This window comes from Nitrospira sp., from assembly GCA_024998565.1.
Lineage (GTDB): Bacteria > Nitrospirota > Nitrospiria > Nitrospirales > Nitrospiraceae > Nitrospira_A.
In genome coordinates, this window is the sequence record JACOEM010000006.1 from 229,465 (window position 1) to 277,885 (window position 48,421).

Annotated in this window: 46 protein-coding genes and 1 pseudogene (1 of these 47 cut by a window edge); 20 read left to right on the forward strand and 27 right to left on the reverse strand. The window is 60.6% G+C overall.

The annotated features are described in order from the left end of the window. From H8K11_11940 to H8K11_11985, 10 genes are all read right to left on the reverse strand, one after another. Positions 1-282 carry the 5' end (the start) of an MFS transporter gene (locus H8K11_11940; protein MCS6264457.1) on the reverse strand. 921 nt of this gene lie to the left of the window's left edge, so 282 of the gene's 1,203 nt are visible here — the first part of the coding sequence; the start codon lies at positions 280-282; its stop codon lies beyond the left edge, outside the window. A gap of 92 nt (positions 283-374) precedes the next feature. Beyond that, on the reverse strand, positions 375-785 hold the full coding sequence (locus H8K11_11945) for a hypothetical protein (protein MCS6264458.1): 411 nt from the start codon (positions 783-785) through the stop codon (positions 375-377). 281 nt (positions 786-1,066) lie between these two features. Beyond that, complete coding sequence (locus H8K11_11950; GenBank protein MCS6264459.1) at positions 1,067-1,213, reverse strand: hypothetical protein; 147 nt, start codon at positions 1,211-1,213, stop codon at positions 1,067-1,069. Between the two features lie 65 nt (positions 1,214-1,278). Further along, positions 1,279-2,709, reverse strand: coding sequence for a pentapeptide repeat-containing protein (locus tag H8K11_11955; GenBank protein MCS6264460.1), 1,431 nt, complete (start codon positions 2,707-2,709; stop codon positions 1,279-1,281). A 67-nt stretch (positions 2,710-2,776) separates the two neighbouring features. Continuing rightward, positions 2,777-4,111, reverse strand: a complete 1,335-nt coding sequence (locus tag H8K11_11960) for a nicotinate phosphoribosyltransferase (protein ID MCS6264461.1) — start codon at positions 4,109-4,111, stop codon at positions 2,777-2,779. After that, entirely contained in the window at positions 4,108-4,689 is a 582-nt protein-coding gene (locus H8K11_11965; protein ID MCS6264462.1) for an isochorismatase family protein, read from the reverse strand. The genes H8K11_11960 and H8K11_11965 overlap by 4 nt, the downstream gene beginning before the upstream one ends. Positions 4,690-4,725: 36 nt before the next feature. Next, the gene (locus H8K11_11970; protein ID MCS6264463.1) at positions 4,726-5,106 is read right to left on the reverse strand and encodes a cytochrome c; all 381 of its coding nucleotides are present in this window, start codon (positions 5,104-5,106) and stop codon (positions 4,726-4,728) included. Positions 5,107-5,123: 17 nt separating this feature from the next. Then, a complete protein-coding gene (locus H8K11_11975) occupies positions 5,124-5,288 on the reverse strand; it encodes a zinc ribbon domain-containing protein (protein ID MCS6264464.1) in 165 nt (54 codons plus the stop codon). Positions 5,289-5,304: 16 nt separating this feature from the next. Beyond that, entirely contained in the window at positions 5,305-7,719 is a 2,415-nt protein-coding gene (locus tag H8K11_11980) for an AAA family ATPase (protein MCS6264465.1), read from the reverse strand. An 11-nt stretch (positions 7,720-7,730) separates the two neighbouring features. Then, positions 7,731-8,276 carry an HPF/RaiA family ribosome-associated protein gene (locus H8K11_11985; protein ID MCS6264466.1) on the reverse strand — a complete coding sequence of 182 codons (546 nt, stop codon included), beginning with the start codon at positions 8,274-8,276 and terminating at the stop codon, positions 7,731-7,733. A 283-nt stretch (positions 8,277-8,559) separates the two neighbouring features. Here H8K11_11985 and H8K11_11990 point away from each other — a divergent pair. The 4 genes and pseudogenes from H8K11_11990 to H8K11_12005 all read left to right on the forward strand — a co-directional run bounded on the left by H8K11_11990 (position 8,560) and on the right by H8K11_12005 (position 12,830). Beyond that, positions 8,560-9,645, forward strand: a pseudogene (locus H8K11_11990) (phosphotransferase). An 8-nt stretch (positions 9,646-9,653) separates the two neighbouring features. Next, positions 9,654-10,181 carry an adenylyl-sulfate kinase gene (locus H8K11_11995; protein MCS6264467.1) on the forward strand — a complete coding sequence of 176 codons (528 nt, stop codon included), beginning with the start codon at positions 9,654-9,656 and terminating at the stop codon, positions 10,179-10,181. Between the two features lie 166 nt (positions 10,182-10,347). Further along, the gene (locus H8K11_12000; GenBank protein MCS6264468.1) at positions 10,348-12,258 is read left to right on the forward strand and encodes a DUF3459 domain-containing protein; all 1,911 of its coding nucleotides are present in this window, start codon (positions 10,348-10,350) and stop codon (positions 12,256-12,258) included. Positions 12,259-12,512: 254 nt separating this feature from the next. Beyond that, complete coding sequence (locus H8K11_12005; GenBank protein ID MCS6264469.1) at positions 12,513-12,830, forward strand: hypothetical protein; 318 nt, start codon at positions 12,513-12,515, stop codon at positions 12,828-12,830. A gap of 161 nt (positions 12,831-12,991) precedes the next feature. Here H8K11_12005 and H8K11_12010 read toward each other — a convergent pair whose 3' ends face one another. Together H8K11_12010 and H8K11_12015 are read right to left on the reverse strand one after the other, a co-directional pair. Continuing rightward, positions 12,992-13,843, reverse strand: coding sequence for a hypothetical protein (locus tag H8K11_12010; protein ID MCS6264470.1), 852 nt, complete (start codon positions 13,841-13,843; stop codon positions 12,992-12,994). Between the two features lie 59 nt (positions 13,844-13,902). Further along, positions 13,903-14,664 (reverse strand): transglycosylase SLT domain-containing protein, encoded by a 762-nt coding sequence (locus H8K11_12015; GenBank protein MCS6264471.1) that lies wholly within the window; start codon positions 14,662-14,664, stop codon positions 13,903-13,905. A gap of 424 nt (positions 14,665-15,088) precedes the next feature. Here H8K11_12015 and H8K11_12020 point away from each other — a divergent pair, with 424 nt between their 5' ends. Continuing rightward, positions 15,089-15,352 carry a hypothetical protein gene (locus H8K11_12020; protein ID MCS6264472.1) on the forward strand — a complete coding sequence of 88 codons (264 nt, stop codon included), beginning with the start codon at positions 15,089-15,091 and terminating at the stop codon, positions 15,350-15,352. A gap of 91 nt (positions 15,353-15,443) precedes the next feature. On the opposite strand, the gene H8K11_12025 is transcribed toward H8K11_12020, so the two are convergent. Further along, complete coding sequence (locus H8K11_12025; GenBank protein ID MCS6264473.1) at positions 15,444-15,914, reverse strand: GNAT family N-acetyltransferase; 471 nt, start codon at positions 15,912-15,914, stop codon at positions 15,444-15,446. A 182-nt stretch (positions 15,915-16,096) separates the two neighbouring features. On the opposite strand from H8K11_12025, the gene H8K11_12030 reads away from it, so the two are divergent. The 7 genes from H8K11_12030 (at position 16,097) to H8K11_12060 (ending at position 27,758) form a co-directional block, all read left to right on the forward strand. Continuing rightward, on the forward strand, positions 16,097-16,360 hold the full coding sequence (locus tag H8K11_12030) for a hypothetical protein (GenBank protein ID MCS6264474.1): 264 nt from the start codon (positions 16,097-16,099) through the stop codon (positions 16,358-16,360). 271 nt (positions 16,361-16,631) lie between these two features. Next, entirely contained in the window at positions 16,632-17,486 is an 855-nt protein-coding gene (locus H8K11_12035) for a universal stress protein (protein ID MCS6264475.1), read from the forward strand. Positions 17,487-17,928: 442 nt separating this feature from the next. Continuing rightward, on the forward strand, positions 17,929-19,167 hold the full coding sequence (locus H8K11_12040) for an efflux RND transporter periplasmic adaptor subunit (protein MCS6264476.1): 1,239 nt from the start codon (positions 17,929-17,931) through the stop codon (positions 19,165-19,167). Next, positions 19,164-22,292 (forward strand): efflux RND transporter permease subunit, encoded by a 3,129-nt coding sequence (locus H8K11_12045; protein ID MCS6264477.1) that lies wholly within the window; start codon positions 19,164-19,166, stop codon positions 22,290-22,292. The genes H8K11_12040 and H8K11_12045 overlap by 4 nt, the downstream gene beginning before the upstream one ends. Positions 22,293-22,309: 17 nt before the next feature. Then, entirely contained in the window at positions 22,310-24,835 is a 2,526-nt protein-coding gene (gene mgtA / locus H8K11_12050) for a magnesium-translocating P-type ATPase (GenBank protein MCS6264478.1), read from the forward strand. A gap of 159 nt (positions 24,836-24,994) precedes the next feature. Next, a complete protein-coding gene (locus H8K11_12055) occupies positions 24,995-26,509 on the forward strand; it encodes a response regulator (GenBank protein ID MCS6264479.1) in 1,515 nt (504 codons plus the stop codon). Positions 26,510-26,741: 232 nt separating this feature from the next. Then, positions 26,742-27,758 (forward strand): sodium:calcium antiporter, encoded by a 1,017-nt coding sequence (locus H8K11_12060; protein MCS6264480.1) that lies wholly within the window; start codon positions 26,742-26,744, stop codon positions 27,756-27,758. Positions 27,759-27,809: 51 nt separating this feature from the next. Here the strand turns inward: H8K11_12060 and H8K11_12065 are convergent, their stop codons facing one another. Both H8K11_12065 and H8K11_12070 read right to left on the reverse strand, forming a co-directional pair. Beyond that, the gene (locus tag H8K11_12065) at positions 27,810-28,148 is read right to left on the reverse strand and encodes a PilZ domain-containing protein (GenBank protein MCS6264481.1); all 339 of its coding nucleotides are present in this window, start codon (positions 28,146-28,148) and stop codon (positions 27,810-27,812) included. A 160-nt stretch (positions 28,149-28,308) separates the two neighbouring features. Then, on the reverse strand, positions 28,309-29,298 hold the full coding sequence (locus tag H8K11_12070) for a tetratricopeptide repeat protein (protein MCS6264482.1): 990 nt from the start codon (positions 29,296-29,298) through the stop codon (positions 28,309-28,311). A gap of 383 nt (positions 29,299-29,681) precedes the next feature. Between H8K11_12070 and H8K11_12075 the strand changes: the two genes are divergently transcribed. Then, positions 29,682-30,281, forward strand: coding sequence for a hypothetical protein (locus H8K11_12075; protein ID MCS6264483.1), 600 nt, complete (start codon positions 29,682-29,684; stop codon positions 30,279-30,281). Between the two features lie 10 nt (positions 30,282-30,291). Here the strand turns inward: H8K11_12075 and H8K11_12080 are convergent, their stop codons facing one another. Further along, on the reverse strand, positions 30,292-30,744 hold the full coding sequence (locus H8K11_12080) for a hypothetical protein (GenBank protein MCS6264484.1): 453 nt from the start codon (positions 30,742-30,744) through the stop codon (positions 30,292-30,294). A 304-nt stretch (positions 30,745-31,048) separates the two neighbouring features. Here H8K11_12080 and H8K11_12085 point away from each other — a divergent pair, with 304 nt between their 5' ends. Continuing rightward, on the forward strand, positions 31,049-33,763 hold the full coding sequence (locus H8K11_12085) for a cation-translocating P-type ATPase (GenBank protein MCS6264485.1): 2,715 nt from the start codon (positions 31,049-31,051) through the stop codon (positions 33,761-33,763). Here H8K11_12085 and H8K11_12090 read toward each other — a convergent pair. The 4 genes from H8K11_12090 to H8K11_12105 form a co-directional block, all read right to left on the reverse strand. Next, complete coding sequence (locus H8K11_12090) at positions 33,760-34,620, reverse strand: acid phosphatase (protein ID MCS6264486.1); 861 nt, start codon at positions 34,618-34,620, stop codon at positions 33,760-33,762. The two genes, H8K11_12085 and H8K11_12090, sit on opposite strands and share 4 nt — an antisense overlap. Positions 34,621-34,636: 16 nt before the next feature. Further along, entirely contained in the window at positions 34,637-36,367 is a 1,731-nt protein-coding gene (locus H8K11_12095) for an ABC transporter ATP-binding protein (GenBank protein MCS6264487.1), read from the reverse strand. A gap of 102 nt (positions 36,368-36,469) precedes the next feature. After that, positions 36,470-36,688, reverse strand: a complete 219-nt coding sequence (locus tag H8K11_12100) for a hypothetical protein (protein ID MCS6264488.1) — start codon at positions 36,686-36,688, stop codon at positions 36,470-36,472. 31 nt (positions 36,689-36,719) lie between these two features. Then, a complete protein-coding gene (locus H8K11_12105) occupies positions 36,720-36,815 on the reverse strand; it encodes an AURKAIP1/COX24 domain-containing protein (protein MCS6264489.1) in 96 nt (31 codons plus the stop codon). A gap of 175 nt (positions 36,816-36,990) precedes the next feature. On the opposite strand from H8K11_12105, the gene H8K11_12110 reads away from it, so the two are divergent. Continuing rightward, positions 36,991-37,506 carry a hypothetical protein gene (locus tag H8K11_12110; GenBank protein MCS6264490.1) on the forward strand — a complete coding sequence of 172 codons (516 nt, stop codon included), beginning with the start codon at positions 36,991-36,993 and terminating at the stop codon, positions 37,504-37,506. Positions 37,507-37,520: 14 nt separating this feature from the next. Continuing rightward, entirely contained in the window at positions 37,521-39,185 is a 1,665-nt protein-coding gene (nadB, locus tag H8K11_12115; protein ID MCS6264491.1) for an L-aspartate oxidase, read from the forward strand. Here nadB and H8K11_12120 read toward each other — a convergent pair. The 3 genes from H8K11_12120 to H8K11_12130 form a co-directional block, all read right to left on the reverse strand. After that, positions 39,076-39,756: a lytic transglycosylase domain-containing protein gene (locus H8K11_12120; protein ID MCS6264492.1), complete on the reverse strand. Its 681-nt coding sequence runs from the start codon at positions 39,754-39,756 to the stop codon at positions 39,076-39,078. The two genes, nadB and H8K11_12120, sit on opposite strands and share 110 nt — an antisense overlap. 151 nt (positions 39,757-39,907) lie before the next feature. Then, positions 39,908-40,789 (reverse strand): aminotransferase class IV, encoded by an 882-nt coding sequence (locus tag H8K11_12125; protein ID MCS6264493.1) that lies wholly within the window; start codon positions 40,787-40,789, stop codon positions 39,908-39,910. Further along, positions 40,789-42,273, reverse strand: a complete 1,485-nt coding sequence (locus H8K11_12130) for an anthranilate synthase component I family protein (protein MCS6264494.1) — start codon at positions 42,271-42,273, stop codon at positions 40,789-40,791. Before H8K11_12130 ends, H8K11_12125 begins: the two co-directional genes overlap by 1 nt. A 175-nt stretch (positions 42,274-42,448) precedes the next feature. Between H8K11_12130 and H8K11_12135 the strand changes: the two genes are divergently transcribed. The 4 genes from H8K11_12135 (at position 42,449) to atpF (ending at position 44,301) form a co-directional block, all read left to right on the forward strand. Then, positions 42,449-42,667: an AtpZ/AtpI family protein gene (locus H8K11_12135; protein ID MCS6264495.1), complete on the forward strand. Its 219-nt coding sequence runs from the start codon at positions 42,449-42,451 to the stop codon at positions 42,665-42,667. 30 nt (positions 42,668-42,697) lie between these two features. After that, complete coding sequence (locus tag H8K11_12140) at positions 42,698-43,447, forward strand: F0F1 ATP synthase subunit A (protein ID MCS6264496.1); 750 nt, start codon at positions 42,698-42,700, stop codon at positions 43,445-43,447. 36 nt (positions 43,448-43,483) lie between these two features. Beyond that, positions 43,484-43,714, forward strand: coding sequence for an ATP synthase F0 subunit C (atpE, locus tag H8K11_12145; GenBank protein ID MCS6264497.1), 231 nt, complete (start codon positions 43,484-43,486; stop codon positions 43,712-43,714). 74 nt (positions 43,715-43,788) lie between these two features. Then, complete coding sequence (gene atpF, locus H8K11_12150; GenBank protein ID MCS6264498.1) at positions 43,789-44,301, forward strand: F0F1 ATP synthase subunit B; 513 nt, start codon at positions 43,789-43,791, stop codon at positions 44,299-44,301. Positions 44,302-44,307: 6 nt separating this feature from the next. Here atpF and larE read toward each other — a convergent pair whose 3' ends face one another. From larE to H8K11_12170, 4 genes are all read right to left on the reverse strand, one after another. Continuing rightward, positions 44,308-45,129, reverse strand: a complete 822-nt coding sequence (larE, locus tag H8K11_12155; GenBank protein ID MCS6264499.1) for an ATP-dependent sacrificial sulfur transferase LarE — start codon at positions 45,127-45,129, stop codon at positions 44,308-44,310. Positions 45,130-45,173: 44 nt separating this feature from the next. After that, positions 45,174-46,556 carry an insulinase family protein gene (locus H8K11_12160; GenBank protein MCS6264500.1) on the reverse strand — a complete coding sequence of 461 codons (1,383 nt, stop codon included), beginning with the start codon at positions 46,554-46,556 and terminating at the stop codon, positions 45,174-45,176. 12 nt (positions 46,557-46,568) lie between these two features. Further along, on the reverse strand, positions 46,569-47,960 hold the full coding sequence (locus tag H8K11_12165; protein ID MCS6264501.1) for an insulinase family protein: 1,392 nt from the start codon (positions 47,958-47,960) through the stop codon (positions 46,569-46,571). A 14-nt stretch (positions 47,961-47,974) separates the two neighbouring features. Then, on the reverse strand, positions 47,975-48,421 hold a 447-nt coding region (locus tag H8K11_12170; GenBank protein MCS6264502.1), incomplete at its 5' end, for a 23S rRNA (adenine(2503)-C(2))-methyltransferase RlmN.

Consider the following 48,421-nt stretch of genomic DNA (forward strand, 5'->3'; position numbering starts at 1 on the left):
GGTCAACGCGCCTACGGCATAGCCGAATAGGGCCAGCCCCTTCCGTCTACCAAGATAGTCGCTCAATGTCCCGGAAAAGACTTTGACCACGAGTGCCAGGGACTCGGCCAAACCCTCCACTATGCCGACCGCGATCGTGCCGGCGCCAAGTGTCGTGACCATGAACAAGGGCAGCAGGCTGTGAATCATTTCCGAGGAAATGTCCATCAGTAGGCTGACGAAGCCCAGTATCCAGATGCCGGAGGGCATCCGGCGAAGTGAATGGGACGGAGATGTGTCCATCACGGCCGACAAGTCGAGGCGATGAGACGGCTACCGGGCGTTCTGCTACCTGCCGGATTATAGGGAAGCTACTCCGAGCTGTCATGTCACACTCACCAGGTCTGGGAAGACGTGATCAGTTCCTGCCCCTGTCTCCAGTCGTAACGCACAGCATCGGTGAGCCGGCCCGTTTCATCGCGGTCGACCCACATCTCCCACTGTCCATCCTGATTGGCGTCGTACCAGTAAAACAATGGAACCAAGGCGACATCGGGTTCCTCGGACGCAGGGTCGTCATAGGCAATTCCCAGGATGTGTCGAGCCGTACGGTAGTCCACCTGGCCGTTGCCTCGAAGCGAGTAGTCGCGAAAGAGCAAGCCGATGATCGTGTCGGACGATTGCGCGACTAACAACTCTTCACCTGGCTCATTGGGAAGTGACGAATCGGCGTGAGAAGTACTCGGCCAGGCCGGACACAATGTCAGCACGGCGGACAGGCATATCGTCAGTATCGTCCTGTTCATGGGATCCCTCCCTTCACTCGCATGAGCGGTCGAGACGAGCATGACTCTGCATACTCAATCTTTGCGCTGCTCACGGAAGTAGGCCCCTGGATACCTACCTAGTTAGGGACGGCTTAAACCCTAAGTGTGAAGTAGGCAAGGTGGCTCGTCTGCGCACGGATCAACGATCTATGTAGTTGATATGACAGCGAGCCTCTGCCATCAGACCGATCGATGTGCAGCCGTCAGTGAGGAAATGTCCCTTGCCGGGGTGGAGCGGTAGGAATGCGTAACCGGGGAGGCTAAACGATGGCATCCATCGGGGGACGAGGCATGTGCATGATGACCGCCATGCCGACGAGGCAGATCACTACTCCCACAACATCGAATCGAGCCGGCCTGGTACCGTCTGCGCCGCAGCCCCACAGCAGCGAGCGAATGATGAACATTCTGCCTGGGACTGCGTACGTACGGCCGGGCCGGCGATTTTTACACTGATGGGTCGCTGGTTCCCCTATTTTCGCAGCCGCGGGCGTGGTTGTGCGCAGGGCTTCGGCCTCTGGAGCTCGGACGGAATCCTGGTCGCCTCATCGAGGCAGGCTGCATCCAGCTGCGCTTGAACCAGCCCCAGTGCGCCGCTCAGGTTCGCCCCTCGCAAGTCGGCCTGGCCAAGATCGGTATTGTTCAGCAAGGCTCCCGTCAAATCGGACGCACTGAGATTGGCTCCGCGCAGATTGGTTTCCTGGAGATTGGTTTGAACCACGACGGCGTGGCTGATGTCGGCCTGGCTCAGATCGGCGGCCACCAGATTCGCCAATTCCAGATTGGCTTCGCTGAGCCGGGCCTGCTGCAGATGGGCGTTCGGAGCGTAGATTTCGGTGAGGTCGGATTTCCGGAGATCGGCTCGCGCGAGTTGCGTCCCGATGAGGACGGCATGATGCAGGTTGGCCCCGTGCAGATTGGCGGCCGACAGGTTGGCCTTGTACAGCACGGTCATCGTGAGTGTGGCCGAGTCCAGCCTGGCTTTCACGAGGTTGGCTCCCTCCATGTTCGCATTTTCAAGATTGGCGCGCTGCAGGTTGGCGCCGCCAAGATGCGTAAAGCGAAAATCCGCGCCACGAAGGCTGGCCTCATGGAGGTCCGCATGCGCCAGCGAGGCATCGTCCAAGTAGGCGCTCTCCAGATCTGCTTCGACGAGGGATGCCCCGTCGAGGTTGGCGCTGTCCAGCAAGGCACCTTGCAGATTGGCCCGGCGTAAATTGGCCTGGCGCAAATTGGTCCGGCGGAGGTCGGTTCCGGCGAGGTCGGCGTCGGTGAGATTGGCCTTCGACAGATTCGCGCCATAAAAATAGCCGTCCAGGAGGGTGGCGTGGCTGAGGTCCGCGCCCTGCAAATCCGCATCCTCAAAATGAGCCCGCTCCAGCAGCGCTTCCCGGAAGAGCGCGCCTTGCAGGTTGGCTCCGTAAAACGCCGCTTCGTCGGCGGCGATGCGATTGAGATGGGCCTTCACCAGCAGGGCCTTGCGCAGATCGGCGCCTTCAAGATTGGCATCGTCCAGTACAGCCTGGGAGAGGTCCGCGCCTTTGAGGTGCGCCTGCACTAGACTCGCGGTGCGAAGATTCGAGCCTTTCAGGAGCGCCCCTTCGAGATTGATCCGTTCGAGGTTGGCTCCTACCAGTCGAAGTTGTCGAAGGTCGGTGCGGCAGAGATTGGCCCGGCGGCCGTCGGGGGAGTCCCGGTCTTCCAACCAGCGGGCATGGGACTGGAGCACCTTGTCCAAAATTTTTGACGCCGGACGCGTCTGCTTGAACGCGCTCTCGCAGGTATTACCGGAGGAGGGTTTGGGTACCGGCTTGGGTTCGGCGTCGGCACCGGTCGGGAGGGAGAGTAACGCGGCCACCACCCAACCTGCGACGAGGGTGCGGGGAACAGACTGCTGGTTCATGAACGGGCCTCCTTCAAGAAGATTCGGTGCTGCGGTCAATGGCATGGTTCCGGGAGCATCATGCGGCTCATGTGTGTAAATCGACCTGTTCCGCCAATTCGATGAGAGCCGGCGCGATCCGGACGTCGTATGGATCGGCGCGGTCGATCCGGCGCAACGGGGCCGGCAGTTGTGTCAATGAGAGCCGAGCATATCGTCGAACGTCTTCCAGCGACGGAGGGGATGCGACGCGGTGACCTCCCTGCATCACGCGGTCCAGCAGGGGCCGGCCTTCTCGGCAGTCTCCCTCGACCGTGATGATATCACCGTTCAGGCGTCCGTCGGTTCCGATCCGGCGGTAGACCTGTTTTCGACCCGGCCAGGTGGCCTTGCCTTCGGAACGTTTGCGGCAGGGTCTGCCGGCATATTCCTGAAGTTTGTAGGCGCAGTCCAGGTATGGAGCATCGGCCGACGTGGTCATGGCCGTGCCGATCGCAAAACTGTCGATCGGTGCCTGTCCCGTCACCAGCGCCTGGATGCGTGCCTCGTCAAGATTTCCGCTGGCGAGGATTTGGGTGGCGGTGAGGCCTCCGCGATCGAGAATGTGCCGAACCTTGCGCGCGTGATCGGCCAGGTCTCCGCTATCGAGCCGGACGCCGTGGATGGAGATGCCTTGTGCGTTCAAGCGACCCGCCAGGGAGACCACCTTCTCCGCCGCCGCTTCCGTGTCATAGGTGTCGATGAGGAGCACGACGTTGCGCGGTTGCGCCTCCGCGATGTGGATGAAGGCCTCCGCCTCGTCGAGATGAGCCTGGACGAACGAATGGGCCATCGTCCCGTAGATCGGGATGCCGAAGCGGGCGCCGGCTGATACGTTCGACGTGCCCGCGAGTCCGGCGAGGTATGCGGCGCGGGCGGCGAGGAGGCCCGCTTCCGCCCCATGCGCGCGGCGCAGGCCGAAATCGATCAGGGGTTTGTCGCCGGCGACCAAGACTGACCGGCAGGCTTTGGAGGCCACCATCGTTTGGAAGTTCAGGAGATTCATCACCCGTGTTTCGACGAGTTGCGCTTGCGGCAGCGGCGCGGTAATGCGGAGGATCGGCTCGTGTGGAAAGAAGAGACTCCCCTCCGGCATCGCGTGGACCTCGCCGGTAAAGCGCATCGCGCGGAGCGCGTTGAGCGACGCCGGGCTGAATCCGCCGGTCTGATCGAGCCAGGCGATGTCGGCGTCTGAGAACTGAAACTCCTCCAGGTAGTTCAAGACCTGCTCCAGCCCCGCGGCCATGAAGAAGTTGCGTTGCGGCGGCAGTTTCCGGACGAAGAATTCAAAGACGGCGATGTCCGTCATTCCCTGGGCGAGATAGGCTTGTGCCATCGTGAGTTCGTAGAGGTCGGTGAGCAGCGCGTCCGAGGTGATGTTCATGCGGCCAATCGCTCCAGGCAAAGGGGAATGGCGCCGGCCAACACCATCGCTTCTTCGGCGCGCCGGCCGTCATCGGGAAGCACATTGACCGGCCGGATGGCATCGACCAACAGGCAGACCTCATACCCGAGGGTCCGGGCATCCCGCACGGTTTCGAGCACGCAATAGTCTGTGGCCAGCCCTCCTATGAACAACCGGACAATGCGGGCGGTCCGAAGGCGATCGTGCAACGGAGTGCCTTGGAAGCCGGAGTAGGCCTCGCGCGTAGGGTCGGTGCCTTTCGAGATTACAATGACGGATGGAGGAAGCCGGAGGTCGTCGGGAAATTGTGCTCCTGGCGTGCGCGCGACGCAGTGCGGCGGCCAAGGCCCTCCCTGTGTGTGGAAAGAGCAGTGGTCGGGCGGGTGCCAATCCCGTGTGGCGAACACCGGCAGGCCATGTTCGGCAAACAGAGCCAGATACCGCCGCAAGACCGGAATCACGTCCTGGCCGCCGGGCACCGCCAGTGCGCCATTCGCGACAAAATCGTTCTGAACGTCCACAATGAGGAGTGCATCGCCTGGATGAAGAGGTGTCATACGGAGTCCCTTCGCGGAACTCGTCCGCCCGGCATTCTACTGGCCCTGCTGCACGAGCAGGCGGATGTAGGCCAGCACGTCCTGCCTTTCCGTTTCGGTCAGTTGCCCCTGCCAGGAATGCATCGGGCTGAAGACGATGCCGTGTTCGATCGTTCTGAGCAACTCCTCGTCGGACTTGAGGAAGGACTTGAACCGGTGGAAATTGGCCGGCGGAACCGTTAATGCGGCGGCATCGGGGCCGTCGCCCCATCCGCCACGACCGTGGCAAGCGAAGCAATGACGCTCGTAGACCGCCTTCCCTCGGGTGACGTCCGGCGGAAAGTCCTGTGCCGTCGCCGAGCCACAGGCGGCTGCGAGGGTCACGGCAAGCGAGACGACGAAGGAATATCGGGAGCCGGCAGTCATGACGATCTGCATGAGTCTCTGTGTCTCCCTCAGCTTTTCTTGGTTGTGTGCGCGATGAACGACGAAAAGTGTTGTTGCAGTTTGGTGCTGCCGCAGGCGGGACATTGTACCTCGCCTTGTTCATGTTGCTTCAACGTCACGATGATCAGCGATTCTTTTCCGCAGTCCAGACAGGTGTAGTCGTACATGGGCATAGGGACCTCGTTCTGTTTACCCCTTGACCTTCTCAGGCTCTTCTTCGCCTTCTCCCCAATTCGCGACAATCTGCGCCATCTCATCCAGGCGCGCGGCGGTTCGACCATAGATGCTCTCAGGCGGGAAGGTTCCTTCCGGTCCGCGTTCCCCGGCGGGGACGCCGATGAGCAACTCAAGCGCCTGTTCGACATGGTCCACGCCATACACGGCAAACTTTCCCTCTTCCACGGCCGCGACGACTTCCCGGTTCAGCGCCAGGTGTTTCGTGTTTCGAGCGGGGATGAGCACCCCTTGCGTACCGGTCAGGCCGTGCCGCTTGCACGACTCAAAGAACCCTTCGATCTTCTCGTTCACGCCCCCGATGGGTTGGATTTCACCGAGTTGGTTCACCGAGCCGGTGACGGCCAGCGATTGCCGGACGGGAAGGTCGGCGAGGCTTGAAAGGACGGCCGTGAGTTCGGCCACGGCGGCACTGTCTCCCTCGATTTCGGAGTAGGTCTGTTCGAAGGTAAGGGTGGCGCTGAGCGCGAACGGCTGCATCCCCGCGAATTTTCCCGCCAGGAATCCGGCCAGCGTCATGACCCCCTTGCTGTGGATGTTACCCGCGAGTTCGACCTCGCGTTGAATATCGATCACGCCTTTGGTGCCGACATAGGTGCGGGCGGTGATCCTGGTGGGACGGCCGAAGGCATAATCGCCCAGCTCATAGACGGACAGCCCGTTGACCTGACCGACGACCTCGCCTTGCAGATCCACCATCAGAGTCCCTTCGCGGATTTCATCCTGGATCCATTGCTCAGGCAGATCGGCACGGTGTCGCTGGTGCGCCAGGGCCGATTCAACATCCGCGCGTGTCACGAAGGAGTGCCCGTCTTTCCTGGCCCAATAGCCGGCTTCGCGAATGAGGTCGCTGACCAGACTGAATCGCAAGGATAGCCGATCGTGCCGGTCGGCATAACGAAACCCCTGACGGATGACTTCCGCCACGGCGTCGGCGCCGAAATGCGGCAGTCCTTCCTCTTTGCACAATTTGGCGACGAAGCGCGCATATTGCCGCTCCTGCCGCTCATCGTGCGGGACCTCCACATCGAAATCGGCTTTCACCTTGAAGAGTTTGGAGAAATCCTCCTCATAGGCTTGCAGCAAGTGATAGATGCCTGCTGTGCCGACCAGGATCACCTTGACCGAGACGGGAATCGGTTCCGGCCGCAGGCCCGCCGTGGCGAATCCATAGAACTCGGCCGGGTCCTCGATGGTGACGGCGCCGGTCTTGATGACGCGCTTCAAGGCGTCCCAGGAAAACGGCTGTCGGAGGAGATCCAGTGCCTGGAGAATCAGGTAGCCGCCGTTGGCCTGCAACATGGCCCCGGCCCGGATTTCGGTAAAATCGGTATACATCACGCCAAGGTGCGCCCGGCGCTCGATTTTTCCGATGAGGTTGCTATAAGTCGGGTGGGATTCATCCACCACCGGCGCTCCGGCGGCGACTTCCCGGGCCACGATGAGGTTGACGGCGAACCGGGTCATGTCCGGGCGACGGGTTTGTTCCAACCCCGGAATCGGCAGCACGGGACCGCTGTGAGGCAGGAAGTCTTTGTATTGGTGAATGATGTCGTGATGGACCCGCTGCAGGTACGTCGTCACGGGTCGTAGGTCTTGATAGGCCCGCTGCAGCGTTTCGTAGGCCCCTTGCATGACGTTGGCGACGATCTGGTGGTCGAGATGATGCAGCGCCTGCTCGGCTTCCCGTTCGAGGGTGTGCATCCGGACGTGAAACTCCCGTAGGTCGCTCTCGAGCGACTGTCGTTTTCCCGTGAGTTCCTGCTGAACCTGCTCGGAGAGTTCCTCCATTTCCTTTTCGGTCATCGGGCGGTCGTCTTTCAGCGGGACCAGCCCGAAGCCGACCGGCGTTTCTTCGAACCCGAATCCGCGCTGGTGACAGAGCGCGGTGAGGTCGTGGAAGAGGGCCTTCTTTTTCCCTTCCGTCTCTTCGATGATCTTCGCCTTGGCATCGAGGTACTTCTTGCCTTCGAAGGCCGCGGGAATGTCCCGGCGAAGGCCCTCGATGAAGGTGCTCATCTCACGTTTAAACGATGCGCCCTGCCCGGCCGGAAACGAGAGGCAAGTCGGGCGGGACGCGTCTTGAAAGTTGTGGACGTAACACCAGTCGGATGGGGCCGGTGCCGTTTGGGCCAGCCGCTTCACCATTTGTCTGACGAGTGTACCCTTGCCCGTCCCGACCGGCCCGGAGACGAAGATGTTGAAGCCGGGACTCTTCATCTGGAGGCCGAAGTCCAGGGCCTCGACCGCCCGTTCCTGCCCGATCGTGTCATCGAGCGGTTCGACCTCGCTCGTATCATCGAATCCCAGGCGACCGGGGTCCACCTGCGGAGCCAACAGACTAGGGGGAAGCTTCTGTTTGTCCGACATCGTCCGGGCTCCTACAGTTCCAGCGCGTGGGGTGGTTGAACGATGGTGGCATGCAGGCCCTTCTCGCCCGGTTCGCTCTCGAAGATAACCTCCTGTCCGTCCTCCATGTCATTGAACGGGATGCCCTTCACCGCATTCTTATGGAAATACACTTCGCCGCCGCCGTCCTTCAGGATGAAACCATAGCCGAGGTGCGGGAATACTTTGCTCACCACGCCGCGGAGCTGGGGCAGCGGTTCGATGCGCACGACTTTGTCGGCCCGCTTCTCGCGAAATTTCCGCAGTTCGATCGCCACGGCGTCGAAGGCGGCCCGGATCGCCTCCTCGAATGTTTTGTCCTCCTTGCGGGAGGTGATGGTGTGACGGGTCGGCACCGTGACCAGCACAAGCGCTTCTGCCACGTTGTCCAATTTTTTATGATGGCGATTTTTCGTCAGGGTGACGCGTCCATGGATAATGTCGTCGTGGCCACGCTGCAAGGTGGCCATCCGTTCTTCGATCTCGGTTTTCCAGCGCGGGGTCATGGCGATATTGCGGCTCTCAACTTCCAGGTTCATGCGGCCTCCTCTCGTCTCAGATGAACAGTCTGTGCATCTGCTGTCTCAGCAAAGCACATGCCCTTCGTACAGGTGGGAACGCGGGGCGGGGATGGAGCTGAACCGGCTGAAAGTGGGGCATTTGCGCGACTTCAGCCGGCGGGGTGATGGTGGCCTTTCGGGGCACTGGCGCATAATTCCTCACTGCCTCCAGAGGGGCTGAAGCTCAATGCGCCAGTTGCGGGTTCCGTTGCGGGCTGAAGCGGGCATATTTTCTGGAACATGTCTTGCGTCGGACCGCGGTATGCCGGTGTTGAAGAAATCTGCCCTTGAGACCTACCTCAAGGCCCGGTTCGGGCCGAGCGCGGAATTGCTCGCCTAGGGACCGATCGGCAAGGAGACGAGCGGCGCGCGGTATAAGCAATACGGCTATGGTGCGCCTGTCCGGCTGACCTTCCGCCAGGGGGGCAAGACCCGCCGGGTGGTGTTGGGCACGATGAGTCCCGGTCCATTCGGCCATGAACATCCGGCCGACCGGGCTCAGGCGATGTTGTGGGACTATGACTGCTACGGCCGCCTGCCGGGGCATATCGACGCGCTGGATGTGGGGGCCTTCACCGCGCGGGGCGAGTTGATGTCCGTGGCGGCGGCCAAGGAATTCTTTTTACTCACCGAATGGTCGGAGGGAGCGACCTATCACAAGGATCTCGAACGCATGGCAGGGGCGACCAAGCCGACTGCGCTCGACCGGAAGCGGACCGGAGCGTTGGCCGGATATCTGGCCGACATTCACCGGGTGAAACAGACCGATCCGCAACTCTATCGGCGGCGGTTGCGGGAATTGCTCGGCCATGGCGAATGTATCATGGGCCTCACCGATAGTTACCCCGATCGGTTTGCCTTCATCACGGAAGACCTTCTGCCGCGAATCGAGGTGGCCTGCAATGTGTGGCGATGGCGACTGCGCAGCCGGCATGCGCGACTGTCGCAGGTGCATGGGGATTTCCATCCCTGGAATGTGCTGTTTCGCCACGGGACGGATTTTTCCGTATTGGACCGATCACGCGGGGAGTGGGGTGAGCCGGCGGACGACGTGACGTCGATGTCGATCAATTATCTGTTTTTCTCGCTGTGCCGGCACGGGACGTTGAAGGGCGCGCTGGAAGTGGCCTTTCATTCATTCTGGGAGACCTACCTCGCCAGGAGCCGCGATCACGAGGTGTTGGAGGCGTCAGCGCCGTTTTTCGCGTTTCGCGGGTTGGTGCTGGCGAGTCCGCTCTGGTATCCGAAACTCACCGTGACTGTGCGGCGGAAAATCTTCCGGTTCATCGAGAATGTCCTGGCGACGGCGCGCTTCGACCCGGCGGATGTGAACCGCTATTGCGAATAAGTGATGTGATGACTCCCTTACCATTTGCCCTGTGGCTGACCGGTCTTCCCGCTTCCGGGAAAAGCTCGATCGTTGCGCGGTTGTTACCCAGGCTCGAATCGTGGGGAGTGCCGGTCGAAGTCCTGGAGTCCGATGCGGTCCGCCGCATTGTGACCCCCAAGGCCAGCTACTCCAACGAAGAACGTGACCTGTTCTATCGCGCCTTGGCGTTCATGGGGTCGCGACTGGTTGCGCATGGGGTGAGTGTGATCTTCGACGCGACGGCGAGCCGGCGGGAGTATCGGGAGTTTGCGCGCAGCTTGATTCCCAGCCTGTTGGAAGTCTCCATCGAGTGTCCGCTGGAGGTCTGCATGCAGCGCGACAAGAAGGGGACTTACCGGCGAGGCTTGCAGGGCGAGTCGTCCACCGTGCCCGGGTTGCAGACACCCTACGAAGCACCGGTCTCGCCGGCTCTGGCCATTGACACGATGGTCGTGTCGCCGGATGCCGCAGCGGAACAGATCCTCGCGCTGATCCAATCTCGTCTTGAGGCCTGACCAGTTTTCTTCGTTGCCTCGCTTAGCACCAAATCGTCCGCACCTCCTTACCGCCATACGCCATCAGCCATCAGCTCTTTTTCTGATCCTCAGTCAGCCTCTTGCCGAGTTCGGCAGCCTTCTATAGGATGAGGCTGCTGTCGAGCTCCTTACCGTGAGGGCATCCATGCCCGCGTCACTCAGCCACATACATCCCGATACCCCGATGGGGGCCAATCTGATTGCCGGCGGCGCGACGTTCCGTTGTTGGGCTCCGCATGCCAAGTCCGTCCACGTGGTCGGCGATTTCAACCATCAGGCACGGAACGAAGCGAGTTTGCTGACGCGGGACGCGCAGGGGCATTGGCGCGGGTTCATCCCTGGGGTGAAGGATCGCCAGCGCTACATGTTCTACGTGGTCGGCGAGGGGAGTGAGGGGCTCAAGCGGGACCCCTATGCCCGAGAGTTGGAATCGCCCTTCCCCAGCCAATGTATCATTCGTCACCCCGACTTCCCCTGGCATGAGTGCGGCTATGTCGTGCCGTGTTTTCACGAATACGTCATCTATCAACTCCATGTGGGGACGTTCTTCACCCCGAATCTCCCGCAGAAGGGCGGCACCTTTCTCGATGTGGCTCGCAAGCTGCCCTATCTCGCCGACCTCGGGCTGAACGCGCTGCAACTGATGCCCATTCAGGAGTTTCAGACCAGCTTCAGCCTGGGTTACAACGGCACCGACTATTTTTCTCCCGAAATGGACTTCGCCGTGGCGGATGCCGATCTGGCTCCCTACGTGGCGGCAGTCAACCGGCTGCTCGAGGAGAAAGGATTGCGCCCGTACCAGGTGAAGGAGCTCAGGGGGGAAATGAATCAGCTCAAGGCGCTGATCGATCTCGCCCATGTCTATGGCCTGGCGGTGCTGCTCGATGTGGTCTACAACCATGCGGGCGGAGACTTCGGGGACCAGAGCCTGTATTTCTTCGATCGACAAAATCCGGCCGGCGGGCAGCGCAACTCGCTGTACTTCACCGATGTAGGCCATGCCGGCGGGCTTGTGTTCGACTTTGCCAAACCGGAGGTGCGCGACTTCCTGATTCAGAACGCCAAATTCTTTCTGACTGAATACCGTGTCGATGGATTCCGGTACGACCAGGTGAGCGTGATCGATCACGACGGGGCGCCCGAGGGCTGGCGTTTTTGCCAGGACCTGACCTCGACGGTGCATGCACAGCGGCCGGAGACGTTGCACCATGCGGAATATTGGGATGTGAATCCGTTCATCGTCGCGCCGCGGCCGGTCGGGGCCGGGTTCGACACCACCTTGACCGACGGCCTGCGGATTGCGATTCGCGATGTCATCGGCAACGCGAGCGCACCCGACGAGCGCCCACTGAATATGACAGGGCTGGCGAGAAGCTTGTGGCCCGAGGGGTTCAACGAGTCCTGGCGGTTTGTGCAGGGGCCGGAGAATCACGACATCGTTTACCGGGGGCGTGAGCAGCGCATCGCCCGGCTTGGCGATCCGGACCACCCCCGATCCTGGTTTGCGCGCAGCCGTGCGCGGGTCGCGACCGGCCTGAGCCTCACGGCTCCCGGGATTCCCATGCTGTTCATGGGACAGGAATTTCTGGAGGACAAGCAGTGGGCGGACGACTTCGTGACACACCGCGAGTTGCTGCTCCATTGGGCCGGTCTCGATCAGGGCGACCGGCAGATGATCGACCATTTGCGGTTCACACGGGAACTGTTGCATTTGCGCCGTCGATTGCCGGCGCTGCGCGGACAAGGGTTTCGCGCGGCGCATGTGCACGATCAGAACCGGGTCTTGACGTTTCATCGCTGGGTGGAAGGCGAAGGGCACGACCTGTTAGTGGTGGTGCACCTGGCCGACTTCACCCGCGTCGGGTATCGACTCGGATTCCCAGGCGGGGGTGACTGGCGCGAACTGTTCAATAGCGATGCCTATGAAAATTGGATCAATGCCGGCGTGGCCGGCAACAGCGGGCGCGTGACCGCCGGTCCGCAATCCCTGCATGGCTTCTCCTATTCGGCCGCGGTGGTGCTCCCCGCCAATAGTATGCTGATATTTGCGCGTTAGTGCCCTCCGGTTTCCTTTCCCTGCATCTCCATGTGGTCTCTTTCCCTGGTCTACGGGCCCGTCCTTACGAACCCGTCGCCTTTGCGCGCCACAAGAGTTCTTCGTAGAGCGGACGACCGCAGGCTGAGGTCGTATCTCCGCTACAAAATGGCAGCAGGAGCGACAGACTGCCGGTGCGATGGGGCGTAGAGTCTCGATGTGCGCGACACGCCGTTCATGTTCGACCGTATCCCTGCAATCGAGAGGAGGTCACGATGAACATGCGTAGTGTAATGTGTGTCACGCTGATCTGGATGGGAATGGTCGGCCCGGTTCTCGGATTTCAGACCGCCGCAGTGTTTCCCGTCAGCCGGGTCGAGCACGTGGATCTCCGCAATCAACTGCTGACCTTTAAGACCCAGGACGGTCAATTGCGGATGTTGCGAGTGGCCGATTCGGTGGCAATGCGGCGTGAGTGGCTGAGTAAAGGGGATCTGGTCAGCATCGAGGTCGATCTCGACGACCAGATTGTGAACATCGTGAAGGTGGATCGAGGATCCGAGCCCGATCGACAGATGTCACGTCGCAAATGAGGAGTGACAGATTTGTGTGAGTGCTCAGGATCGCCTCGCAGGATGCGCAAAAGGGCGGCTCAGCAAGGCCGCAGCAAGCGAAGGAGCGAATCGTACTCGCGCCGTACGGTGAGCCGCTGAGCGCCGCGAGAACGCCGCTGGCGGACTTTTTCCGCATCCTGCTAGGTCGTCCACCAGGAGGCGACCGGGGGATGGGGCCGCGGACGCAATGGACGCGGATGAACCCAGCGGCCTTGTGAACGAAGCCCCGCCCGTCGGCAGTATGCGGCAGCGACATCCGCTTCATCTGTGCCTTGATTCACCATGAACAGGGTTCCCCCCACCGAGAGGTTACGCACGATACGGGCAAAGAGCCGTTCAGGAGAAAATACGGTCAACGGGAGCCGCCAGGCGAGAACGGGTGCCGGCGTGACAAATGGAAACCAGGCCGTGATGACATCTATCTGTTCGTCCATCTCGCAGTAGTCGGCGGTCACGAACGAGGTCTGCGGAAGATCCGCGACGTATCCGGCGGCCGCGTCGTAGCGGCTGTAGCCGGTCGGATAGAGGCGGTAACCCTCGACATCCACGCCGGTCAGTTTCGCCGGTCGGAAAAACCGGTGTAGCGTCCGCGCATACCAGAAGTTGGCACAGCCCACATCCGTGACAAGACCGCCCGTGGGGATGGGTCGGTCCGTTGCCGTCCAAGCCTGGTCCAGCAGATCGAGATAGGCGTAGTTGGCCAGCGACGTGTGTCGTCCGTAGCGGGATTCGAAGCAGACACCATAACGGGCCTGCAGGGATTCGATACAAGCCGACTGCCAGGTCTCCAGATCTGTGAGACGGCCGACCGGCACTTCATGGTAAGGCTTTCTCGACCAGCGTATCCGTTCCGAGAGGCCGAACCACAGTGCATGATAGAGCGACCGGCACCGTTGTCCGAGTGAGTAGCGGGACGATGATGGCTGCAGGCCGGATGGCGAATCCTCTAGCTCGCAGGCGGATCGGGATCTCGCCGGAGTAGTCGTGTCCATAGGAAACAGTCTCGCTCACCCTCCCGGCGCTGCCAATGAAAAGTTAAAAGGTCTGCGGGCTAGGGACGCACGAACCGGAGTAGGTTCTCGCCTGCGGCAAGGCGGGAGAATTTCCGCTTCAACTCATTTACTCGATCGAGGTAGGTTTTTGCGCTGTGATCGCCGCACCGTTGCTGCGGGGCCAGTCGAAAGCCGCGGGCGACGTACGCGTGGCCGGCGCCGGCTCCGCAGAGATGAATCAGGGCGGCCAGATCCTGCTTCTGCCGGAAGGTGGGGCCGGGCCTTCGATGCGGACCGATTGCGTGCGCCACGGCGCGGTCCAGCAGGGCGGAGGTCAACTCGATGGCATGGCTCGGCAGGACGCGGCTGTAAAAGGAATTGAACCAGCAGGAGTGAGGATCGTTCCAGGGGCCCTCCTGGACGACACGATGGTCATGAATGCAGTATCGCTTTCCTTCTTGAAACGTCGCGTCGGTGATCTGGAACATGCCGACCGCGCTCGATGCCGGACGATACATCTCCAGCGGATTCCAGGTCAGTCGCCAGCGCCAGTAGGTCCGCGCGACCGGATTGCCTGCGCTTTCGACCTGTGCCAGCGCGGCCAGCAGATCCGGCGTCATGACCGCGGTGGAATGTGTGCGGAACAGCGGACCGTATTCCTTCCACGTTTCATACGGATGCTTATCCAGTGCGTCGTCGAGCGCAAAGAACATTTCCGTCGGTTTGTGAATCGTGTGGTAGACCCAGTTCACGCCCGCGCCGAGCAAGAGTAGGATAGCCAGGCTGACCACAAGCCTGGCCGTGAACGGCAAGCGCCGCAGGGCGGCGAGGAGGGCTCGATATCTATGTCGCCAGGCGCGTCCGCGTCGGCGAACGGCCACAATCGTGCTCCTGCGTCCGCGCCTCCTGCGACGGATCACAGCCTGCGGATGCGAGCGGGAAGGCATGAGCTCACTATAACTCAAAAAAGGGGAGACGGAGGATTGGTCATCTTCTTGCTCGCGGAAGGTGTGATCAGACCATGCTCAGCCGATGTCTGGGATGGAGTTCATGCCAGCCAGGTCGCCGATCAAAGCAGGAAGTGATATCCTCACCGACGAAGAATAATAATTGTGACCTGTGCATACTCCGTCGCGTAGCGCGGTATGTGCGAGGAAGGACTAGGCGGATTTTGCACTGCGGGATATGCAATATCTGAGGATAACATGCCGGCACCGATTTGCCTTTGGGCTGAAGGCACTGACCATGCTCACGCTGATCAGTTTCGCGACGGTGTCGCATGCCGGCACGAAACGACCGCCTGAGTCCCATCGCTCAGGGGTGAAGCCTCAAAAGAATGGATTCTGTTCTGCGGAAGCTCCAATCAAGGGCAATTTCACGACCCATAGCGGTGAGCGTTGCATCTATCACATGCCCGGTCAGCGCTTTTATGAGAAGACAATTCCCGAGCGGTGTTACGCCAACGAAGCCGAGGCCATTCGGGATGGTTGTCGTAAGTCGAAGGTGTGAGCTGGTGACGTGCCCGCCAATCCCTCTCTTGTGTCCCCGTGAAATTGCATCTACCGGTCAACGATGATTTTCTATCGTTCACTCTTCGCGGTTATGATCCTGGCTCAGACTGGTGTTTCGCTGCAGGGAGCTCCTTCACCATCTTCCGATGCGGGATGCCGGCGTCCATGAAGGGCTCGCCGACTACGTGGAACCCGGCCCGTTCATAAAATCCAAGCGCATGGGTCTGTGCTGACAAGCTCACGCGCGGGAGCCCTTGCCTAACCGCCAGATCCAGCAGTGTCTGGAGAAGGGCCCGTCCGACGCCGCGCCCGCGCCAGTCCTTGAGCACCGCCATTCTGCCGATGGTGCCATTCCGTTGCATGCGCGCCGTGCCGATGGCCTCTCCTCGGTCATTCCACGCCAGCACATGGGCGCAAGATGAATCGAGCCCATCCCACTCCAGTTCCACCGGCACTCCCTGCTCGTGGATAAACACCGTTTCGCGAATCGCCCTGATGGCCGACCCTGTGGTGGCCCAGTCGGTAAGTTCTACCCGTCCTGTGTTGTGATGTTGCGGCATGATTTCCTGGCCTCATTCATTGGGTCGGTCTTCTGCATCTGACTCCGATCGACAGCGCGTCTCAAATGTAATTCTCTTTTGGAGGATCGGCAACCACATGGTACCGTTCATCATGATGGTCTGCCTGTGAAACGACGCAGGCGCGTGCCGACTGGCTCCGGTTCACCGATGGGAGGTCATCCGTGAAGACTCAACGTCGAACCTATGATGTCGTGGCGGGGCGGAGGATCCGGTCCGGATTGTGGCATTCCTGGTGTCAGGCCGGTGGAAGGCCTGAAGCCCAGCGGCTGTTCGGTTGGTCGTTTCTGCGCTCGGTGTGGTCGTTGCTCTGCAAAGTGACCTGGGGTCGGCTCGGTCGTGAGCAGGAGCGTCGCTCCTCCTGGGGACACACATCGGTCGGGTGCACCGCGCCGCGATCCACGGCCATCTATGGTCGTATGAACTGACCGGCGGTATTCCGTTCGGTTGATTGCCATTCAGCCCGCTCGTTGTTCTGCCTGCTGTGTCTCCGTCCTTTTTTCGGTTCTTCGCTCAAAGCATAGGCATCTGGCCCCGACGGCAACCTTCCTGTGACCTTCCAAAGGGTGAAGAGGGGCTTGCCGTATTTCTGTGGAAAGAAGCTATTGACCCGCCGATCCGTTGAGGCGAAGATGCGGCAGCGTTGGCACAAAGCCTGCTACTCAAGTCTGTAACGGATTGAACGATGAGGGGCGACCTATGAAAGTGTTGATTGCGACGGATGGATCCAAGTATGGCAAGTGGGCGACCGAGTGGGTGGCGAGAATGCCCTTTGCCGACAAGCCGGAAGTGAGCGTCCTGCATGTGACGGATGTCGAGGCCCTGCGCGCGCCGTTCATGTTTCAGCCGGTGGTGATCGGCAATGAGCCGTTTATTCAGGAAGAAATCAAACGGATCGAAGCCCGTGGAAAGACGGCCATGGCCGAGGCTAAGGCTCAGATGGCGTCGCTCAAGTTAAAAGGCAAGCTGGTGTCTGAGCGCGGGGCAGCCGGCTCGACCATTCTCGATCGTGCGCCGCAGCGTGACGGGCTGGTGGCAATCGGGAGCCGGGGGCTGGATGCGCTCGACCGGTTCATGCTCGGGAGTGTCTCGACTCAGGTGACGTTGCATGCGCCCTGCTCGGTTCTCATTGTGAAGGAAGAGCCGCGCCCGCTGAGCCGGATTCTCTTCGCAGCCGACGGGTCCAAGGCCTCGGAGAAGGCGTTGCGGTTCCTGCTGACCAAACTGCATCCGGAAGAGCGGGAAGGCCTGGAGCCGATCGATGTGGTGGTGATGCACGCCATGCCGTTCCTGAAGTATCCGGAACTCAAAGAGGCCGGCGCCCGCCTGGTCGAGCAATGCGCGAACAAGCTGCTGAAGGCCGGGTATGTGGTCGATGAAGTGGTCCAGCTGGGAAAACCGGCCGATGAGATCTTGAAAGTAGCGACGAAGAAGAAAGTCGATCTGATCGTGACCGGGGCCAAAGGCATGGGGGCCGTCGCCAGGTTCCTGCTGGGCAGTGTTTCGACCAAGGTTGTGCAGCACAGCACTTGCTCGGTGCTCGTGGTCCGTTAGGCAGGCTGATGAGAAAGGCCGCCAGCGGCGTTCTCGCGTCGTTCAGAGGCTCGATGTACGGCCACGGGACAAGTGCCTGTCTTGGCAGGCTCGGGGTGGGTGGGTAAGAACGACCGCCTCGCCTCTGGGACACTGGGCGCTCACCGTCTCGCGCCCGTCCGCAGATGTGACGCTCATTACTCTTCGCGTCGCGGACCTTGCTGCGGCCTTGCTGGACGGTCTTTCTCAACAGCCTGCGGCAGGTTCTGGGAACGTCTGTGGCTCTGCTGGTTCCTCCCGGGGCAACTAAGACTGCTGTGGCATTTCACCCCGCTCTCAGGGCCGGTAGCGTAGCAAAACGCTGCTACCGGCATCCCATTCCTCTCGAAATCCGGACTCTCTCACGGCATGGTCCCTGCTGTTCTCAGGAACAGCAGGGTCGCGCAAGGCAGATGATCGACGCATGACAGACACAGCGGGGGTTTTCAGGCGGAATTCCAACGGACAGCATCGGCGATCCGGTGACTGGCGTTCTCTTGCGGGACGATGCCTGGTGATCGGGCTGGTACTGATCCTGGCGGCAGCCTGCGATCGGGATGCGCCCGTGGCGCCGACGGCCGGTAAGCCGGTGAACAGAGCCGCCAACGGGATGGTGCAGCTGACCGATCCTGAAATTGCCCGGGCCGGCATCGAGGTGATGACGGTCAAGAAAGAGCCGTTTACCTTCCATCGCGAATTTCCCGCGACCGTGCAAGCCAACGAGAATGAACTGGCGGAGGTCACGACTCTCATTCGAGGGAGGGTCGTCGAGGTGCTGGTCGATGTGGGGAAAGATGTGAAGAAGGGTGAGCGGTTGGCTCTGCTCGACAGTACCGATCTCGGGATGGCCGAAGGCGCGTACCTCAAGTCGGCGGCGAGGCAACATGAAGCGCAGCTGGCCTTTGAACGGGCGGAAAATCTTCATGAGCATCGTGCGATCAGTCTGGCCGAACTGCAACGCCGGGAAGCGGAAATGAAAACCGCGCGAGCCGATGCGCGGGAAGCCTCGCATCGGCTCGCGCTGCTCGGCGTGCCGGCCCAGGAAATCCAACGGCTCGAACGCGAGCAGACGATCCGTTCCGACGTGGCGATTCGAGCGCCATTTGCGGGCCGTGTGATCATGCGTAATATCACGCGCGGGGAGGTGGTGGAGACCTCGCGGAACTGTTTCACCATCGCCGACCTGTCCGATGTCTGGGTGGTGGCCAACGTGCCGGAAAAGGACGTGCGCTTTATTCGTCCGAAGGACCGGGTTCATGTGATGGTTCCGGCCTATCCGCACGGGCTGTTCTCCGGCACCGTGACCTACGTCAGCGATGTCCTCGACCCGTCGACCAGGACGATGCGCGTCCGTGTCACCGTGCTCAATCCCGATCGGACCTTGAAGCCGGAGATGTTCGCCATGGTCCGTGTGTTCGCGTCGCCTCAACCGGAGGCGTTGGCGGTGCCGCTCACGGCCGTGCAGCAGGACGGCACGGGCAAATTGCTGTTCGTGCGTCGACCGGACAATCGGTTTGAATCGCGCCGGGTTCTCCTGGGAGACGAACTGGATGGAAAGGCGCTCGTCCTGGAGGGGCTGCACGAGGGGGAAGACGTGGTCGTCAAAGGAGCCTTCGCGATCAAGTCGGAGTTCGATATCCACAAAATCGAGCCCACGCCATGATTGCCTCACTGTTGGAGTTCTCGCTCCGCCAATCGATCCTCGTCATCGGACTGGCCTGCATGTTCTCCGTGGCCGGGCTGTTCGCCTTTCAATCCATTCCCATCGATGCCTACCCCGATGTGACCAATGTGCAGGTGCAGGTGTTGACGGAAGCGCCGGGCCTCTCTCCCGTTGAAGTGGAACGCTTCATCACCTATCCGATCGAACTGCAGATGAACGGCCTGCCGGGTCTGACGGAAATCCGCTCGTTGTCCAAGTTCGCGCTCTCTCAGCTGACGGTGGTGTTCGAAGACGATGTGGATGTGTACTTTGCCCGCCAGTTGGTGTTGGAGCGGATCATGGCGGTCAAGGAGCGGTTGCCGGCGGGCATCGATCCGGTCCTGGCGCCGGTCACGACCGGGCTGGGGGAGATTTACCAATACTATCTCGAAGGCCCGCAAGCCCATGCGACCGATGCCGTGATAGTGGAGGCCGAGCTGACGAATCAGCGGACGGTACAGGACTGGGTGCTGCGCCCCTTGCTGAAAAGTGTGCCGGGCGTGATCGATGTGAACGGTCTGGGCGGATTCGTGAAGCAGTTCCACGTGTTGGTGGATCCCGACAAGTTACGCAAATACAGCCTGACGCTGCACGACATCTATGAGGCGGTGCAGAAGAACAATGCCAATTCCGGCGGCAACGTGCTGGAGCGGCATGCGGAACGCGCGATTGTGCGGGGGCTGGGACTCATCAAAACCCTGCCCGACATCGAACGTATCGTCGTGAAGGAAGCGGGCGGCACACCCGTGTTCGTCCGTGATGTGGCAGAGGTGCGTATCGGTCATGCGGTGCGCCATGGCGCGGCCGTGTTGAACGGCGAGCGGGAGGTGGTGGCGGGCACGGTGTTGATGCTGCGCGGAGGCAATGCACGTGAAGTCGTCCAAGCCGTGAAACGCCGGGTCGACACGATTCAGCAGGACGGGTTGTTGTCGGAAGGCCTCAAGATCATCCCGTTTTATGACCGGATCGAGCTCGTGACAGCGGCCATCAATACCGTGCGCGATGCCTTGATCGAGGGCATCGTCCTGGTGACCGTTGTGTTTTTCCTGTTTCTGGGCCATGTGCGGAGCGCGATCGTCGTCACCGTGTCTCTGTTGGTTACGCCGCTGATGACGTTCCTGGTGATGCAACGCGTGGGGCTCTCCGCCAACCTCATGACCTTGGGCGGCCTGGCGATCGGGATCGGGGAAATTGCCGACGGATCGTTGGTCGTGGTGGAGAATGTCTATCGCCATCTCTCAGAAAATCATTTGCATCAGCGGTCCCGGCTGGAGGTGATTTTCCGGGCCACCAGCGAAGTAGGGCGGCCGATCGTGTTCGGGATCCTGATCATCAGCGTCGTCTTCCTTCCCCTCATGACTCTGCACGGGATGGAAGGGAAAATGTTTGCCCCCCTGGCCTATACGCTCGTGATTTCGCTGCTGATGTCGGTGGTCGTCACCTTGACCCTCTCGCCGGTTCTGGCGTCCCTGATCCTGCGCGGCGATCATCCGGAGGAGACCCGGCTCGCCCGGTGGATGAAGGCCCGCTATCAGCCGGTGCTCCGTTGGACGCTCGACCATCGGGTGCCGGTGTTGCTGGGATCGACGGCGGTGGTGTTGGCGAGTCTGACCCTGCTGCCGTTCGTGGGGCGGGAATTCATTCCGATTCTGGAGGAGGGGGCGTTGACGCCGCAAATCGTGCGGCTGCCGAGTGTCTCGTTGCCGGAGTCGATCGCGATTGAGAAGCAGACGCAGAAAGTCATGCTGGAGTTTCCGGAAGTGCAGATGTCGGTGAGCAAGATCGGACGCCCCGATATCGCCGTCGGTCCGGAGGAGCCGAATGAGAGCGATCCGATCGTGACGCTGTATCCGCGAAACACCTGGACCACGGCACAGACACAATCGGGCCTGGTCGATGCGATCCGGAAGCGCCTTACGGAGATTCCCGGTATTTCCGTCCTGATGAGTCAGCCGATTCAGGAGCGGGTCGATGAATTGATCTCAGGCATCAGGACCGAATGCGCCATCAAACTGTTCGGTGAGGATCTCGACCTGCTGTATCAGAACGCCGAAGCCATTGCGAATCTGATGCGTACGGTGGAAGGGGTCAAAGACGTCAAGGTCGAACAGGTTGCCGGGCAGCCGTATTTGACGATCGACATCGATCGTCAAAAAATCGCCCGTTACGGGATCAACGTGTCGGATGTGCACGACATCATTACGACGGCGGTGGGCGGCAAGCCGGCCACGCAGGTGTACGAAGGGGAGCGTCGATTTCAGCTGACCCTGCGTTTCCCGGAGCCCTCTCGCAACAGTATCGGGGCCATCGGAGATATCCGGGTACGATCCGCGTCCGGCGCGCCGATTCCCTTGAGTGAGCTCGCGACCATCGACATGCGGGAAGGCCCGGCGCGTATCAGCCGTGAGCAGGCGAAGCGGCGGATCTACATCGGGTTCAATGTGGTGGGGCGCGACATCGGCAGTGTCGTGGATGAAGGCCGGAAGCTGTTGGCCGAACGGATCCGGTTGCCGCAGGGGTATACGGTGGCGTGGGGCGGGGCGTTCGAGAATATGGAACGTGCGAATGCGCGCTTGCTGGTAGTGGTGCCGATCACGCTCGGGTTGGTCTTCTTCCTGCTCTTCTGGGCGTTTCACTCGCTGCGGTATGCCTCCTTGATCATTCTGAATCTGCCGTTCGCCTTGATCGGCGGTGTCGTGTCGCTGTGGCTCAGCGATCAATATCTGAGTGTGCCCGCCTCGATCGGGTTTATCGAACTGTTCGGGTTGGCGGTGGGCAACGGCATCGTGCTCGTCTCCTATATCAATCAGTTGCGGAATGAGGGGCAGCAGACGGAGGCGGCGATCATGACGGGCTGTGTCTTACGGCTTCGCCCGGTCGTGATGACGATGATGACGACGTTGCTCGGCCTCTTGCCGCTGGTCCTGGCGCAAGGAATCGGAGCGGAGGTCCAGCGGCCTTTGGCCACGGTCGTCGTCGGCGGCCTGTTCACGTCCACGGCGTTGACGCTGCTGGTCCTTCCGGCCCTGTATCGAACGTTTGCCGAACAGGAGATCGCGAAGGAACATGCCCCGGAGTGGGTGTGAAGGGAGGTCACGAGACCATGGAGAACGGACGACCCTTTTGGGCCTGTTCTCCGGACGAGCTGCTTCGCGATCTGCGCGCCGTACCGGAGGGGTTGAGCAGCGGCGAAGCCGAACAGCGGCAAGTCGTCTCTGCCTCCGTCCGGCTCAAACCCCAGCGAGACAGTCAGCCGCTCCGGCTGCTGCTGGCCCAGTTCCGAAGCCCCATTATTCTCATCCTGCTCTTTGTCTCCTGTGTGTCGTTTTTTCTCGCCGAACATAGCGATGCGCTGATTATTCTGGCCATCATTCTGGTGAGCGCGCTGTTGAGTTTCTGGCAGGAATACAGTGCGGCCCGCGCCGTGGCCGGCCTGTTGGCGCTCGTGCAGATCACGGCCCGAGCATGGCGGGACGGCCGGTTGCGGGAGGTGCCTGCCGACGACATCGTGCCGGGCGATATTGTGGAGCTCTCGGCAGGATCGAGCCTGCCCGGGGACGCGCGGCTGCTCGATGCCAAGGATCTGTTCGTCGATGAAGCGACCTTGACGGGGGAGACCTATCCGGCAGAGAAATCGACAGGAACACTCACGGCTGCGGCCCCTTTGCAGAAGCGCACGAACAGCCTGTTTCTGGGAACCCATGTGGTGAGCGGGCAGGCGCGGGCCGTGATCGTGGCGGTAGGCAAGGACACGGAATTCGGCCGCATCGCCCATCGGATGCAGGTACGGGCGCCGGAAACGGAATTTGAACGGGGCGTGCGCCGATTCGGGTATCTGTTGCTCGAAGTCACGTTGCTGCTGGTCTTCTCGATTTTCGCGGTGAACGTGTATTTGGAGCGCCCGGTCCTGGAGTCCTTTCTGTTTTCCATGGCGTTGGCCGTCGGCCTGACGCCGCAACTGTTGCCGGCCATCATCAGCGTCAATCTCTCCCACGGCGCCAGGCGAATGGCGCGACACAAGGTGGTCGTCAAACGCCTGACCTCGATTGAAAACTTCGGCAGCATGAACGTGTTGTGCTCCGACAAAACCGGTACCCTGACCATGGGGTCCATGCGGCTGCACGCGGCACTGGATCTTCAGGGCCGGCCGAGCGAGAAGGTGTTATTCCTCGCCCAGCTGAACGCGATGTTCGAAACCGGATTCCCGAATCCGCTGGATGACGCGTTGCGCCGACACCGGTCGGTCGATCTCACCGGTTATCGCAAGCTGGAGGAAGAACCGTACGACTTCGTCCGCAAACGGCTCTCGATTCTGGTGGCGACCCCGCAGACGCATGTGTTGATCACGAAGGGGGCCGTGGACAGCATGCTGACGGCCTGTCTCGATGCTGAACAGCCGGACGGCACTGTGGTGTCGATCGATGAGGTCCGGGATTCCATTCGACAGCAGGTTCGCGAACTGAGTGCGCAAGGATTTCGCACGCTGGGGCTGGCCTGCCGTGACATGGGCGCCGCTGACCGTGTTTCCAAGGAACATGAAACGGCCATGACCTTTCTGGGCCTGGTGGCCTTTGCCGATCCTCCGAAGCCCGGCATGGCCGAGACCATTGCCACGCTCAAACGCCTCGGGGTTTCGTTAAAAATGGTGACCGGAGATCAGGCGCCGGTGGCGGCGTATGTCGGGCGGGCGGTTGGGCTTGAGAATCCGCACCTGCTTACGGGAACTGATCTGCGCGGCATGAGCGACGACGCGCTACGCACGCGCGCGAACAGCATCGACATCTTCGCGGAAATCGAACCCAATCAAAAGGAACGCATCATCCGTGCGCTGCGCGCCTCCGGCAATGTGGTGGGGTACCTCGGCGACGGTATCAACGATGCCCCGGCGCTCCACGCGGCGGATGTCGGCATTTCAGTCGATAGCGCCGTCGATGTCGCCAAAGAAGCGGCCGACCTCGTCCTGTTGGAGCATGATTTGGGCGTGCTGGTGCAAGGTGTTCGCGAGGGCCGCATGACCTTCGCCAATACGCTGAAATATGTGTTTATGGCCACCAGTGCGAATTTCGGCAACATGTTCAGCATGGCCGGGGCCTCGCTGTTCCTACCGTTTCTCCCGCTGCTGCCGAAGCAAATCCTGTTGACGAATGTCCTGACCGACCTTCCGGAAATGACCATTGCCACCGACCGGGTCGATCACGAACTGATCGAGCGGCCTCGCCGATGGGATATCCCGTTCATCCGACGATTCATGCTCACCTTCGGTCTGGTGAGTTCCCTGTTCGATTACCTCACGTTCGGCGTCCTCTTGCTGCTGTTGCGCTCAACGACCGGCCAGTTTCGCACCGGCTGGTTTGTCGAATCCGTACTGTCGGCCTCGTTGATCGTGCTGGTCATTCGCACCCGCCGGCCGTGCTATAGCAGCCGGCCCTCTCCGGCGCTGCTGCTCACGACCCTCCTGACTGGATTGGCGACCATGTTGCTGCCGGTGACACCGGTGGGAGCGTTTCTGGGATTCGAGCCGCTGCCACCCATCTTCTGGGCGGCGATGCTCGGAATCCTGTTGGCCTATGTGGTGGTGGCGGAGTTCGCAAAGCAGTTGTTTTACCGGCAGGTTCACAATGGGAGTTAATGCGGCAAGGCCGTCGGAAGAGAGGGCGACGCGAAGGCACGTCACGTGGCGGCTCCCTGTAATCAATCATCTCCTTGACTGTGCATGGTGATGTAGTACAACCAAAGGAAGAAGTTCAGATCCTGTCTACTCCCCGCTGTCGATTCTCGTGAGGACGTCATGGCCGTTTCCACGCCGCGCTCCAATACTCCGTCGTATGATCCGCAGGTCTTGCTCGATTCACAGCCGGTGACCGTGAATGTGATCGATCCTGCCGACCATTCCGTGCAATTCCAAAATCGAACCTCACTGGAAATATTCGGTGACATGGCCGGTTCCAGATGCCATGCGAAAATCGCGGGGAAGGCGGCTCCCTGTGAGTTTTGCCGCATGCCTGAGGCGTTGGCGCGGGAAGGCGTGGTATCCGAGGAGGTGGACATGCCCGATGGCCGCCGTCTCCTGATCCATTGGGCCAAGGCTCCGACGACGGACGGACGGGTCCATGTCATTGAAACGATCGTCGATGTGACGAAACGGAAGCAGGACGAGCAGAGCCTGCGGCAGTCGCAGAAGATGGAGGCCCTCGGGCGGCTGGCGGCCGGCATCGCGCACGATTTTAACAATCTGCTCATGGTGGTGATCGGCCATTCACAACGGGTGGCGCAGCAGCTCGGCTCGCATCCCTGTCATCATGAAGTGGAGATGATCGGACAGGCGGGGAGCAGGGCGGCCGCTTTGACGAAGAAGCTGCTGACGTTCAGCCGGCGCCAGGTGCTGGAACAGCGGGATGTGCCGCTCAATACGTTGATTCGCGACATGGAAGATATTCTGCGTCGTTTAATCGGTGAGCAGATTCAGACGGTGATTGTGCTCGATCCCAAGGCCGGGCATGTGTTGGGCGATCCCGTGCAAATCGAGCAGGTGTTGCTCAATCTGGCCCTCAATGCGCGCGATTCCATGGCGGAAGGCGGGATTCTCACGATCGAGACAGGGAATGCCGATCTGGACGAGGCGTACGTGCGTGCCCACCCCGGCGCGGTTCCTGGTCCCTACGTCAAACTCGTGGTGGAGGATACCGGATGCGGGATCGACGCCGAGACGCTCGCCCATATCTTTGAGCCGTTCTTCAGTACGAAGGAGTTCGGCAAAGGTACCGGCCTGGGGTTAGCCACGGTCTATGGCATTGTGAAGGAAAGCCGCGGCTATATCGATGTGACCAGCCAGCCTGGACGCGGCTCGCGGTTTACGGTGATGTGGCCCCGGGTGCTGACACAAACAGGAGAAGCCGAGCCGGTGGCGGCGTCTCGTGCGCTTCCGGCCGCCTGCGCGACCATCCTGCTTGTGGAAGACGACGAGGGCATTCGGCGCCTCGTCTCAGCCGTGCTTCGAGACCAGGGGTATGAGGTGCTGGCGGCCACCGACGGCGTCGAGGCGCTGCAAATGCTGCAGTTGCGAAAAGGGGGATGCGATCTCCTGATCACGGATGTCATCCTGCCGAGAATGAAAGCGGCCGTGCTGGCACAGGGGGCGAGGACGATGTTTCCGAACATCAAAGTACTTTATATTTCCGGTTATTCCGGCGACATGCTGGTCTCGCACGGGGTCGATGCACAAGCCGCCTATTTGCAGAAACCGTTTCTCCCCCAGGCCATTATTGAAAAGGTGGCTGAACTCCTGCCCGCTCGCCCGCAGTAGCGCGGGCCGAGATACGACTTTCCTGATTGGATCAATCCTGCCCGTATGCAGCCCGCTTCCAGATGGCCGCCGGTGATTCCATTACGATGCTGCCCGCAAGCGTCAGGGTTGGGTAACCGACTGGTCGAATCGACGCGGATGACTGCTTGACGCCGGAGCGGAGGAGTCGGCACACTCCCGACCATTGCGGATCTCGGTCCTTAGACCTGAGAATCGTGGTAAGGAGAGGCGATTGCTCGCGTCATGGACCATCCTCGTGCTGAGCGGAGCCATGATCGTCATGGCAGGGACGAAACTCTCGCGCTGCGGCGACCAGATAGCGGCGCTGACAGGCCTTGGGCGACTGTGGGTCGGCGTCGTGTTGATGGCGGCTGCGACGTCGCTGCCCGAGGTATTCACGACCGTCAGCGCCGGTTTGCTCGATGCGCCGGACCTGGCCGCCGGAGATCTCTTCGGCGCGGTGCTTGCCAACATGTTCACCCTTGGCCTCATCGACCTTGTCCATCGCGACAAGCGCGTCTGGGAGCAGGCGGCTTTCGAGCATACGCTCGTGGCTGCGCTGGCGATGCTCCTCACTGGATTAGCCGCGTTTCTGATGTTGTTTCGGAACGGGATGGGTGCTTCGGCCATCGAAGGGGGAAGCGCTCTGCTCTTTCTGGCCTATGTCTTCGGCATGCGGATGGTGTTTCGACAGGAAGACGTCAAGCGGCGCCAGCGGGCACAGCAACTCCTTGCCGAGGCGGAGGCTGACGACGACCACACGCGAGAGTCAGTCCGGCGTGACGGACTGCGCCGCGCCGCCATCGGATTCGTCGCCGCTACGGTGGTCCTGATCATCGCCGCCCCACTGCTTGCCAAGTCAGCCAAGGATATCGCGGATCAATCGGGAGTCAGCACGACCTTCGTCGGGACGTCGCTCGTGGCGGTGGTGACGACATTGCCTGAGTTGGTCACGTCTCTGGCCGCCGTCCGGCTCGGGGCCTTCGATCTTGCAGTGGGCAATCTCTTCGGCAGCAATGCCTTCAATATAGCGGCTTTCTTGTTTGCCGACCTGGCATACGCCGGTGGGCCATTACTCGGTGCGATCGACTCCACTCATGCGTTGACCGCCCTCTGGGGCATTGTGATGATGAATGTAGGGCTGATGGGGATTGTGTATCGAGTGGAGAAGCGGTATTGGCTCATTGAACCGGATAGCCTGGTGATGATTCTCGGGTATTTGCTCGGCCTCTGGCTGTTGTTCCGATGACGCCGGGCATGTGCACGAGGGATATGATCTTCCTGCTCACCTCGCGGGCGGTCATTTCCAGGAGACGGATGGGAGGGAGATGACTCGCTCGCTCTCTGCGCTTGACTGTGCGTCGAGGAGCAGATCGTACACCATTTTTACACGCGCCCGTATGTCCTGAGCGAGCGACAGGAATTCGACCCCGAACGAATCCTTGCCGGTCCAGGTGACGACGGCGGGTTTGATTTCGATGGGTTCACGGCGATCGGGCAGTGAGATGCGCAGGGTCAATCGCATTCCGCAATGCACCTTGGCCTCAGGCTGTTCGATCCGGCACCCGCCTGGGGAGAAGTCCCGCACGACGCCCTGGCTGGTTCCGCGAGGCCCTTGAAGCTCAATGGGCCGGTTCATTTCCACTCGTCTGTTCTTCCGTTTCGCCATCGATTGCCCTTTCCGCGCTGCGTTTGTGTGACGGGATCGAGACCGTGCGCTTTCGAAACCAACCTGCAACAAGCATGGCGTGGGAGACATGCACCTCGCCCGATGCGCGATGAGCCTGTTCAACCTCCGTTCAAATAGCCGGCTGCATGAGAGACTCCGCCAAGTCCCTGAATGTCGGATCCAGCATGAATCGCCTGAATGAAACATCCTGTCGGGGATCCGGTATGCGGTCACCCCCCTCTCGCTGGCGATTGTTGCGGAAGGCAGCGTGGAGGGATTGCATCGCCTTTTCCCGATCGTTCATCCCTGCGTAGGTGCGGGCGAGGTGGTAATGAAACAGTGAGTTGGCAGGATCTTGTGAGAGGCCGTAGTCCAACGTGGCCTTGGCGCGCGTGAGGTCACCGGTCATACCGTAGGCCACCCCCAAGTTATGAACGAGCAGGCGCCAGACGGCCTTGTCGAGGGTTGAGTGTGCTCGTTCCAACGCGATCGCCTGCTCATAGTACGGAATGGCTTGCCGAAAGTGCCCTTGCAGGTAGGATGCGCTGCCTGCTCGAAAGTGGTCGAGGCTGCCGGCCCGGGGGGCGGGGACGATGTCGAGACTCTGCAGCACCGCTCGCAATCGTGAATCATCTCCGCGCGTGAAACCGGTTGTAGCAACGTGGATGTCTGCGTAGACGTTGTCTTTACGGACGCAGGCGAATAGGTGGAGTTGATCTACCGATGTTCCCTTGGTCTCTGGCAGCAGATACTCGAGGATAGGTATGTGCCTGATTTCGTATCGCGTGATGTCCTGCCGGGGTTGTTCCGGTGATGTCCGCGCGATGTGTTCCAGATGGGCGAGGCAGCCTTGTTCCGTAGCCTGTCCGGACACCGCTTCCAACGTGACCGAGAGATGCGTCGATGCGGCGCTGTTGGTGGCGAAGACATATCGCCGCCCATCCGGTTTGATCCCGTCGATCTGCACACGGTAACCGGTCATGTCGAGGCTCAGGGCCCACGGTTGTTCCACGAGGGCGATGAGTGCGGGCTGCGGTGGCTCCGCTGCCATGGCGGTCTCGGATGTGAACAGGATCAGTCCGAGCACGCCGATTGGAACTGACTGTGTGAATGATGGCATGGGATCTCCTTGCCCTCTTTCGTTCGGGTGTCGGTTGTGAGGTGACTGTAGTCTAACGTTCACCTCCCGCCGGCCAAAGAAAAAGTGCGAAACCCGCGTCACGGCGCCCTGTGTCCCGCACGTTCATGGAGAGTTGGTCGGTATCAGTTTGTGGCGTCCTGCGACAGTGTGGAGGGCAGGCTGGGGTATTTCCCTTCAGCGGTGAGACGTATAGCGCCTGTGGATTGGAGGCGAGCGTCCAATCGTGGTACTTCGCGGAGGGTTAGCGGGATATCGGATTGCGCCCATCGGCGGCCTCTCGGTATCGGCTTTGCATTGTGTGAGGCAAGGATGTATCTGTATCGAGCGACGGTCCGTATGGCCGTGCAAGGGAAGGAGCCAGGATGCGACAGCGAGCTACGACCGTTCTCGGGTTTCGGCGACAGTGGCGAGTCGCCTGTGTATTGGCGGCGAGCCTCATGCTGGCGGGGCCGTCGGCGCATGCCACCGTCCAGGTGCTGCCTGAGATGACGCTGAAGCGTGAGGGACAGAGCATCACCGGAGCTAAGGCGATTCGCGCCGATCAGACGATGCAGGACATTCTGACGGCCTTCGATCGTGCGGAGCAAGCGCTGGAACGGCAGGATCTCAGCGCGCTGATGCAGTTTTATGCTTCCGGCTACAACTATCACGGCTTACATGTGGCGGACGTGGAGCGCATCTGGGGCGAGGTGTTCGAGCACTATCGCGCGTTATCCTCGACGCACCTGTTTTCCGAGATGAAGGTGGTGCAGACCGAAGAAGGGACCCGGGTGGAGTTGACGTGCACCGGCGGTCTTTATGGTACAGAGGCGCAGTCAGGCGCCCGCATCACGCTGGATAGTTGGTTCCAGGAGGTTCACTATCTGGTGCGGGACAAGAACGGATGGCGGTTTCTCGGGAATCGAGGGGATGCGCCGCGTTCGGCGCCCTTTTCCTCGTCCCCGCACCATCCTCTGTTCTGAGCGGGAGTGATCAGGCTGCAGCGGCGGATGCGGCTGTGGCAGCAGTGCCGAGCAGTTTCTTGACGCTGGCATGGGCCAGGACCACGTCGGGTGTCCGTTGCAGCGCTTCATAGTAGCTGCGTTCGAACCCGTCGCCCTCTTCGGAGGGCCGCAGCATCGTGCGCGCTTCCGACAGCAGGTCCTGTGCTGCTTCCAGGGTCGTGTCGTCTTGATCTTCGAGGACGACATCGATGCGGACGACGAGGTGTGATAGGGGGTGAAGCCAGGCGAACCAGGGGTCGTTCATAACCAGTTGCAGTAACTGCCCCGCTGAGGAGACGCGCCCGTAGATGCGTTCATAGGTGACTTGTTCGGAGACGATGAGGGACTTATGCAGGCCAAGCAGGCCGTGGCGGAGGTCCTTGAGGCTGCGGCGCAAACTGTCCGGAATCGGATTCGGAGCCGACCAGGAAGAACGTGTCATATACCACCAATCCTAACAGATCCACAGCTTCAAGCGACGGTTGTTCCCACCACAGGAATGACGCCCGATCCAGGGCCGATGCTCCGTCCTTCGTGGATACTCTATCGGCGTGTTTTCGCAAGGATTGAGTCTTCGGCAAGGGGAGGGCCACATTTTTTTGTAAGGCTGCGTCGTAGACGTGAGAAAAACCAGGGGTTTCTCCTGGAAGCTGAAGCACTTACCTGAATATCGGTCGTGCTCGGGATGTGTACGTAGGGGATCCGGATCCCAACGCAGAACCGGTAGGGCAGCGAGATTGGAGGCTATGGTCGAGCAGGGGCAAAACATCCAAGCCCGGTGGTACGCACAGTCCCCCGATGAACTCGCGCGGGCTCTTGATGTGAGCCTCGCACAGGGATTGCGCGAGGATGACGCTGCGCGCCGCCTGTCTGTTCATGGTCGGAATGAACTGCCGGAAGCCCCACCTCCTTCCCCTTGGACGATCCTGGGGGCGCAGTTCACCAGCCTGATTGTCTGGGTGCTGATCGGCGCTGCGATCGTTTCCGGCCTGCTCGGGGAATGGATCGATACCGGTGCCATCCTCGCCATCGTCCTATTGAACGGATTTCTGGGTTTCGTTCAAGAGTATCGAGCCGAACAGTCGTTGGCGGCACTAAAAACCCTGGCGGTGACCTACGCGCGGGTGATTCGCGGCGGCTCGCGGCGTCAGCTGTCTTCCACGGAATTGGTGCCCGGCGACATCATCGACGTAGAGGCGGGGGATCACATCCCGGCAGATGCGCGCCTCATTCAAGCCGCGGCGTTGCGCACGCAGGAGGCCGCGCTGACCGGGGAATCCACGCCGGTCGACAAATCCGGCGGGGTGCTCCCTGACAACGACCTGCCCCTGGCCGATCGGCGGAACATGGTGTTTCTGGGGACCACCGTCACGGGCGGGAAGGGCCGCGCGCTCATCGTCGCAACCGGCCGTGGAACCGAGCTGGGACGGATCGCCACGTTGATGACGTCGGTGCCTGTCGAGCCGACCCCGCTCCAGCGGCGGTTGGAGCAGTTCGGCCATGTGCTGCTGCTGCTGTCTCTCGGGATCGTCGTCGTCGTGTTCGTGCTGGGCTTGTGGCGAGGCGAGCCGGTCTTCGACATGTTTCTCACGGCGGTGAGTCTGGCCGTGGCGGCCATCCCGGAAGGTCTGCCGGCGATCGTGACGACGACCCTGGCGCTCGGCGTCATGCGCATGGTGACGCGCCATGCGTTGATCCGTCGATTGCCTGCCGTGGAGACGCTGGGTGCGGCGACGGTGATCTGTACGGACAAGACCGGCACCCTGACGAAGAACGAAATGACGGTGACCCGTCTGGCCCTCGATGGGCAGGTGTATGAGGTGACCGGAGAAGGGTATGGGCCGGAGGGCGACATCATCGGTGGTGATCCGCGCGAGGGAGGCTTGCAGCAGCTTCTGTTGAGCGCACTGTTGTGCAACGACGCAACGCTCAAGGAAGTCGATGGCAGTTGGAAAGTGGTGGGCGATCCCACGGAAGGGGCGTTACTCGTTGCGGGCGGCAAGGCCGGATGGCGGAAAGCAGACCTGGAGCGGGCGCATCCGGTGGTGGGGGAAATTCCCTTCGATTCCGAACGCAAGATGATGACGGTGGTTCGACGATCGGGCGCAGACCTCGTGGCCTATGTGAAGGGCGCCCCGGATGTTCTGCTCGGCCGTTGTCGCGACTTTCTATCGGTCGAGGGGCAGGTGCACCCGCTCACCGATTCGATGAGAGCGTCCATTCTGTCTATCAACCGGCAGTTTGCCGAGCAAGCCCTCCGTGTCGTCGCCCTGGCCCGGCGGACACTCGATCAAGAGCCGTCCACGTACGACTCCGAGACCATTGAGCGGCAGTTGGTCTTTCTCGGGTTAGCCGCCATGAAAGATCCCTTGCGTCCCGAGGCCAAAGTGGCCGTCGAGCTCTGCCGGTCGGCGGGTATCGCGACGGTGATGATTACCGGTGATCATAAGGAGACGGCCCTGGCCATTGCGCGTGAGGCGGGCTTCCCGGGCGGCGCAACGCAGGCGCTGTCCGGACTGGAGTTGAATGGGCTGACCGATGGCGAGTTGTCCGCGCGGGTCCGGGACATTGCGGTGTACGCGCGGGTATCGGCCGAGCACAAACTGCGCATCGTGAGGGCCTGGCGCGCGCAAGGGGCGGTGGTGGCGATGACCGGCGACGGGGTGAACGATGCCCCGGCGGTGCGGGAAGCGGATATCGGGATTGCGATGGGCCTGACCGGCACGGATGTCACGAAGGATGCGTCGGACATGGTCGTCACCGACGACAACTTCGCCTCCATCGCGGCGGCGGTCGAGGAGGGGCGTAGTATCTACGACAATATCCGCAAGGCCGTACATTATCTCTTGTCGTGCAACTTGAGCGAAGTGCTGGTGATGTTGGGGAGTACGTTGCTGGGCTGGCCCCTGCCGCTGCTTCCGATTCATATTCTCTGGATCAATCTGGTGACCGACGGATTTCCGGCTCTGGCCCTCGCCGTCGATCCGAAAGATCCCGATGTGATGAAACGGCCGCCTCGCGACCCGCAAGCCCGCCTGTTGGATCGAGAGCGATTTCTGGCTGTCTGTCTCCAGGGCACGGTGATGGCATTGGTGACGCTGGCCGTCTTCGGGATCTCTCTCACGATTTGGCACGATGAGGTGCCTTTCGCGCGAACGATGACCTTTACCACGCTGGTGTTGGTACAGCTGCTGCACGCCTTCAGTTGTCGCCATGAACGGTATTCTCTGTTTCAAATCGGAGTGATGACCAATCGGGCGCTTGTGGGGGCCGTGCTGCTCTCTGCCCTGTTACAGGCCGGGATTTTGTTGAGCGCCTGGGGGCAGGAGATTTTCAAAGTCGTTCCGCTTCGAGCCGACGAATGGTGGCTGATGCTGGGACTCGGCGTGCTGCCGTTCGTGGTGATGGAACTGTGGAAGGCGTGGAGGCGAATGCGGGAGCCTGTCGCTGAGGCCCGCTAGGGGGCCCAAATGGTGGTGAGGGGGCTGGCTTGCCGGCTGAACCCGACCGGCTTCGCGCCGTACATGTCTTCGATCGTGCGCAAGAGCCCATAGTGATCGACTTGTTCGCCGAACCGTCCCTGCCGCACCATCGGCCCCACCAGAATCGTCGGGATATGGTTGTCTGATTTTCCGTTGTCCTCATCCCAGGTGACGATCAGGAGGCTGTTGTGGGTCTCCGCCCATTGCACGTAGGCATCCAGATGCGTCCGGAGCCACTGGTCCCCGCGCTCGATGCGTTCGGGGTCCTTCCCGTTGTGCATGTCGTTCAGTTGATTGGGGATGACCATGCTGACGGTGGGCAGCGTGTGGAAATCGGTCGGGAAGTCGGTGAACGGACGATTGTCGGCGGGCGGCACGGTGTTGATGGGAGACGACTGCCAATTGACCCATGGGTTATGTTTGCGTGCATAGGCCCCTGCCACGCAATCGGTGGCGCCGACGGCGGGCAAATCTTCAGCGTACCCGATGAAAGTCTGACCGGCTTGCGCCAGGGTGCTATGAAGATTCGGGGCCGTCAACGCGAGCGGGCACGTGTTCCCATTGACCCCCTCGATGGATCCGGCGAACAGGGCGATATAGTTCGGTTGGCTGGGATGGGTGATGCCGTAGGAGTTGGTCAGCAGTGCGCCTCTGCGGACCAGTGCGTTGAGGTAGGGGGCCGACGGTGAGTCGATGATTTGGGCGAACGAATGGTTCTCCTCGATCACGATTACGATATGGTCGGGTTTGGGCAGCGGCGTCTCGGCGGAAACGGGTTGGATCCCGAAGAGGAGAGCCATCCACAGGATACAGACGGCCAGGACGCATGAGCGCATGTGAAGTCCCTCCCCGTTACACGGGCAGTTCGCTGAGTCGCAGGGTATACAGATAATGATAGAGGCCCCGCTGCTCCAGCAGTGCGGCATGGGTCCCTTCTTCCACGATCTTCCCTTTATTCAGAACCAGAATGCGATCGGCGCGTTGAATGGTGCTGAGCCGGTGCGCCACGACGAAAGTGGTGCGGTTGACCATCAGGCGCTCCAACGCCTCCTGCACCAGCCGTTCGGACTCCGTATCCAGAGCCGAGGTGGCCTCGTCGAGCAGGAGAATTCTAGGATTCTTCAGAATGGCTCGCGCAATGGCGACACGTTGGCGTTGACCGCCTGAGAGGTTAATACCCTTCTCCCCGACGATCGTTTGATACCCGTCCGGGAATCCCACGATGAACTCGTGGGCATGCGCGGCCTTGCTGGCGGCAATCATCTCTTCTTCGCTGGCGTCTTCCCGCCCGTACCGAATATTGTCCCGGATGGGCCCTCCGAACAAAATCGTATCTTGCGGCACCAGGGCGATCTGGCGATACAGGCTGTCGAGGCGAACCGCTTTGACATCGTGGCCGTCCACCGTGAGCCGTCCGGCGGTCGGGTCGTAGAATCGGTGCAAGAGGTTCATGATCGTCGTCTTGCCTGACCCGGTGGGTCCAACGATCGCAATCAATTCGCCGGGCTTCGCCTCGAAGGAGAGGTCCGAGAGGATCGGCTGCCGGGGATCATAGGCAAAGCTGATGTGCTCCGCCCGAACGTGACCACGGATGGGCGGCAGGTCGATGGCGCCCGGGGCGTCGGCAATTTCGGCATGGGTGTCGAGGATCTCAAAGACGCGCTGCATGGCCCCTTGGGCTTCCTTGATCTGCGCGAATACCCGGGCTGCCGACCCGAACGGTCCGATCAGAATTCCGGCAAAGAGCACGAACGCAAACAGGTCGCCGGGGGAGACCGTGCCGTCGATGACCTGGCGCCCGCCGTACCACAAGACGAGGGCGGCGGCGGCAAAGGTGACGAAGATGATCGTCGGCACGAACCAGGCCATGATGGTGGCACGGCGCAGTGACAGCTCCATCGCGGACTGGACCTGAGCCACGAACCGTTCTTCTTCCCGTTTCGTTTGGACGAAGGATTTCACGACGCGGATCCCTGCAATGACTTCTTCGACCAGCGTGCTGACGGAGGCGGTTTGGTCCTGGATTTTGGTGGACAGCGCCCGGAGTCGCCGCCCGAACAGTTTGGCCACGACGACCAGCATCGGGAGCAGCACCAGAATGAGCAGGCAGAGTTGCCAGTTCATGGCGAACAGGAAGCCCGCGCCGCCGATGAAGGTAACGATTTGTTTGGCGGCGTCGATGGGCGTATCGGTTACGACGTTCTGAATGACGGTGACATCGTTCATGAGCCGGGACATCAATTCGCCGGTTCGGCGCTTCGAGAAGAAGTTGACCGACAGCGTCTCGAGATGTGCGAAGAGATGGATCCGGAAATCGGCCATCACCCGTTGGGAGACCCAGGCGGTGAGGTAACTGTGTCCCATCGAACATAACCCCTGGATCAAGACCAAGCCCAACAAGAGCAGGATCATTTCTGTCATGCGCGCGGCATCGTGCTGGACGGTGATGACGTCCCACAGGGTGCCGCCTAAACGAAGGAGGGCAAGGTTGATGGCGGCAACCGCCATAACCATGACGGCAGCCGCCATCATTCGAGGGACGTAGGGCTTGAGGAACGGAAAGAATCGTTTGAACGAGAACATGGTGTTACGACAATGGTTTCAGAGGGGGCAGGCCTGTAGCGTATCACCGTTGGTGGCGGCGATACGCATACGGCATGACCTTCGTGATGAGGTGAGATCGCGCTAGAGCTGAGCGATGGACTCGATCAAGTTTTTATTGATCGCCACGAAGTCAGACCGATCCTTATCGTTGATCAACACGTCAGTCAGGCTGATGAACAGCCGCTGCTCTTCGTTGATCGCATCTGACACACGATTGCGCATGGGCGGGATGAGGAAATCCCCGACGTAAACACAGTTCACCGTTCGAACGCGGATGCGAACTTTTTTTCCTTCGGGCACGGATCCCTCCGTCCATTATGTCGTGATGGGCTCAGCTCTTGCGACGCAAGAATTTCTGACGCCGGCGCAACTTTTTATACTTGTGCTTGCGCATCTTCTTCCGGCGTTTCTTGAGGACACTCGCCATACATTCAATCTCCAACTGCTAGGCGCGGGAGTCTAGTGGGTTTCAGTCCAAAATGCAAGCCAAGATTATGACTTGTTGTATGTTGATAGGCCGCATAACCGTTCTGCAGGAGGCGATGAACGTGAGGCGAGCCCGTCGGCTTGACCTCTTTCCGCCAAGGTTCCTATACTGCGCCATGATTGAATCGTGCCCGCCGATCCGCCTTTTTCTCAGACGTGTCTTCCTGGCCATGCTGTTGATCCTGACCGTGGGTTGTGCAGGAAAAACCCTTCAGTATAAGGACGATCACGACCGTATTCTTCGCATCGACCAGGCTGTGGAGTCGCTCCGTAAATCCTACGTAGAACGGGACCGTAGTGCGCTGGAGGCGTTGTTCCTCCCGTCGGGGAATTTGGATCAGGTGCAACGTGAGATTCACGCCGACTTCGATACCTTTCGCGACATTCAGTTGGAGTTTTCCATTGAGCGCATCTTGATCGAAGGGGACAATATCGATGTGTTTGTCCATTGGCAGGGCCAGTGGAAACGGGATCCTGCCGAGGCGGGCACGCGCCAGCGTGGCCATGGGCGGTTGGCCTGGGTCGGCACGCAGTCCATTCTGCTTCGGGAAGCGCAGGGCGATCTGCCTTTCGGCATGGGCGCGCGCGCCAGCGTGGGTGAAGGCCCGGCACGCGGGCAAGCCAAGCCATAGCCATGTCTGTCAGGTTGTCCTCCTCCAAAATTGAAACGGACTTTCTCGTGGTCGGAAGCGGCGTCGCGGGTCTTCGCGCGGCGATCGAACTCAGCCGGGCCGGGCGTGTCTTGATGTTGACCAAGGGGCATCCCTTGGAAAGCAATTCGATGTATGCCCAGGGCGGCGTCGCGGTCGCGTTGAGCGAAGAAGATGATGTCGGCAGCCATCTGACCGATACCATCAAGGCCGGTCACGGCCTCTGTCGCCGTGAAGCTGTGCGTACGCTGGTCGAGGAAGGGCCGGAGCGCATTCAGGAACTGATCGCTTGGGGCGCGAAGTTTGACAAGATCGGCAAGCGCTTCGCCTTCACGCGTGAGGCGGCCCACAGCCGGAGCCGCATTCTGCGCGCGCGAGGCGATGCCACGGGCAACGAGATGGTGCGCGCTCTCATGACCTATGCCGCGAGGCAGCCGCGCATTCAACGGTTGGATCGGCGATTCACGGTCGACCTGGCGGTCGTCGACGGGCGCTGTTGCGGCGCCATTGTGTTGAATGAGATGACCGGCGAGCGCACGGTGCTACCGGCCAGCGCCGTGGTGTTGTCGACCGGTGGCGCCGGGCAGGTCTATGCGCGGACGACGAATCCGGGCAACGCGACGGGGGACGGCATGGCGATGGCCCTCCGGGCCGGAGCGTTGTTGATGGATATGGAGTTCGTGCAATTTCACCCCACGTCCCTGTATCTGCCCTCGAGCCCGCCGTTTCTCCTGTCGGAGGCTATCCGTGGGGAAGGCGGCCAGTTGCGCAATATCAAAGGCGAGTTGTTCATGCACCGCTACCATCCGGATGGTGCGCTGGCGCCGCGCGATGTGGTGTCGCGAGCGATCTGGTCCGAAATGGCGGCGACTCGCGCGCGCCATGTGTATCTGGATGTGACGCATCTGGGCGCGGCCTTTGTGAAGCGGCGATTCCCCACCATCTATGCCACCTGCCTGCGCTACGACATCGACATGACTGAAGAATGGATCCCTGTCTCGCCCAGTGCGCATTACATGATGGGCGGTGTCTGGACGGATGTGCAGGGGGCGACGACGTTGCCCGGCTTGTGTGCGGCCGGCGAGGTCGCCTGCAGCGGTGTGCACGGTGCGAATCGTCTGGCGAGCAATTCGCTCCTGGAAGGTTTGGTCTTCGGCATGCGGGCTGCGCAATCTGCCGTGGCCCATGCCGGACGATTCCCGGGACCGGTGCGCATGCCCCGCCTGGAAGAACTCGAACAGGGCCGGCCGACGGATTTCGATGATCCCGAGAAGTTGCGAAGCTCACTGCGTCGCTTGATGTGGGGGAAGGTAGGACTCGTGCGTTCAGGCGATTCGTTGATCAGCGCCTCTGCGCAACTGGTGCGCTGGATGCGCCTGTTGGCCAAGCCGTTTGCCTCGCGAGCGGCCCTGGAGGTCAAGAATATGGTGCAGGTCGCCCGCTGTATCACAGACGCGGCACTATGGCGGGAGAATAGTGTCGGGGCCCACTATCGTTCAGATTTTCCGGAGGCCAATCGGCCCGGGTGGCGGCAACACAGCCAGCTGCTGTTTACGGACGGTCAGACGAGCGGGCCGGCAGCGAAGGAACGAGCGCTCGTGCTTTCGCCCCCAGCGCCTGTGCGCGGTAGGCCCGGGAAGAAGAAAGCCGGTCGTTCGTGAGGAAGGTGCGGTAGTACCGAAGCACTTTTTGGACATACTGCCTGGTTTCCGGAATAGGAGGAAGCCCTTGGTAGCGCTCCACCGTATGTTCGCCGGCATTGTAGGCCGCTAAGGCCAGCGGCAGATTTCCGTTAAACCGGTCCAGCAACTGCCGCAGATATTTCGTCCCCCCGCCGATATTCTCATCCGGATTGTAGGAATCCCGCACATCCAAGCGCACGGCGGTCTGTGGCATCAGCTGCATCAGTCCGATGGCGCCGGCGCGTGAGACCGCCTGCGGGTCGAAGTCGGATTCCGTTTTGATCACTGCGCGAATCAGCGCCGGATGGAGGCGGTGGGCTCTGGAATGCCGGGCAATCACCGGCTCCAATTCCCCGTCCGAGATCACCGTGCGCGAGCGAGGCAGTTCAGCAATGACTCGTCTGTATCGAGGATCGTTCGGCACGTTGGTCAGAGAAATAGTGCCGTTGGCATCGATGTACTGATACACGTCGGCCCGGCTGGGGAGGGCGCTCAAGAGCAGGGCCGCGGAGATCGAGAGGATCGCTGGTATGCGGCCGACATTGGGCATGTGGACGGTGAATCCAGTGAAGTCGCACGTTCGCATTCGGCTGTTTCAACCGTAGCATCGGACCCCCGACCTGTCAAAAAACTTTGCCCCGGACGAACTCGGTTTGATCCGCATAACACATTGATATCATGGATGTGTATGGCCGTATTCGCTACGAGGCCGGTTCGAGAAACCTCGTCCGGCTGTCCGCGAATCGGGTCTGCAGCCGACGGGTCAGCGGGCCCGGCTTGCCATCGCCGATGGCGATCGAATCGACCCTGCTCACCGGCATGATTTCCATGCTGGTATTGGTCAGAAAACATTCCTCCGCGCGCTGGAGGTCCGCGACGTAATAGTGGCCTTCCCGGACGGATAATCCTTCCTCTTGCGCGAGGGTCATGACGATGGTTCTCGTGATGCCGTCCAAGATGCCGCAGTCCAGTGCGGGGGTATGGAGGGTTCCGCCGTAGATGAAGAAGAGGTTGCTGATCGTGCATTCGGTCAGCTCATCCTTCCAGTTCAAAAACAGGCTGTCGAAGGTACCGGCTGCAATCGATTCACGTTTGGCAAGAATGTTGTTCAGAAAATTGGTGGACTTAATCTGCGGAGACAGCGCTTCGGGCAGATTTCGCCTGGTCCTGGCGATGGTCAGAGCCACCCCATCGCGGGAGAGGGCGGAAGGAGAGGGATGGAGCGTCTTTGCCATGATGACCACTGTGGCCCGCGGGCAGAGACCGGGATCGAGGCCGATTTCCCCCGTGCCGCGTGAGACGGTGATCCGGAGGTACGCGTCCGCTTGCGCGTTCCCGATTCCGTTGCGATGCATCGCTTCGTGGAGCAGCTCCGGCCATTGTGACTCCGGAATGGGAATGTCCAGGCCGATGGCTTCGGCGGAGCGCCGGAGTCTGGCTAGGTGCTGGTCGCGCATGAAGATGCGGGATCCATAGGAACGAAGAGTTTCGTAGACGCCGTCACCATAGAGAAACCCATGGTCGAACACGGAGACGAGGGCTTCTTCTTTGCGCACAAACCGATCATTGAGAAACACCCACATCAGCGGCCAGCCTCCAGTATTTTGAAAAATGCGCCCGCTTTGGCGAGCGTTTCATCATATTCGCGGTCGGGATCCGAGTCGGCCACAATGCCGGCACCGACTTGCAGATACCCTCTGTTCTTGGTCAGTACGAGCGTACGAATGAGAATGTTCAGGTCCAGGTCGCCGTTCCAACTGAAATACCCCAGTGCGCCGGTATAGAGTCCACGCCGCACCGGCTCCAGTTCTTCGATGATTTCCATGCAACGGAGTTTAGGGACACCGGTGATGGTTCCGCCGGGGAACACGGCCTTCACCAGGTCGAGGGGTGAGATGCCCGGTTGCAGGGTTCCCACCACGTCTGACACCAGGTGGCTGACATGCGAATACTGTTCGATGGTCATGAACTCATCGACTCGCACCGAGCCGTAGCGGCAGACCTTTCCGAGGTCGTTACGTTCGAGATCCACCAGCATCACATGCTCGGCGCGTTCCTTCGGATTGGCAAGCAGCTCAGCGCGCAGCAGTTGGTCCTGCTGCAGGCCGGTGCCTCTCGGCCTGGTGCCGGCAATGGGTCTGGTGCTGGCCTGTGAGCCGGTCAGCCGCACGAGCCGCTCAGGGGAGCTGCTGACGAGGCTGAGGTCAGGGAATCTGACGAGCCCCGCGAACGGCGCAGGGTTGATCCGGCGAAGGCGGCGATAGAGCTCGGTTGAGTATCCCTCGAATCCGGTCGGTGAAGCGGCGGCGTGCAGATCGAGGGTGAAGCGGTGCGACAGATTGGCCTGGTAGATATCGCCGGCGGCGATATAGTCCTGGCAACGCCGCACACGAGTTTTGTAGGCCTCGCGCGATTGGCTGGGAACAAAGGTCGTTGGGGAGGGCCAGGGGGAGGAAACCAGAGAGCTGATCGGGCTTGTCAGGCGGGCTTCCAGTTCCGCCAGCCTGTCACAACCTTCGCGATAGAGTTTCTCTCGAGGTTCCGACTGAAATCGCGATAAGGGAGGGCAATACATCAGGTAGAGCTGTCGCGTATGGTGATCGACCGCGGCGACGACGTCGAAAAAGGCCATGTGCAGGTCAGGGAGGTGGAGATCGTCGGCGGCCAGGGTCGGAAGTAATTCGAATGAACGAACGAAGTCATAGCTGAGGTATCCGACCGCGCCGCCATAAAACGGCGGAAGGCCTTCCGGTTTGGTAATGGTCGATTCGGCCAGCGTGCGTTGAAGGACTCGAAGGCCGGAGCCTTGCTCGTGCCGGATCTGTCCCCCGGTCTCGATCCGGTAATCCTGCGCGCGGCTTGTCAGGCTGAGATAGGGGTCGCGTCCGAAAAATGAATAGCGCGCGGTGCTGTCGGTGCCGTTGGCGCTTTCCAGGAGAAACGAGGAACGTTCTGCCGGGGCCAGCCGACAGTACAGCCCGAACGCGTCGACATCCGGTTGTGGACGCACGACCACCAGCGGTTGCGGCGGTCCGCTCAGGAATGCCTGGTGAGAGGAAAAACTCATGAACCTGCGTTTCAGAGGGGTGCCCTACCCGAAGAAATGACTATACCGCATCGAGCGGCCGGGTCATAGGTGGCCAACTTCTTGACAAGCCCCCAGCGAATTTGCTTGAATGGCGCGCCCGCCGATGGGTGCACTCTCTCCGATTGCGCTGAGGAGTGCCGCACGTGAGCATCTGATGCCCCCCTCTCAGGATCCGTTATATGCGGGGCTCGGGCAGGCTGTCCGGATCGGGACGGAACTGCTTGCTGCGTTGATCGTCGGGGGAGGACTGGGTTGGGTCGTCGACACCTATCTGCTCGATTCTAATCCATGGGGATTGGTGGTGGGGTTAGGGTTGGGGGCCGCAGCCGGTGTACGGAGCGCCTATCGGTCTGCGCAACGATGGCAGAGTTAACCAGAATCGTCTGACTGATAAAGGATCATCGTGGAAGAAAGTCCGTTACATGCGTTTGAACTGCACGATCTGATTCCCTTGGTTCCGGCTGGGGTGGATATTTCCATCAACAAGGCCGTGATTCTGATGTGGGTGATCGTCGGCCTGGTGGCGTTCCTGATGATCTCGGCTGCGGCGGCCCGTAAGTTGGTTCCGGGCAAATTGCAGAACATGGCCGAATTGATCGTCGAGTTCATCCGCGGGATTATTTTGGACACCATGGGCGAGCCGGGCATGAAATATTTTCCCCTGATCGCCACGTTGTTCCTCTTTATTCTCTTTGCCAATTTGATCGGGTTGATTCCCGGTTCCTATACCGTCACCAGTCAGATCATTGTGACGGCGGTCTTTGCTGTAGGGGTTTACGGGCTGAGTATTGTGCTCGGCTTTTCCCTTCATGGCATGAAGTTTCTCGGCATTCTCGTGCCGCCCGGGACACCGGGTTGGCTCTTGCCGTTGATGATTCCGATTGAATTGATCAGTCAGTTGGCGCGACCCATTTCCCTGGCCGTCCGTCTGTTCGCGAATATGACTGCCGGCCACGTCATTCTGGGAGTCTTGTTTGGTCTGGCGATCAGCGGTGGGTTGCTGATCGGGTGGCTGCCATTCGCGTTCACCATCGCCATGAACGGACTCGAAGTTGGTATCGCGTTTATTCAAGCCTATATTTTTACCGTGCTGAGCTGTGTGTATCTGGGTGATGCGGTTACCCTGCACGGTCATAGCGAGCACGCACACTAGGTCGAGTTGTTTACATAAGGGAGGAGAGGACAAACAATGGATGCAGCAGCAGCAGCGTTGGTGGGTATGGGATTGGCGGCGGCAGGATTTGCCGGCGCCGGTGTGGGCATCGGGTATATCTTCGGGAAAATGATCGAGGCCGTGGCCCGGCAGCCGGAAGCGGAAGGCCGCGTCGGCAAGTACATGTGGATCGGGTTCGCGTTGGTCGAAGCCATTGCACTGTACGGGCTGGTCATTGCGTTCATCATCATGGGCTTGCGTAAGTAGTCGTTTCGACGGCTGAGCCCTGATGCTGGGGCCTATTCCCGGCTCAGAACCTCAACTCATTTGGGTACTAGACTATGCCTCAATTTGAATCACATTTCTTTTCGTCCCTGATCTTCTGGGAGGTGCTCTCCTTCGGGATCCTGTTCTTCCTGCTCTACAAGTATGCATTTCCCAGCCTGTTGGGCATGCTGGAAGAGCGCGAGAAAAAGATCAAGGACAGTCTCGATCAGGCGGAACGCCACCGGTCCGAAGCCGAGCGCAGGCTGAAGGAATACGAAGCCAAGCTGGCGACGGCGGCCAAGGACGCAGAGGCGCTCCTGGCACAGGCCAAAGAACGCGCCCAGCGCCTGATGGAAGAGAACGAGCAGCGCATGACGGCGGATGCGGAACGCATCAAGGGCGACGCGACGCGCGAAATCGAGACCGAGCGCCGGAAGGCCATCCAGGACATCCGTTCGCAAACGACCGACTTGGCGATGATGGTGGCTGAGAAAGTCGTCGGGCGGGCACTGACGGAAGGCGATCATCGTCGCCTGGCGGACGAAGCCCTCGATGCCCTCGCAAAGAGCTATCAGAGCCGGAATTAGCCTCTCTTACGCCGGGGGGGTCAGACTCACGCCCCCCTGGCGGTATCCTTCCAAATCAACCGTCACAAAGCGATAGCCGAGTTTCTTCAGGGTTTCGGCCAGCCGTTCGCGACGTCCCGGTTGTAACAGTCCTGGCAGTTCTTCTGCGCCCAATTCTATTCTGGCGATCTCCCCATGGTCTCGCACACGATAGTGGCGAAAGCCTTCTTCTGCGAGAGCATCTTCCGCGCGCTCCACGCGTGAGAGAGTGCTTCTCGTGATCGTGATTCCGCGTGGGATGCGGGAAGAGAGACAGGCGGCCGCCGGCTTGTCCCAATTGGAGAGGCCTAGTTCCCTTGCTACGTCGCGGATGTCGGCTTTGGAGAATCCGGCTTCCAGCAACGGGCTACGGACGCCTCGTTCGCGAGCGGCTTTCAGCCCGGGCCGGTCGTCTCCCAGATCATCCACATTGGTGCCATCGACAATGTACCCCGCCGCATATTCACTCCGGAGCGTTTCGAGGAGGGAGTACAGGTCGGTCTTGCAGTGGTAACAGCGGGTGGCATCATTCCGGACGAATTCGGGAATGTCGAGTTGATCGGTTTCAGCGATGCGATGGCGCGCGCCGATCTCAGCGGCGATGGCTTGTGTCGCGGCCAGCTCCGCCGCCGGCAGGGTCGGCGAGACGGCGGTCACGCCGACGGCCTGCGTGCCCAGTTCATCATGCGCCAATTTGAGAACGAGGGAACTGTCGATTCCGCCTGAGAAGGCCACGATGACCGAGCCCATCTCACGAAGGATCTGTCGTGCCCGGGTGAGTTTGTCGATCAACGGACTTGTGGAAAGCATGGGATTTTTGGATCTGCGCGGCCAGGCTGGGGGACAGTGGCCGGCTATTGTTTGACTTTAGCCTTCGCGATCGATCCGACGACGACCAAGGCGTAGTGTTGGGGGTCGAGATACTGCTTGGCGACTCGCAGGACATCGTCCTTCGTCACCTTTTCGATGGCTTTTGGGTACTGTGTGAAGTAGTCCAATCCGAGGTTGTAGAGCTCGACCTGGGCGAGGACGTTGGCCAGTTTTGCGCTGGAATCGACCCGCAGAGGGAAGCTGCCGACGATGAAGGACTTGGCTTCGTTGAGTTCCTGATCCGTGACCGGGGCATCGCGCATCCCTTTGATCTCCGTGAGGACACCTGCGATGGCCTGGTTCGTGACGTCGGTTCTGGTCTGCAGGCTGATAAAGAAGGCGCCCGGCATCAAGCGGGAGTCGAACTGGCTCATGATGCCATAGGCCAGTCCCTGCTTGTCGCGAATGGAATCCATGAGGCGAGAGGAAAACCCACCGGCACCCAGGATGTAGTTCATGACCGTGACGGCATAGTAGTCAGGGTTAGTCCGGCTGATGCCCGTGTGTCCCAGGACGATCGTTGACTGGGTCAGATCCTTCTCGATGAGCTGGACCATTTTCCGTTCGATCGAAGCCGGTTTTTTTATCTGGTAGGGCGAGGGGGTTCCCTTCTTCCACGACCCGAAATGGGTCTGGACCAGAGTGGCGGCCTGATCCTGTGTCAGGTCTCCCACGATGACCAGGATCGTTTGATTCGGCAGGTATTCCCTGGCATGAAACTGCTGGATGTCCGCGACGGTTATCTTATTGAGCGTTTCTTCCGTGCCATGGGCCGGCCAGCTGTAGGGATGGCCGTGAAAAATCAATTGGTGGAAGGCTTTCATGGCCACGTTGCCGGGATCATCGTCATCGCTGACAATTTCGCCGAGGATCTGCGTGCGGACACGTTCGAATTCCTGTTTGTGAAAAGCAGGATGTTGGAGCATATCGGCGAGGAGCGCAAAGCCGAGGTCGGCATCCTTCTTGAGCGCACGGGTGGAGGCGGTCGTGAAATCCTCTGCCGCATGGGCTTCCAGCGAGCCTCCCACAAAATCGATTTGTTCGGCGATTTGCCGAGATGTCCGGGTCAGCGTGCCTTCGTCCAGGAGGCTGGCCGTCAGATTCGCCAATCCTGCTTTGTCGGGCGGATCCTGCGCCGACCCCACCTTGACCAGCGCGTGGATTTCCACGGTCGGCAGAAAATGCTGTTCCAGGAACAACACGGTCATGCCGTTGGCGGTGACGGAGCGGGTCGGGACGATGTCCGCAGCCTGCGCCGAGGCGAAGGGCAGGCAGAGCGCCATACAGAGCAGGCCCGCTAGTGTTCGGCCTACAGAGCGGCGGTGTCGGTATTGGCGCGAGAGCCGGGTGCTTGGTTGTTGCGTCATCGGGATCGCTCGTTAGTGAGGTTGTGTCGGTGACGCGGCCTGGGTTTGCGGAGCTTGAGGAATCAGGGTTCCCGTGGTGCGCATATCGGCAGCCAGGTAGTGCGACGCCACACGTTGCACGTCCTGCGCGGTGACGGCACGGGTGCGCTCCACAAACTGGCTGACTTTGCGCCACCCGGCCCCGATCGTTTCGGCCTCTCCCAGCAGCATGGCCTGACGGAAATTCGAATCCTGCTCAAAAATGTGGGCCGCTTCGATCTGATTTTTCGCGCGCTGGAGTTCGAGTTCGCTCGGCGGTTCGGTTTGGATCCGTTGGATCTCCTTGAGCACCGCGTCCTCGACTGCTTCGACCTTCTCGCCGGGTTTGACCACGGCATAAAAATAGAACAGCCCCGGGTCGGCTTGCATCAGGCCATAGTCGGCCCCCACGGCCAGGGCGGTCTTTTGCTCATACACGAGACTCTGGTAGAGCCGGGCGCTCTTGCCGTGAGACAAGATCGATTCAAGCACGTTCAAGGCATAGGAGTCGTCGCTCGAATAGTTGGGGACACGGTAGCCCATCATGACGAACGGCACCTGCGCCTCCCGCTTGAGCAGGAAACGGCGCTCCCCGTGCTGCGGCGCTTCCGTCACGGCCAGGGCTTTGGGGGATGGACCCTTCGGAATCGGCTCGAAGAGCTTGGCGATGGTCGGGAGGAGTGTCTCTGCCTTGATGTCCCCGACCACAATCAGGGTGGCGTTGTTCGGCGAATAGTAGGTGTCGTAGTGGCGCTGGAGATCGTCGAGGTTCATCGCATCGAGATCGGAGAACCATCCGATCACCGGCCAGTGGTACGGGTGACTCATGAAGGCCTGTGCGAAGAGGGCTTCCACCAGCGCGCCTTGCGGGTCATCTTCGTTGCGCAGCCGCCGCTCTTCCTTCACCACTTCCCGTTCGGTCTTGAATTCGTTCGCATCGAGAATCAGCCCTTGCATGCGGTCGGCCTCGAGTTCGAGGGCGAGCGTCACGCGATCGGCAGCCAGGTTCTCAAAGTAGGCGGTGAAGTCCTGGCTGGTAAACGCGTTATCCATCCCGCCGTTCTTGCGAACCAGTCGGGAGAAGGTGCCCTTGGGGTACTTGGCCGTGCCTTTGAACATCATATGCTCAAGCATGTGGGACAACCCGGCCCGGCCCATGACCTCGTTTCGCGAGCCCACCTTGTACCAGACCTGCACAGTTGCCACGGGAGCTTTGGGGACTTCCACCAGGATCACTTTCATGTCGTTGGACAAGGTGTATTCCTTGGGCTCGACGGCATGGGCCAGGGAGGTCTGGCTCGCGAACAGGATGAAGCTCAGCAATGAACAGGCGAGGATGGACAATCGATTAGGGGCTGAGTTGGAAGTTGCGCTCTGATTAGGCATGTACGAAGAACATGCTAACAACGGGTCTGAATCTGTGTCAAGGCAACCTGGGCATCTGACGCATCGATACGACCGAGTTGGCCGCAGGCACCCAACACATCGCGGCCACGGCTGCGGCGAAGGTAGACATCCACATGGCCCCGGCGGAGGGTGTCCTGAAACGTGTCAATCGCCGAGTCTGAGGGGCGTCGGTAGGGGTTGCCCGGAAACGGGTTGAAGGCGATCAGGTTGACCTTGCAGCGAAGGCCTCGAAGCAGCTTCACCAACCGGGCGGCGTCCTCGGCGCGATCATTCACGTCCGCGAGCAGAACATATTCGAAGGTGAGGCGATCACGGTCCGCCAGCGGATAGGCGCGACAGGCGGCGAGCAAGGCGTCGAGCGAATGGAGCCGGTTGGCCGCCGGCATGAGTTGATCGCGGAGTGCATCGGTGGTCGCATTCAGCGAGATGGCGAGGTTCAC

Excerpts from the sequence above, each read along its gene's own strand:
- H8K11_12090 (MCS6264486.1), bottom strand. The coding sequence starts at position 34,620 with ATGCGCTCATGCGTCCTGGCCGTCTGTATCCTGTGGATGGCTCTCCTC.
- H8K11_11955 (MCS6264460.1), bottom strand. The coding sequence starts at position 2,709 with ATGAACCAGCAGTCTGTTCCCCGCACCCTCGTCGCAGGTTGGGTGGTG.
- H8K11_11960 (MCS6264461.1), bottom strand. The coding sequence starts at position 4,111 with ATGAACATCACCTCGGACGCGCTGCTCACCGACCTCTACGAACTCACG.
- H8K11_12110 (MCS6264490.1), top strand. The coding sequence starts at position 36,991 with ATGATTGAATCGTGCCCGCCGATCCGCCTTTTTCTCAGACGTGTCTTC.
- H8K11_12160 (MCS6264500.1), bottom strand. The coding sequence starts at position 46,556 with ATGACGCAACAACCAAGCACCCGGCTCTCGCGCCAATACCGACACCGC.
- H8K11_12095 (MCS6264487.1), bottom strand. The coding sequence starts at position 36,367 with ATGTTCTCGTTCAAACGATTCTTTCCGTTCCTCAAGCCCTACGTCCCT.
- H8K11_12130 (MCS6264494.1), bottom strand. The coding sequence starts at position 42,273 with ATGAGTTTTTCCTCTCACCAGGCATTCCTGAGCGGACCGCCGCAACCG.
- H8K11_12105 (MCS6264489.1), bottom strand. The coding sequence starts at position 36,815 with ATGGCGAGTGTCCTCAAGAAACGCCGGAAGAAGATGCGCAAGCACAAG.
- H8K11_12040 (MCS6264476.1), top strand. The coding sequence starts at position 17,929 with ATGACAGACACAGCGGGGGTTTTCAGGCGGAATTCCAACGGACAGCAT.
- H8K11_12055 (MCS6264479.1), top strand. The coding sequence starts at position 24,995 with ATGGCCGTTTCCACGCCGCGCTCCAATACTCCGTCGTATGATCCGCAG.
- H8K11_12045 (MCS6264477.1), top strand. The coding sequence starts at position 19,164 with ATGATTGCCTCACTGTTGGAGTTCTCGCTCCGCCAATCGATCCTCGTC.
- H8K11_11970 (MCS6264463.1), bottom strand. The coding sequence starts at position 5,106 with ATGCAGATCGTCATGACTGCCGGCTCCCGATATTCCTTCGTCGTCTCG.
- H8K11_12005 (MCS6264469.1), top strand. The coding sequence starts at position 12,513 with ATGAACATGCGTAGTGTAATGTGTGTCACGCTGATCTGGATGGGAATG.
- H8K11_11985 (MCS6264466.1), bottom strand. The coding sequence starts at position 8,276 with ATGAACCTGGAAGTTGAGAGCCGCAATATCGCCATGACCCCGCGCTGG.
- H8K11_12000 (MCS6264468.1), top strand. The coding sequence starts at position 10,348 with ATGCCCGCGTCACTCAGCCACATACATCCCGATACCCCGATGGGGGCC.
- H8K11_12020 (MCS6264472.1), top strand. The coding sequence starts at position 15,089 with ATGCTCACGCTGATCAGTTTCGCGACGGTGTCGCATGCCGGCACGAAA.
- H8K11_12165 (MCS6264501.1), bottom strand. The coding sequence starts at position 47,960 with ATGCCTAATCAGAGCGCAACTTCCAACTCAGCCCCTAATCGATTGTCC.
- H8K11_12035 (MCS6264475.1), top strand. The coding sequence starts at position 16,632 with ATGAAAGTGTTGATTGCGACGGATGGATCCAAGTATGGCAAGTGGGCG.
- H8K11_12070 (MCS6264482.1), bottom strand. The coding sequence starts at position 29,298 with ATGCCATCATTCACACAGTCAGTTCCAATCGGCGTGCTCGGACTGATC.
- H8K11_12065 (MCS6264481.1), bottom strand. The coding sequence starts at position 28,148 with ATGAACCGGCCCATTGAGCTTCAAGGGCCTCGCGGAACCAGCCAGGGC.
- H8K11_12075 (MCS6264483.1), top strand. The coding sequence starts at position 29,682 with ATGCGACAGCGAGCTACGACCGTTCTCGGGTTTCGGCGACAGTGGCGA.
- H8K11_12085 (MCS6264485.1), top strand. The coding sequence starts at position 31,049 with ATGGTCGAGCAGGGGCAAAACATCCAAGCCCGGTGGTACGCACAGTCC.
- atpF (MCS6264498.1), top strand. The coding sequence starts at position 43,789 with ATGCCTCAATTTGAATCACATTTCTTTTCGTCCCTGATCTTCTGGGAG.
- H8K11_12120 (MCS6264492.1), bottom strand. The coding sequence starts at position 39,756 with ATGCCCAATGTCGGCCGCATACCAGCGATCCTCTCGATCTCCGCGGCC.
- H8K11_11975 (MCS6264464.1), bottom strand. The coding sequence starts at position 5,288 with ATGCCCATGTACGACTACACCTGTCTGGACTGCGGAAAAGAATCGCTG.
- H8K11_12010 (MCS6264470.1), bottom strand. The coding sequence starts at position 13,843 with ATGGACACGACTACTCCGGCGAGATCCCGATCCGCCTGCGAGCTAGAG.
- larE (MCS6264499.1), bottom strand. The coding sequence starts at position 45,129 with ATGCTTTCCACAAGTCCGTTGATCGACAAACTCACCCGGGCACGACAG.
- H8K11_12125 (MCS6264493.1), bottom strand. The coding sequence starts at position 40,789 with ATGTGGGTGTTTCTCAATGATCGGTTTGTGCGCAAAGAAGAAGCCCTC.
- H8K11_12135 (MCS6264495.1), top strand. The coding sequence starts at position 42,449 with ATGCCCCCCTCTCAGGATCCGTTATATGCGGGGCTCGGGCAGGCTGTC.
- H8K11_11950 (MCS6264459.1), bottom strand. The coding sequence starts at position 1,213 with ATGTTCATCATTCGCTCGCTGCTGTGGGGCTGCGGCGCAGACGGTACC.
- H8K11_11965 (MCS6264462.1), bottom strand. The coding sequence starts at position 4,689 with ATGACACCTCTTCATCCAGGCGATGCACTCCTCATTGTGGACGTTCAG.
- H8K11_11945 (MCS6264458.1), bottom strand. The coding sequence starts at position 785 with ATGAACAGGACGATACTGACGATATGCCTGTCCGCCGTGCTGACATTG.
- H8K11_12080 (MCS6264484.1), bottom strand. The coding sequence starts at position 30,744 with ATGACACGTTCTTCCTGGTCGGCTCCGAATCCGATTCCGGACAGTTTG.
- H8K11_11980 (MCS6264465.1), bottom strand. The coding sequence starts at position 7,719 with ATGTCGGACAAACAGAAGCTTCCCCCTAGTCTGTTGGCTCCGCAGGTG.
- atpE (MCS6264497.1), top strand. The coding sequence starts at position 43,484 with ATGGATGCAGCAGCAGCAGCGTTGGTGGGTATGGGATTGGCGGCGGCA.
- H8K11_12025 (MCS6264473.1), bottom strand. The coding sequence starts at position 15,914 with ATGCCGCAACATCACAACACAGGACGGGTAGAACTTACCGACTGGGCC.
- H8K11_11995 (MCS6264467.1), top strand. The coding sequence starts at position 9,654 with ATGACTCCCTTACCATTTGCCCTGTGGCTGACCGGTCTTCCCGCTTCC.
- mgtA (MCS6264478.1), top strand. The coding sequence starts at position 22,310 with ATGGAGAACGGACGACCCTTTTGGGCCTGTTCTCCGGACGAGCTGCTT.